General features: G+C 70.7%; 55 protein-coding genes (1 of these 55 running past the window's edge). 30 read left to right on the top strand and 25 right to left on the bottom strand.

Annotated features, from left to right (window positions below; all coding sequences use genetic code 11):
• The 4 genes from AC07DO_RS21910 to AC07DO_RS21895 all read right to left on the bottom strand — a co-directional run.
• Positions 1–809 carry the 5' portion of a GntP family permease gene (locus AC07DO_RS21910; RefSeq protein WP_479061853.1) on the bottom strand. It extends 682 nt beyond the left edge of the window, so 809 of the gene's 1,491 nt are visible here — the first part of the coding sequence; the start codon lies at positions 807–809; its stop codon lies beyond the left edge, outside the window.
• Between the two features lie 112 nt (positions 810–921).
• On the bottom strand, positions 922–1,332 hold the full coding sequence (locus tag AC07DO_RS21905) for a RidA family protein (protein ID WP_383331629.1): 411 nt from the start codon (positions 1,330–1,332) through the stop codon (positions 922–924).
• On the bottom strand, positions 1,329–2,093 hold the full coding sequence (locus AC07DO_RS21900) for an IclR family transcriptional regulator (protein ID WP_150216465.1): 765 nt from the start codon (positions 2,091–2,093) through the stop codon (positions 1,329–1,331). The genes AC07DO_RS21905 and AC07DO_RS21900 overlap by 4 nt, the downstream gene beginning before the upstream one ends.
• Positions 2,090–3,178 carry a sugar kinase gene (locus AC07DO_RS21895; RefSeq protein ID WP_479062464.1) on the bottom strand — a complete coding sequence of 363 codons (1,089 nt, stop codon included), beginning with the start codon at positions 3,176–3,178 and terminating at the stop codon, positions 2,090–2,092. Before AC07DO_RS21895 ends, AC07DO_RS21900 begins: the two co-directional genes overlap by 4 nt.
• 168 nt (positions 3,179–3,346) lie before the next feature.
• Between AC07DO_RS21895 and AC07DO_RS21890 the strand changes: the two genes are divergently transcribed.
• Positions 3,347–4,624, top strand: coding sequence for an amino acid deaminase (locus AC07DO_RS21890; RefSeq protein ID WP_479061850.1), 1,278 nt, complete (start codon positions 3,347–3,349; stop codon positions 4,622–4,624).
• A gap of 259 nt (positions 4,625–4,883) precedes the next feature.
• A complete protein-coding gene (locus tag AC07DO_RS21885) occupies positions 4,884–6,500 on the top strand; it encodes an N-acyl-D-amino-acid deacylase family protein (RefSeq protein WP_479061849.1) in 1,617 nt (538 codons plus the stop codon).
• A gap of 6 nt (positions 6,501–6,506) precedes the next feature.
• On the opposite strand, the gene AC07DO_RS21880 is transcribed toward AC07DO_RS21885, so the two are convergent.
• Entirely contained in the window at positions 6,507–7,388 is an 882-nt protein-coding gene (locus tag AC07DO_RS21880; protein ID WP_479061846.1) for a trypsin-like serine peptidase, read from the bottom strand.
• Between the two features lie 99 nt (positions 7,389–7,487).
• Positions 7,488–8,930, bottom strand: coding sequence for a cellulase family glycosylhydrolase (locus tag AC07DO_RS21875; RefSeq protein ID WP_479061844.1), 1,443 nt, complete (start codon positions 8,928–8,930; stop codon positions 7,488–7,490).
• A gap of 111 nt (positions 8,931–9,041) precedes the next feature.
• Between AC07DO_RS21875 and AC07DO_RS21870 the strand changes: the two genes are divergently transcribed.
• Positions 9,042–9,575, top strand: coding sequence for a hypothetical protein (locus AC07DO_RS21870; RefSeq protein ID WP_479061842.1), 534 nt, complete (start codon positions 9,042–9,044; stop codon positions 9,573–9,575).
• Here the strand turns inward: AC07DO_RS21870 and AC07DO_RS21865 are convergent.
• The 4 genes from AC07DO_RS21865 to AC07DO_RS21850 all read right to left on the bottom strand — a co-directional run bounded on the left by AC07DO_RS21865 (position 9,572) and on the right by AC07DO_RS21850 (position 12,439).
• A complete protein-coding gene (locus AC07DO_RS21865) occupies positions 9,572–9,859 on the bottom strand; it encodes an SCO5918 family protein (RefSeq protein ID WP_479061840.1) in 288 nt (95 codons plus the stop codon). The two genes, AC07DO_RS21870 and AC07DO_RS21865, sit on opposite strands and share 4 nt — an antisense overlap.
• A gap of 41 nt (positions 9,860–9,900) precedes the next feature.
• Entirely contained in the window at positions 9,901–11,325 is a 1,425-nt protein-coding gene (locus AC07DO_RS21860; protein ID WP_479061838.1) for a DEAD/DEAH box helicase, read from the bottom strand.
• Positions 11,326–11,591: 266 nt separating this feature from the next.
• The gene (locus AC07DO_RS21855) at positions 11,592–11,795 is read right to left on the bottom strand and encodes a cold-shock protein (RefSeq protein ID WP_055568178.1); all 204 of its coding nucleotides are present in this window, start codon (positions 11,793–11,795) and stop codon (positions 11,592–11,594) included.
• Positions 11,796–12,103: 308 nt separating this feature from the next.
• Positions 12,104–12,439 carry a MerR family transcriptional regulator gene (locus AC07DO_RS21850; RefSeq protein WP_479061835.1) on the bottom strand — a complete coding sequence of 112 codons (336 nt, stop codon included), beginning with the start codon at positions 12,437–12,439 and terminating at the stop codon, positions 12,104–12,106.
• Between the two features lie 138 nt (positions 12,440–12,577).
• Here AC07DO_RS21850 and AC07DO_RS21845 point away from each other — a divergent pair, with 138 nt between their 5' ends.
• The 3 genes from AC07DO_RS21845 (at position 12,578) to AC07DO_RS21835 (ending at position 13,929) form a co-directional block, all read left to right on the top strand.
• Positions 12,578–12,955, top strand: coding sequence for a hypothetical protein (locus AC07DO_RS21845; RefSeq protein ID WP_479061833.1), 378 nt, complete (start codon positions 12,578–12,580; stop codon positions 12,953–12,955).
• Positions 12,956–13,088: 133 nt separating this feature from the next.
• On the top strand, positions 13,089–13,508 hold the full coding sequence (locus tag AC07DO_RS21840; RefSeq protein ID WP_479062462.1) for an Hsp20/alpha crystallin family protein: 420 nt from the start codon (positions 13,089–13,091) through the stop codon (positions 13,506–13,508).
• A gap of 22 nt (positions 13,509–13,530) precedes the next feature.
• A complete protein-coding gene (locus AC07DO_RS21835; RefSeq protein ID WP_479061831.1) occupies positions 13,531–13,929 on the top strand; it encodes a DUF2267 domain-containing protein in 399 nt (132 codons plus the stop codon).
• A 79-nt stretch (positions 13,930–14,008) separates the two neighbouring features.
• On the opposite strand, the gene AC07DO_RS21830 is transcribed toward AC07DO_RS21835, so the two are convergent.
• The gene (locus AC07DO_RS21830) at positions 14,009–14,860 is read right to left on the bottom strand and encodes a S1 family peptidase (protein WP_479061829.1); all 852 of its coding nucleotides are present in this window, start codon (positions 14,858–14,860) and stop codon (positions 14,009–14,011) included.
• A 220-nt stretch (positions 14,861–15,080) separates the two neighbouring features.
• Here AC07DO_RS21830 and AC07DO_RS21825 point away from each other — a divergent pair, with 220 nt between their 5' ends.
• Together AC07DO_RS21825 and AC07DO_RS21820 are read left to right on the top strand one after the other, a co-directional pair.
• Positions 15,081–16,292 (top strand): pyridoxal phosphate-dependent aminotransferase, encoded by a 1,212-nt coding sequence (locus tag AC07DO_RS21825; RefSeq protein WP_479061827.1) that lies wholly within the window; start codon positions 15,081–15,083, stop codon positions 16,290–16,292.
• Between the two features lie 91 nt (positions 16,293–16,383).
• The gene (locus AC07DO_RS21820) at positions 16,384–16,794 is read left to right on the top strand and encodes an SCO4983 family protein (protein WP_479061825.1); all 411 of its coding nucleotides are present in this window, start codon (positions 16,384–16,386) and stop codon (positions 16,792–16,794) included.
• Between the two features lie 75 nt (positions 16,795–16,869).
• On the opposite strand, the gene AC07DO_RS21815 is transcribed toward AC07DO_RS21820, so the two are convergent.
• The gene (locus tag AC07DO_RS21815; protein WP_479061823.1) at positions 16,870–18,678 is read right to left on the bottom strand and encodes an Ig-like domain repeat protein; all 1,809 of its coding nucleotides are present in this window, start codon (positions 18,676–18,678) and stop codon (positions 16,870–16,872) included.
• A 113-nt stretch (positions 18,679–18,791) separates the two neighbouring features.
• On the bottom strand, positions 18,792–20,636 hold the full coding sequence (locus tag AC07DO_RS21810; RefSeq protein WP_479061822.1) for a phosphoenolpyruvate carboxykinase (GTP): 1,845 nt from the start codon (positions 20,634–20,636) through the stop codon (positions 18,792–18,794).
• Between the two features lie 294 nt (positions 20,637–20,930).
• Between AC07DO_RS21810 and trhA the strand changes: the two genes are divergently transcribed.
• The 3 genes from trhA to AC07DO_RS21795 all read left to right on the top strand — a co-directional run bounded on the left by trhA (position 20,931) and on the right by AC07DO_RS21795 (position 23,233).
• Entirely contained in the window at positions 20,931–21,647 is a 717-nt protein-coding gene (trhA, locus tag AC07DO_RS21805) for a PAQR family membrane homeostasis protein TrhA (protein ID WP_479061820.1), read from the top strand.
• Between the two features lie 111 nt (positions 21,648–21,758).
• The gene (locus tag AC07DO_RS21800; RefSeq protein WP_479061818.1) at positions 21,759–22,391 is read left to right on the top strand and encodes a TetR/AcrR family transcriptional regulator; all 633 of its coding nucleotides are present in this window, start codon (positions 21,759–21,761) and stop codon (positions 22,389–22,391) included.
• Positions 22,392–22,468: 77 nt separating this feature from the next.
• Positions 22,469–23,233 (top strand): Mut7-C RNAse domain-containing protein, encoded by a 765-nt coding sequence (locus tag AC07DO_RS21795; RefSeq protein ID WP_479062461.1) that lies wholly within the window; start codon positions 22,469–22,471, stop codon positions 23,231–23,233.
• Here the strand turns inward: AC07DO_RS21795 and AC07DO_RS21790 are convergent.
• Together AC07DO_RS21790 and AC07DO_RS21785 are read right to left on the bottom strand one after the other, a co-directional pair.
• Positions 23,205–23,522: a hypothetical protein gene (locus tag AC07DO_RS21790; RefSeq protein WP_479061816.1), complete on the bottom strand. Its 318-nt coding sequence runs from the start codon at positions 23,520–23,522 to the stop codon at positions 23,205–23,207. The genes AC07DO_RS21795 and AC07DO_RS21790 overlap by 29 nt on opposite strands.
• A gap of 29 nt (positions 23,523–23,551) precedes the next feature.
• Entirely contained in the window at positions 23,552–25,573 is a 2,022-nt protein-coding gene (locus AC07DO_RS21785; protein WP_479061814.1) for a thioredoxin domain-containing protein, read from the bottom strand.
• 166 nt (positions 25,574–25,739) lie between these two features.
• On the opposite strand from AC07DO_RS21785, the gene AC07DO_RS21780 reads away from it, so the two are divergent.
• The 7 genes from AC07DO_RS21780 to AC07DO_RS21750 all read left to right on the top strand — a co-directional run bounded on the left by AC07DO_RS21780 (position 25,740) and on the right by AC07DO_RS21750 (position 34,420).
• Positions 25,740–26,483, top strand: coding sequence for an NUDIX hydrolase (locus tag AC07DO_RS21780; protein ID WP_479061812.1), 744 nt, complete (start codon positions 25,740–25,742; stop codon positions 26,481–26,483).
• Positions 26,484–27,644, top strand: coding sequence for a 5'-methylthioadenosine/S-adenosylhomocysteine nucleosidase family protein (locus tag AC07DO_RS21775; RefSeq protein WP_479061810.1), 1,161 nt, complete (start codon positions 26,484–26,486; stop codon positions 27,642–27,644).
• On the top strand, positions 27,641–29,623 hold the full coding sequence (locus tag AC07DO_RS21770; RefSeq protein ID WP_479061808.1) for a hypothetical protein: 1,983 nt from the start codon (positions 27,641–27,643) through the stop codon (positions 29,621–29,623). The genes AC07DO_RS21775 and AC07DO_RS21770 overlap by 4 nt, the downstream gene beginning before the upstream one ends.
• Positions 29,624–29,637: 14 nt before the next feature.
• Positions 29,638–30,183 (top strand): hypothetical protein, encoded by a 546-nt coding sequence (locus tag AC07DO_RS21765; protein WP_479061806.1) that lies wholly within the window; start codon positions 29,638–29,640, stop codon positions 30,181–30,183.
• 221 nt (positions 30,184–30,404) lie between these two features.
• The gene (locus tag AC07DO_RS21760; protein ID WP_479061804.1) at positions 30,405–33,671 is read left to right on the top strand and encodes a tetratricopeptide repeat protein; all 3,267 of its coding nucleotides are present in this window, start codon (positions 30,405–30,407) and stop codon (positions 33,669–33,671) included.
• Between the two features lie 148 nt (positions 33,672–33,819).
• A complete protein-coding gene (locus AC07DO_RS21755) occupies positions 33,820–34,065 on the top strand; it encodes a chaplin (protein WP_479061802.1) in 246 nt (81 codons plus the stop codon).
• 163 nt (positions 34,066–34,228) lie between these two features.
• Positions 34,229–34,420, top strand: coding sequence for a hypothetical protein (locus AC07DO_RS21750; protein ID WP_479061801.1), 192 nt, complete (start codon positions 34,229–34,231; stop codon positions 34,418–34,420).
• Between the two features lie 90 nt (positions 34,421–34,510).
• On the opposite strand, the gene AC07DO_RS21745 is transcribed toward AC07DO_RS21750, so the two are convergent.
• Entirely contained in the window at positions 34,511–34,726 is a 216-nt protein-coding gene (locus AC07DO_RS21745; RefSeq protein ID WP_479062459.1) for a hypothetical protein, read from the bottom strand.
• A 19-nt stretch (positions 34,727–34,745) separates the two neighbouring features.
• Complete coding sequence (gene mca, locus AC07DO_RS21740) at positions 34,746–35,627, bottom strand: mycothiol conjugate amidase Mca (RefSeq protein ID WP_409237939.1); 882 nt, start codon at positions 35,625–35,627, stop codon at positions 34,746–34,748.
• A gap of 115 nt (positions 35,628–35,742) precedes the next feature.
• Between mca and AC07DO_RS21735 the strand changes: the two genes are divergently transcribed.
• Positions 35,743–36,186, top strand: a complete 444-nt coding sequence (locus tag AC07DO_RS21735; RefSeq protein WP_479061798.1) for a DUF4307 domain-containing protein — start codon at positions 35,743–35,745, stop codon at positions 36,184–36,186.
• 166 nt (positions 36,187–36,352) lie between these two features.
• Positions 36,353–36,850 (top strand): transcription elongation factor GreA, encoded by a 498-nt coding sequence (gene greA / locus AC07DO_RS21730; RefSeq protein WP_479061796.1) that lies wholly within the window; start codon positions 36,353–36,355, stop codon positions 36,848–36,850.
• A 73-nt stretch (positions 36,851–36,923) separates the two neighbouring features.
• Here the strand turns inward: greA and AC07DO_RS21725 are convergent, their stop codons facing one another.
• From AC07DO_RS21725 to ilvA, 3 genes are all read right to left on the bottom strand, one after another.
• Positions 36,924–37,787, bottom strand: a complete 864-nt coding sequence (locus AC07DO_RS21725; protein ID WP_479061794.1) for an ABC transporter permease — start codon at positions 37,785–37,787, stop codon at positions 36,924–36,926.
• On the bottom strand, positions 37,784–38,809 hold the full coding sequence (locus AC07DO_RS21720; protein WP_479061793.1) for an ATP-binding cassette domain-containing protein: 1,026 nt from the start codon (positions 38,807–38,809) through the stop codon (positions 37,784–37,786). Before AC07DO_RS21720 ends, AC07DO_RS21725 begins: the two co-directional genes overlap by 4 nt.
• 196 nt (positions 38,810–39,005) lie before the next feature.
• On the bottom strand, positions 39,006–40,247 hold the full coding sequence (gene ilvA / locus AC07DO_RS21715) for a threonine ammonia-lyase (protein WP_479061792.1): 1,242 nt from the start codon (positions 40,245–40,247) through the stop codon (positions 39,006–39,008).
• Between the two features lie 156 nt (positions 40,248–40,403).
• Between ilvA and AC07DO_RS21710 the strand changes: the two genes are divergently transcribed.
• From AC07DO_RS21710 to AC07DO_RS21700, 3 genes are all read left to right on the top strand, one after another.
• Positions 40,404–40,922, top strand: coding sequence for a MarR family winged helix-turn-helix transcriptional regulator (locus AC07DO_RS21710; RefSeq protein ID WP_471425242.1), 519 nt, complete (start codon positions 40,404–40,406; stop codon positions 40,920–40,922).
• A gap of 64 nt (positions 40,923–40,986) precedes the next feature.
• Positions 40,987–41,469: a sigma factor-like helix-turn-helix DNA-binding protein gene (locus AC07DO_RS21705; RefSeq protein ID WP_479061790.1), complete on the top strand. Its 483-nt coding sequence runs from the start codon at positions 40,987–40,989 to the stop codon at positions 41,467–41,469.
• Complete coding sequence (locus tag AC07DO_RS21700; RefSeq protein WP_479061789.1) at positions 41,466–41,717, top strand: hypothetical protein; 252 nt, start codon at positions 41,466–41,468, stop codon at positions 41,715–41,717. The genes AC07DO_RS21705 and AC07DO_RS21700 overlap by 4 nt, the downstream gene beginning before the upstream one ends.
• A gap of 12 nt (positions 41,718–41,729) precedes the next feature.
• Here the strand turns inward: AC07DO_RS21700 and AC07DO_RS21695 are convergent, their stop codons facing one another.
• A complete protein-coding gene (locus tag AC07DO_RS21695) occupies positions 41,730–42,884 on the bottom strand; it encodes a cystathionine gamma-synthase (protein ID WP_479061787.1) in 1,155 nt (384 codons plus the stop codon).
• A 101-nt stretch (positions 42,885–42,985) separates the two neighbouring features.
• On the opposite strand from AC07DO_RS21695, the gene AC07DO_RS21690 reads away from it, so the two are divergent.
• Together AC07DO_RS21690 and msrA are read left to right on the top strand one after the other, a co-directional pair.
• On the top strand, positions 42,986–44,104 hold the full coding sequence (locus tag AC07DO_RS21690; protein WP_479061785.1) for a hypothetical protein: 1,119 nt from the start codon (positions 42,986–42,988) through the stop codon (positions 44,102–44,104).
• A gap of 97 nt (positions 44,105–44,201) precedes the next feature.
• Positions 44,202–44,864, top strand: a complete 663-nt coding sequence (msrA, locus tag AC07DO_RS21685; RefSeq protein ID WP_479061783.1) for a peptide-methionine (S)-S-oxide reductase MsrA — start codon at positions 44,202–44,204, stop codon at positions 44,862–44,864.
• Positions 44,865–44,892: 28 nt separating this feature from the next.
• Here the strand turns inward: msrA and AC07DO_RS21680 are convergent, their stop codons facing one another.
• Positions 44,893–45,348, bottom strand: a complete 456-nt coding sequence (locus AC07DO_RS21680; protein WP_479061781.1) for a hypothetical protein — start codon at positions 45,346–45,348, stop codon at positions 44,893–44,895.
• A gap of 160 nt (positions 45,349–45,508) precedes the next feature.
• Here AC07DO_RS21680 and AC07DO_RS21675 point away from each other — a divergent pair, with 160 nt between their 5' ends.
• Positions 45,509–46,156, top strand: coding sequence for a ClpP family protease (locus tag AC07DO_RS21675; RefSeq protein ID WP_479061780.1), 648 nt, complete (start codon positions 45,509–45,511; stop codon positions 46,154–46,156).
• Complete coding sequence (locus tag AC07DO_RS21670; protein WP_479061779.1) at positions 46,038–46,784, top strand: ClpP family protease; 747 nt, start codon at positions 46,038–46,040, stop codon at positions 46,782–46,784. Before AC07DO_RS21675 ends, AC07DO_RS21670 begins: the two co-directional genes overlap by 119 nt.
• A 32-nt stretch (positions 46,785–46,816) precedes the next feature.
• Here AC07DO_RS21670 and AC07DO_RS21665 read toward each other — a convergent pair whose 3' ends face one another.
• Positions 46,817–47,227 (bottom strand): helix-turn-helix domain-containing protein, encoded by a 411-nt coding sequence (locus AC07DO_RS21665; RefSeq protein WP_479061777.1) that lies wholly within the window; start codon positions 47,225–47,227, stop codon positions 46,817–46,819.
• Positions 47,228–47,298: 71 nt separating this feature from the next.
• Positions 47,299–48,192 (bottom strand): helix-turn-helix transcriptional regulator, encoded by an 894-nt coding sequence (locus AC07DO_RS21660; RefSeq protein ID WP_479061775.1) that lies wholly within the window; start codon positions 48,190–48,192, stop codon positions 47,299–47,301.
• Positions 48,193–48,329: 137 nt separating this feature from the next.
• On the opposite strand from AC07DO_RS21660, the gene AC07DO_RS21655 reads away from it, so the two are divergent.
• Together AC07DO_RS21655 and AC07DO_RS21650 are read left to right on the top strand one after the other, a co-directional pair.
• Positions 48,330–49,382, top strand: a complete 1,053-nt coding sequence (locus tag AC07DO_RS21655) for an NAD(P)-dependent alcohol dehydrogenase (RefSeq protein ID WP_479061774.1) — start codon at positions 48,330–48,332, stop codon at positions 49,380–49,382.
• Between the two features lie 136 nt (positions 49,383–49,518).
• A complete protein-coding gene (locus tag AC07DO_RS21650; RefSeq protein WP_479061773.1) occupies positions 49,519–49,905 on the top strand; it encodes a VOC family protein in 387 nt (128 codons plus the stop codon).
• 40 nt (positions 49,906–49,945) lie between these two features.
• On the opposite strand, the gene AC07DO_RS21645 is transcribed toward AC07DO_RS21650, so the two are convergent.
• On the bottom strand, positions 49,946–53,305 hold the full coding sequence (locus AC07DO_RS21645) for a S8 family peptidase (RefSeq protein ID WP_479061772.1): 3,360 nt from the start codon (positions 53,303–53,305) through the stop codon (positions 49,946–49,948).
• 288 nt (positions 53,306–53,593) lie between these two features.
• Between AC07DO_RS21645 and AC07DO_RS21640 the strand changes: the two genes are divergently transcribed.
• Complete coding sequence (locus AC07DO_RS21640) at positions 53,594–55,177, top strand: InlB B-repeat-containing protein (RefSeq protein ID WP_479061770.1); 1,584 nt, start codon at positions 53,594–53,596, stop codon at positions 55,175–55,177.
• The last annotated feature ends 103 nt before the right edge of the window (positions 55,178–55,280 follow it).

Raw genomic sequence — 55,280 nt, 5'->3', positions numbered from 1 at the left:
GGCACACCGGCCGCGCTCTGCTCGGCGACGACCGCCGCCCTCGCCTCGTCGGCCGCTTCGACCATGTCCTGCGGCACGGGCACGAAGATGCGCTTGCCGATCCACGCGGAGAACACCCAGGCGGCGAGCACGGCGGGGATGCCGCAGACGATGCCCATGAGGATGACCCAGCCGAGGTCCACCTTGAGGAGTCCCGCGGCGGCCACCGGGCCGGGGTGCGGGGGCAGGAACGCGTGGGTCATGGAGAGACCCGCGAGCAGGGGGAGGCAGTAGAGGAGGATCGACTTGCCGCTGCGCTTGGCGGCGGCGTACACGATCGGCGCGAGGACGAAGATGCCGACGTCGAAGAAGACCGGGACGCCGAAGATCAGACCCGTCAGGCCCATCGCGAGCGGGGCGCGCTTCTCACCGAAGAGACCGAGCAGCCGGGAGGCGAGCACTTCCGCGCCGCCCGACACCTCCAGGATCGCGCCGAGCATCGTGCCGAGGCCGATGATGATCGCCACATGGCCGAGGATCCCGCCCATGCCCGATTCGATGACCGAGACGGCGTCGGACTTCTGGACGGTGCCGAAGAGTTCGGTGACGGAGAGTCCGGCCGCGAGGCCGACGGCTATGGAGACCGCCAGGAGCGCCACGAAGGGCTGCAGCCTGACCTTGATGATCAGGAAGAGCAGGAGCAGGATGCCGAGCGCGGCGACGGTCAGCAGACCTGCCGTGCCGTCGATCAGGGCGAGCAGGCCACCGGTGTGCGGTGGCGTCTCGGCGGCGGGGGCGGCCGCGAGCACGGCGGTGTGGGACGGGGACATCGTTGACCTCGTAAGTGCATGGGGCTTTCGGAGCAGGGGGGATCGCGGCACGGCGCCCCGGGGGAAGGCGCCGTGCCGTGACGACGTACGGCTTGCTGGTGGTGGATGTGGGTCAGCCGAGAACGGCGAGCGCGTCGATCTCGATGAGCAGGCCCTTGGGCAGTCCCACGTACACGGTGGTGCGCGCCGAGGCGGGGGCCTTCAGGCCCTGCTCCTCGAAGTACGCGTTGTAGATCTCGTTCATCTCCGCGAAGTGGTCCACGTCCGTGAGGTAGACGCGCATCATCATCACGTCGTCCCAGGTCGCGCCGCCCTCTTCGAGGATCGCCTTGACGTTGGCGAACGTCTGGAGGGTCTGCTCGCGCAGGGTCGGGCCCGCGGGAGTGGGGGCCTTGCCCTCCTCGGCGGGCAGGAAGCCGACCTGTCCCGCGACCTGAAGGATGTTGCCCTTCTTCACGCCGTGGGAGAACTTCGCGGGCGGGGTGGTGTGGGTGGCCGGGGTGAGGGCGGTCTTCTCGGTCATGAACTTGCTTCCTTCAGAGGGGCGTTGCCGGAGTACTCGCGGCTGATGGCGTCCGCCGTGCGGCGCACCAGCGGGAGCAGGGAGAGGAGTTCCTCGGCGGTGACGACCACGTTCGGTGCGGACACCGACATGGCGGCGACGACGCGCCCGTCCGCACCGCGGATGGGGGCCCCGATGCAGTTGATGGACTCCTCGTGGCCACCGAGGTCGGTGGCCCAGCCCTGTTCGCGCACGGCCGCCAGCTCCTTGAGGAAGGCGGCGGCGTTCGGCGTCGAACGGGACGTGTAGGTGGGGTAGTCGAGCTTCTCCGCGATGGCGCGGCGCTCGGCCTCGGGGAAGTCGGAGAGCAGCAGCTTCGCGACGGCGGCGACGGTGATCGCCACCGGCTTTCCGATGCGGGAGTACATCCGCACCGGATAGCGGCTCTCGACCTTGTCGATGTACAGCACCTCCTGCTCCTCGTACACGGCGAGGTGGACCGTATGGCCGCACTTCTCGTTGAGGGCGAGGAGATGGGGGTGGGCGATCTCGCGCACGTCGAGGTTCTCGACGGCTTCCTGGGCGAGCGCGAAGAGGCGCGCGCCGAGGCGGTAGCGCTGGTCGGACTGGCGGAAGACCAGGCCGTGCTCGTGGAGGGTGCGCAGGAGCCGGAGCGCGGTGGACTTGTGGACGTCGAGCCGGTCGGCCACCTGTCCCAGGTCGGCGGGGCCCTCGGCGAGCAGCGGCAGGATCGAGAGCGCGCGGTCGACGGTCTGGCTCATGGGGTACGTACCTCCTCCTCGGCCTCGGTGTCCTCCGGGACGCGTTCCGTCCAGCCGGGGCCGAGACGAAGTGTCTCCCAGGCTGCGTCGTCCAGGGCGGCGAGGCGGTCGGCGTGTGCGCGGGCGGGGGGCGGTGCGAGATCACCGGGAACGGTGAGGGCGGCGGCGGCCATCAGGTGGCCGTGGCGCAGCCGGTGCGCGGCGGGCAGGCCGCGCAGGGTGGCGGAGAGGAAACCGGCGGCGAAGGCGTCGCCGGCCCCGACGGGCGCGACGACGTCGACGCGCAGGGCGGCCTGGAAGACGGGGTCCTCGCCGTGGCGGTGGACGGTGGCGCCGCGGCTGCCCTGCTTGACGACGAGCGTTTCGGGCTCGGGCAGGGCGGCGCGGATGGCGTCGGGGCCGCCGGTGACGCCCCAGGCCGCGGCGGCCTCGTCCTCGCCGACGAAGACGAGGTCGGCGCCGCGCGCGAGGTCGAGGAGGACGGAGGGGTCCGCTCGGGTGTGGTCCTTCCAGAGGCCGGGGCGGTGGTTGACGTCGAAGGAGACGAGCGGGCCGCGGTCCTCGCGCCGGGTGCAGAGGTGGCGTACGAGCGCGAGACAGTCGGCGGAGAGCGCGGGGGTGATGCCCGACAGGTGCAGGATGCGGCCGGCGGCGAGGGCGTCCTCGTCGACGGAGCCCGGCGCCATGGCGGAGGCGGCGGAGCCCGCGCGGTAGTAGACGACCTCGTGGGCGTCGGTGTCGCGGTCGTCGGCGGTGCGGAAGTAGATGCCGGTGGGGCGGTGCGGGTCGCGGCCGACGGCGGAGGTGTCGACTCCGTAGCGGCCGATCGTCTCGACGAGGTGGTCGCCGAAGCCGTCGGCGCCGACGCGGCTGACCCAGCGGGCGGTGTGCCCGGCGGCGGCGAGCGCGCAGGCCACGTTCGACTCGGCGCCGCCGATCCCGCGGTCGAAGGACGGCACGTCGGCGAGGCGGCCGGGCCGGACGGGCAGGAAGGTGACCATGGACTCGCCGAGCGCCACGACGTCCACGGGTGCCTGTGCGGTGTCCACGGGTGCCTGTGCGGTCACGACTGCCTGTGCGGCCATGGCTGCCTCTGCGGTCACGATCGTCCAACCCCTCAACCGGCTCTCCGGATCCGTTGACCCGGCGTTGGCTCGGATGTTAGACAGCAGTAAGCGACATACGCAATGACCGTTGCACATGTTGCAACGCACTCTTCAATTGCTCTGCATGCACTCCTGGAGGAGGCGCCCATGGCCGCCGACAACGTCGTCGACACCACCCTCGCGGACGAGCGAGTGGACCACCGCTTCAAGGGGCTTCCTCCGGATGCCGAAGGACTGACGGTCGGCGAGCTCACCGCCCAGCGACGGAACCTCTTCACGGGCGGCTTCACCACCCCCGTCCTCGCGCTCTCCGCCGAACGCCTGGAGCACAACCTCGCCCTCATGGAGACGTACGCCGAACGCCACGGCCTCGCGTTCGCGCCGCACGGCAAGACGTCTATGGCCCCGCAGCTCTTCGCCCGCCAGCTGGAGCGGGGCGCGTGGGGCATCACGCTGGCCGTCCCCCACCAGGTGCGCGTGGCGCGGAAGTTCGGCGTGGAGCGGATCTTCCTCGCCAACGAACTCGTCGACGCGGGGGCGCTGCGCTGGCTCGCGTCCGAGCTCGACTCGGACCCCTCCTTCCGCTTCGTCTGCTACGTCGACTCCGTACGCGGCGTCGAGCTCATGCACGCCGCCCTCAGCGAGGCGGGCGCGAGCCGTCCGGTGGACGTGGTCGTCGAGCTCGCCGCGGGTGACGGCGCGCGGACCGGCGCGCGGACCGAGGCCGAGTGCTTCGACATCGCCAACGCGGTCGCCGCCGCGGACACGCTGCGGCTGGTGGGCGTCGCCGGGTACGAGGGGGAGGTGCCGGAGGCGTCGAGCGAGACGGTGACGGCGTGGCTGCGCCGGCTCGTCGCGCTCCTCGCCGAGTTCGACGAATCCGGGCGGTTCGCCGACCTGCCGGAGATCGTGGTCAGCGCGGGCGGCAGCGCGTGGTTCGACGCGGTCGCGTCGGTCTTCGCGGAGATCCCCGAACTGTCGCGGCCCGTCCTGAAGCTCCTGCGCTCCGGCGCGTACGTCTCCCACGACGACGGCCACTACAAGCATCTGACCCCGTTCAACCGGGTCCCCGAGGAGGGCGCGCTCGAACCCGCGTTCCGGCTCTGGGCGCAGGTCGTGTCACGGCCCTCCGCGGAGCAGGCGTTCACCAACGCGGGGAAGCGGGACGCCGCGTACGACCTCGACCTGCCCGAGGCGCAGGTCGTCCGCCGGGACGGCGTGGAGCGGGCCGCGACGGGGATCACCGTCACCGGCCTCTCCGACCAGCACGGCTGGCTGCGGACCTCGCCGGAGGCGGATCTGGCGGTGGGTGACTGGCTGGGCATGGGGCTTTCGCATCCGTGCACGGCGTTCGACAAGTGGCAGTTGATTCCTGTGGTGGAGGGGGACGGGACGGTCTCGTCCTACATCCGAACGTATTTCTGACCGGGGGGTCTTGGGCGGTCCCCACCCCTCCCCGGCGGATCACACCCACCCACCCGTTCACCCCGCACCGCACAGTGGGCGCAGGCCCCCCTCCCCCCCACCCCCCGTTCGCCGCCGACGGCGAGCACGCCCCACCAGGGCCACCCGCACCCGACGACGAAAGTCGCACGGGTGGTGCGGGTGGGAACGAAAGACCCGGCCGGAGGCCGGGTGCACCGCAACCGGCCCGCAGCCGACGACGAACAAGGAAGGCCTCCCCATGGACCTGGTGATCCGGGACGCACGCGTCATAGACGGCACCGGAGGTGCCGCGTACCGCGCCGACGTCGGCGTACAGGACGGACGGATCACCGCGATCCACCGCGAGGGGGAAGGGAGCGGCCCCCGCCTCACGGGGCAGGCCACCCTCGACGCCCAGGGCCTCGCGCTGGCACCCGGCTTCATCGACATGCACGCCCACAGCGACCTCGCCCTCCTCAGAGACCCCGACCACTCCGCGAAGGCGGCCCAGGGCGTCACCCTGGAAGTCCTCGGTCAGGACGGCCTCTCCTACGCCCCCGTGGACGACCGCACGCTCGCCCAGGTCCGCCAGGCCATCACCGGCTGGAACGGTGACGGCGGCGACATCGACTTCACATGGCGCACCGTCGGCGGCTACCTGGACGCCCTCGACTCCGCCCACGGCGGCCGCGGCACAGCGGTGAACGCCGCGTATCTCATCCCCCAGGGCACCGTCCGCATGTACGCGATGGGGTGGGAGGACCGCCCGGCGACCCCCGCCGAGCTGGACCGCATGAAGCAGCTCGTGGCGGAGGGCATGCGCGAAGGCGCCGTCGGCATGTCGTCGGGGCTCACGTACACGCCCGGCATGTACGCCGACGACTCCGAGCTCACCGAGCTCTGCAAGGTCGTCGCGGCCCACCACGGGTACTACTGCCCCCATCACCGGAGCTACGGGGCCGGGGCGCTCCAGGCGTACGAGGAGATGGTCAGCCTCACCCGCACCGCCCACTGCCCTCTCCACCTCGCCCACGCCACCATGAACTTCGGCGTGAACAAGGGGAAGGCGCCCGACCTCCTCTCCCTCCTCGACGCCGCCCTCGCCGACGGCGCGGACATCACCCTCGACACGTACCCCTACACCCCCGGCTGTACGACGCTCGTGGCGATGCTGCCCAGTTGGGCGAGCGAGGGCGGGCCCGATGCCATCCGCGCCCGGCTCATGGACGACGTGACCGCCGAGAAGATCCGCCATCACATGGAGGTCATCGGCGCGGACGGCTGCCACGGCGTGCCCATCGAGTGGGACACCATCGAGATCTCGGGCGTGAGCGACCCCGGGCTCGCCTCCTGCGTCGGCAAGACCATCGCCGAATCCGCGGCCCAGCGCGGCGAGGAGCCCTGGGTCACGGCCCGCCGGCTCCTGCTCAACGACAATCTCGGGTCGACCATTCTCCAGCACGTCGGCCATGAGGAGAACGTGCAGGAAATCATGCTGCACCGCGTGCACACGGGCGGCAGCGACGGCATCCTGCAAGGGTTCAAGCCGCACCCGCGCGCGTACGGCACGTTCCCGCAGTACCTCGGAAAGTACGCCCGGGAACTCGGTGTGATGTCCCTGGAAGAGACCGTCGCGCACCTCACCTCCCGGCCCGCCGCCCGACTGCGCCTGCCCGACCGGGGCGTCGTCCGCGAGGGCTACCGCGCCGACCTCGTCCTGTTCGATCCGGACACGGTCGCGGCCGGGTCCACCTTCGATGCTCCTCGTACGCCGCCGGTCGGCATCCCGCACGTCCTGATCGACGGGCGGTTCGTGATGCGGGACGGCCGGCGCACGGACGTCCTCGCGGGACGCTCCGTACGCCGGACCCCCTAACGCCTGTTACCTCGTGGCCGCCGCCGGCCTGGGCAGCTTGCAGCCCTTGCGGCCCAGGTCGATCTTGCTGCTCTTGCCGACGCACGGCACGATCCCGTACGTCTCCTGCGCGTAGTTGATGCCCTGGCGCACCGTCACGTTGCCCTTGCGGTCGATCTCACAGGGATTGTTGAGGGTGCAGCGTTCGCCGTCCTCGTTGCCCGTGTTGTTGACCGCGGTGACCTTTCCGGTCCTGTGGTCGATGACGGGCGACCCGGACGTGCCGCCGATGGTCTGGCAGGCGGGGGTGTAGCGGACGGAGTCCTTCCAGGTCCACTCCCCCTCCTTCATCCGGTACACGAAACCGTCGATGTTGCAGCTGTACGTCTTCTTCCAGTAGCCGGAGACGACCGTGATGACACGCCCCTTCACCGGGTGGTCGTCCTCCAGCTCAAGAGGCTTGATGCCGTACTTCTTCGTGATGTCGCCGTAGGTCTCGGTGAGTTGGTAGATCGTGATGTCGGTGTCCGTCATGGTCGCGTAGGACACCTTGGACGCCTTGAGCGTGGCGACGGCGTCGGCCTTCGCGTCCAGCAGCTTGAAGGTACGGGTGGACGGCTGGTCGACGATGACCTCACCGGCGGCGGGGAAACCCGTCTCTATGCAGTGGCCGTTGGTGAGGACGAGCGCCGGGTCGCCCGCCTTGGACTTCGGCATGCGGACCACCGAGCCGGAACAGTTGCTGAGCGCCACCGTCCCCGCGAAGTCGACGGCCTTGGTCTTGGTCCCGGTCTTTGCCGGGGTGCGGTCCGTTCCCTGCGCGTTCCCCGCGACTGCCGGTGCGGCTCCCGCGCCGGCCAGTGCGAGGGCGAGCAGTCCGCCCGCGACCGCTCTGTTCTTCTGTCCCATATGTGGAGCCCCCCTCGTGACGTACGCCAGTCGTGCGATTGTCAGGGGCATTCTTGGGGGCCCTGTTGCGGGCGGACAAGGGGTGGGAACCCTTCCCTTTCACGCATGTGGTGTGATGCGGACAGAGTGCGTTCCCGGACCCGAACGCAGCTTCAGGACACGCGACTTGGGGTTCCACGAGTGTCGCTTTCCGCCCTCAGCACGGCCGCCCCTCGGGAAGTGCCGGGCCGGAAGCCGGACCTCCGTCACACCTCGCACGTCCGCCCTTCCGCGCCAGCTCACCGTCAGCGCCTTCCGCCTCTCGTCCCAGCGGTACGCGACGGGGTCCCCCGCGATCGCCAGCGGGGCCGGGCGGTCGACTACGGGAAGGAGCCGCGTCGGCTTCAGCTTCGCGTCCCACGGCGCCCATGGGCCGGGGTCGTTGGACCAGTAGGCGAAGCCCGCTCCCATGTCGTCGGCCATGCGCTGCACCCTCTCGACGTACTCCATGGCTCCCGGCAGCCCCACGTCGAGCCCGAACTCCCCGATGACGACGGGCGCCCCGAGGCGCCGTGCGGTCTTCTCGGTCTCGTCGCGCCAGGACCGCAGCGATCGGTCGACCTGTTCCCTGGTGCCGCCGGTGTAGCCGCCGCCGAGGTCCATGGGGAGGGGGTAGAGATGTGGCGCATATGCGATGCGTGCCGCGTCGCCGTCGCCGCGCGGGTCGTCCAGGCGCGGCAGGCCGGTGGCGAAGCCCCAGTTGGAGCCGATGGCGGACGGTTCGACGAAGAGCCAGTGGTCGCGGTCGACGGTGCGGATCGCGTCGATGGCGTCCTGGTAGAGCCGGGCGAGCGGGCCCGACTCGAAGGCGGGGCCCTGCACGCTGCCGCCCCAGGGCTCGTTCATCAGGTCGTACCCGATGACGGCGTCGTCGGCGGCGAAGTACCCGGCCACCTCGCGCAGCGCGCCCACATAGTGTCCGCGCAGATCACGTCCGTCGCCTTCGACCGTCCCCCAGAAACGGTCGAAGGCGCGGACGGTCCCCGGTTCGGCGTAGCCGAGTTCCCAGGGGTCGGTGGGGGCCGAGGTCAGCCCGTCGGTCCCGGTCGCCCAGGCGGGGGCGCCGTTCCCGCCGACGCGCGGCCCGTACAGGTCCTGGTGCATGTCGAGCAGGACGTGGAAACCACGCTCGCCGTACCAGCGCACGCGCTCGGCGACCCGCCGCAGATACGTCCTGTCGTACGTTCCCGGCGACGGCTCGACCTCGCGCCACTGGAGGAGGAAGCGGACGAAGTTCGTGCCCAGCTGGCGCCGTTCACGCGCGACGTCCTTCTCCTCGATCCACGGCATCCCGTCGGGCGCCTCCTTGGCGCTGCTCGCCGTGGACAGACCGCGCAGGACCAGTGCGCGCCCCTGCCGGTCGGTGATCCAGCGGTGGCCGCTCGCGGTGTCGGCGCGCGGGGCACCCGCGCCCCGCGGGCCGACGGCGACCAGCAGCGCCGCCGCGGCGGCGAGCACGACCGCGCCGACCGCCCACGTGCGCCGGGCCGCCAGGGACTTCATGGCCGGGATGGTAGATCGCGGGACCCCCGGCACAACAGACCTGAGCGTTGTTCACTTTTTTCCGTCCGGGCCTCTGTCCCCGGCAACCGGTGCGCCCTACAGTGGCGCGCCATGCGGACGACGATCGACGCGTTGCGGGCCCGGACGGATGCCTCGGCCGTGGTGGCGGGCGTCTGCCTGCTGCTCGTCCTCGCGCACGGCAGCGCGACCCTGCTGACCGCGTTCACGGCACGGGCGGGTCTGTCGGTCGTCCCGAGCGCGCTCGGGGTGCCCTTCGCGCTGCCCGGCCTGCGGGCGACGCCGCTGGGCGCGACGGACTGGCCCTGGCAGCTCTGCGAGGACTTCGCGGCCCTGCTCCTGATCGCCACCGCCACCGCCCGGATGCGCCGCCATCTGCGCGTACGCCCGGACGCGGGCCGGGGCCGCCGCCTGCTCGCGGGCTGGACGGCGCTGATCGCGGGCACGGCGGTGGCGGGCGCCTGGCGCGGCACGGTCGCGGCCCGCATGGTCGAGGCGGGCCTGTGGGGGTGGCTGCTGCTCCCCCTGGCCGGTGCCCTGTTCGGCGCGCTGTGGGGTCTGGCGCTCGGCTGGCTGCCCGGGGCGGCGGCCCTGGCGAGGCCCGGCCCGCCCCGGGCCGCCGACTAGACCGGCGAAGTGGGCCAGGCCGCGCCGAGGGGCTCGGGGGCCGCGGGGGCGGGGGCCGTCGTGCAGGTGAAGCCGAGGGCGGTCAGCGCCCTGGTGACCTCGCGGGCCGAGAAATCACGGCGGTCCTGGCGCGTGATCACTTCCCCCACCTGCTTGACGGGGTACTGACGGTCGCCGATGAGCACGGACTCACCCTTGACGGCTTCGGGCTCGACGTTCTTCATGACGTCCTCGACCTCGTTCTTGAAGAGGTCGAAGGGGAAGCGGGCGATGACGCAGCGCATGATGCCTCACAGAGGGGAGAGAGGGGGCGCGGGACCCTGGTTCAGGCGGCCGTTTCGGTCCGGGTGCGGGCGGCGTAGGCGCGGCGCGCGCGGCCTTCGCGGGGGCGGCGGCCACCGGGACCGCGACCTCGTTCGGAAGTCGCCTTCGCGGGTGCCGGGATGGACACCGGCGTGCCCGACGGGGCCTGTGCGCCCGTGATGCGCGCCAACTCCGCCTCGCCCGAGCGCACTTCGGCGGTGTGCGGACGGATGCCCGCCGCGGCCATCAGCCGGGTCATGCCGCGCCGCTGCGCCGACGTCACCAGGGTGACGACGCTGCCGGAGCCGCCGGCGCGTGCGGTGCGGCCGCCTCGGTGCAGGTAGTCCTTGTGGTCGGCGGGCGGGTCGACGTTGACGACGAGGTCGAGGTCGTCGACGTGGATGCCGCGTGCCGCGACGTTCGTGGCGACGAGCGCGGTGACCTGGCCCGACTTGAACTGGGCGAGGGTGCGGGTGCGTTGGGGCTGGGACTTGCCGCCGTGCAGGGCCGCCGCCCGTACCCCGCTGTTCAGCAGGTGCGTGGTGAGCCGGTCGACCGCGTGCTTGGTGTCGAGGAAGAGGATGACCCGGCCGTCGCGTGCGGCGATCTCCGTCGTGGCGGCGGTCTTGTCGGCGCCGTGCACGTGCAGCACGTGGTGTTCCATCGTGGTGACCGCTCCCGCCGACGGGTCGACGGAGTGGACGACGGGGTCGTTGAGGTAGCGGCGGACCAGGAGGTCGACGTTCCGGTCCAGGGTGGCCGAGAACAGCATGCGCTGTCCGTCGGGCCGCACCTGGTCGAGGAGTTCGGTGACCTGGGGCAGGAAGCCCATGTCGGTCATCTGGTCGGCCTCGTCGAGGACGGTGACGGCGACCTGGTCGAGGCGGCAGTCGCGCCGCGTGATGAGGTCCTTGAGCCGTCCGGGCGTGGCGACGACGACCTCGGCGCCGGTGCGCAGCGCCCCGGCCTGCCGTCCGATGGACATGCCGCCGACCACGGTGGCCATACGGAGCCGCACCGACCTGGCGTACGGGGTGAGGGCGTCGGTCACCTGCTGGGCGAGCTCGCGGGTGGGGACGAGGATCAGGGCGAGCGGACGGCGCGGCTCGGCCCGCTGTCCCGCGGTGCGGGCGAGCGCCGCGAGGCCGAAGGCGAGGGTCTTGCCGGATCCGGTGCGCCCGCGGCCGAGGACGTCCCGGCCCGCGAGAGTGTTCGGCAGCGTGGCCGCCTGGATCGGGAAGGGCGTGGTGACCCCGAGATTGGTGAGGGTGGCGAGCATGCCGTCCGGCAGGCCGAGCGCGGCGAAGTCCTCGACGGGCGGCAGGGCCGGGGTGATGGTGGCCGGGAGCGTGAACTCTCCCTGGGGGGCGCTGGGACGGCGGCCGCGGCCGCCGGAACCCTTGTACCCCTGGGCGGATCGGCCGTTTGTGCGAGCTGAGCGGTTCATGTGGACCTCGAACCTTCCTCGATGCGGCGCGTGTCGAGGAATTCTCAGCGGGCACCGTCCGGTGCCGAGAACCGCAGGAACGGCCGGTTAAATGAAAAACAATTCCGGCCGCCGGGGGATTATTTCGGTTCCGGCCGGGGAATGGGCGGCGGGGGCGACTCGCCCCCGTGAACCCGCAGAGCGCGCGGCGTCCGTAAAACGCAACGAGCTGGGGCCCGCACCCAAGGTGCGGGCCCCAGCTACGAAGTACGCGTCAGCGTCAGGCGTCAGGCGGGAACGATGTTCTCGGCCTGCGGGCCCTTCTGGCCCTGCGTGACGTCGAAGGTCACCTTCTGGCCCTCCTGCAGCTCACGGAAGCCCTGGGTGGCGATGTTCGAGTAGTGGGCGAAGACGTCCGCGCCGCCACCCTCCTGCTCGATGAAGCCGAAGCCCTTTTCCGAGTTGAACCACTTCACGGTGCCAGTAGCCATGTCATATCTCCTTCGGGGCAATTGCCCGGAAGCCCGCACTGTGCGGACTCCACGTCGCCGTGATGATTACCCTGTCCGGACATGACCGGCAAAAACAAAGTGCCCAGCCGACGCGGAATGTCGGCGGAGCACTTGGAGTCTCTGGAAACCACAACTGCAACTGATAACGACAGTAGCACGCAGCGTTGGTCCGTGCAGGGTTTTCATATCGACGGGCCCGTCGGCGGAAAAACTCTCCCGGCACTTGACGCGAAATTCTGGTTCTGCCGTCATAGATATTCGACCCCGGCTGGAGAACGGCTGCGGGACTACCCCTCGCCGTGCGACTCCTTCTCGCGGAGCTCCTCGTTGATGCGCAACGCGTCCTCCAGCTGGTCCTCTAGGACGACGATGCGGCAGGCGGCCTCGATCGGCGTGCCCTGGTCGACGAGCTCGCGGACGCGCGCGGCGACGCGCAGCTGATAGCGGGAGTAGCGGCGGTGGCCGCCCTCGGACCGCAGCGGTGTGATCAGACGGGCCTCGCCGACCGCCCGGAGGAAGCCGGGCGTGGCGCCGATCATCTCGGCGGCCCGGCCCATCGTGTAGGCGGGGTAGTCGTCGTCGTCGAACCGGTCCTGGCCGCGCGAGGGGGTCTCCGGGGGCATCTGCACCTTTTCCTTGAGTACAAGCACGAACCCTAACAACGGAGTGCCGCTTGCCTGTTCCAGCGGTGACAGCTTTTCGCGGACGGAGAGGGGAGGTATCGGGTCCGGTCGCCCCGCACCTCGGTAAGCTGACCAGTCATGTCGATCCCTGACGAGCTGCTCGTCGACATCGCCGCCCTGGTCGAGTCCGAGCACAGCAATCAGATGTCCCTCACCGTCGTCGTCGGCGGTGCCGTCATCACCGGACGGCTGGCCCCCGAGGCCCTGTGGCGGCGGCGCGTCGCCGAAGTCCTGAAGGACTCCGCCCGGCTCGGCCCCTTCGCCGCCGCGTTCGTGTCCCCCGAGGCGGATTCCGGCCCGCCCCTGGAATCCAGGCCGCCCACCCATCTCCACTTCCATCTGGCCCGGATCCTCCAGGGCAGCCTGGGCCTGCCGGAGACCGGCGGGATGTACCGCATCGCTCTGGCCGACGTGAGCGCCTGGACCGTGGGCGACCTCAGCTACTCCGACTCCTGACCCCGCCACGACAGGCCCACCGCGACAGGCCCCGACTCAACATGAGTCGGGGCTTGTCAACTTTCCTCCTCCTGAGCTATATAAAAAGGCGTAGGGCATCGCACCCAACATCTGAGGAGAGGAGTGACCCGTGATGCTCATGCGTACCGACCCGTTCCGCGAATTCGACCGGCTCGCCCAGCAGGTCTTCAGCAGTTCCCGCCCCGCCGGAATGCAGATGGACGCCTACCGCGAGGGCGACGAGTTCGTCGTCCACTTCGACCTGCCGGGCGTCGACCCCGAGTCGATCGACCTCGACGTCGAGCGCCACGTACTGAACGTGAGGGCCGAGCGCCGCTCCCCCGCCCCCGAGGGCGTGGAGATGATCGCGGCCGAGCGGTCCACCGGAAGCTACGCCCGCCAGCTCTTCCTCGGCGACACCCTGGACACGGAGCGCATCGACGCCTCGTACGAGGCCGGTGTGCTGACGCTCCGCATCCCGGTGGCCGAGCGGGCCAAGCCCCGGAAGATCCACATCAGTGGTGGCGGCGACCGCAAGCAGATCGACGGCTGACGAGACGGAGGAGAACGGCACGATGAGGTGGAGCGAACTCATCGAGACGGTGCGGGAGACCGGTCAGTACGACGGTGCGGCGGACGCGGAGCGCGTGACACGCGTCGTCCTGTCCGCACTCGGCGGCCACGTCGTCGGGGACGTACGGGCCGATCTGGCGCGGCAGCTGCCGCCGGAGGCTGCGCGGCTCGTCGCGGACCGCATCCCCGCCGCCCGGCCGCTCACGGCCGCGGAGTTCGTGGAGAGCGTGGCGCGGTGCCTGCCGGGCGCGACCCCCGCCACCGCCCGATGGGACGTCAGCTCCGTCCTCACCGCCCTGGCGCGGGCGGTGGACGAGGAGCTCGTCGACCGCCTGCTGGGCCTGCTGCCGTCCGGTTACGCCCTGCTGTTCGGCAGGGCGGAGCTGGTGCGGGCGGCCTGAAGGCCCGGCGCGAGTCCTGACGCGCGGGTGCCGTCCGAGAACCCCGGCAGGGGCTTTCGGACGGCACCCGCGGCAGTGACTACCGCCTGGCGGAGGGCTTCGGCAGCTGGCAGCCCGCGCGGCTCAGGTCGATCTTGTTGCCGGCGCCGACGCACGGCACGATCCAGTAGGTCTGCTGCGCGTAGTTGATGCCTTCGCGCACGGTGACCTTGCCGTTCTCGTCGACCTCGCACGGGTTGTTGTCCGTGCACTCCTCACCGCTCTCGTTGCCGGTGTTGTTGACGGCGACGACCTTGCCGGTCTCGTCGTCGATCACCGGGGAGCCCGAGGTGCCGCCGATCGTCTTGCAGTCGGGGGTGTAGCGGACCGAGTCCTTCCAGGTCCAGTTCCCCTCCTTGAGGCGGTACGCGAAGCCGTCGACGCTGCACTTGTACAGCTTCTTCCAGTACCCGGAGGCGACGGTGATCTTCCGTCCCTGCTCGGGCCGCGCCGCGTTCAGCTCCAGCGCCTTGATCCCGTACCTGCTCTCGATGTCGCTGTAGGTGCTGGTGGTCTGATAGAGCGACATGTCCGTGTCGGTCATCGTGCCGTACGCGATCTTGCTGGCCCTGATGGTCCCGAGGCGGCCGCCCGAGCTGTTGAGCAGCGTGAAGCTGCGGGACGAGGCCTTGTTGACGATGACTTCGCCCGGCGCGGGGAAGCCGCTCTCCAGACAGTGCCCGTTGGACAGGACGAGGGCCGGGTCGGTGGGCTTCGAGTTCGGTACGCGCACCACGGAGCCGGAACAGTTGCTGAGCGCCACCGTTCCGGCGAGGGTGACGGCCTTGATGCCGGGCTTCGCGGGCGCTTCGTTGCCGACGGCTGTCGCGGGCGCCGCGGTCGCTCCGATGAGCAGAGCCGCGAAGCACGCACCGACGAGAGGCTTCTTCATGTGGGGGTCCCCTCCGATGACTAAGTGACCGAAGTTCCTTCGGTGTTGTCATGCGCATTGTTGGGGCGCCGCGCCGTCAGGACAAGACCGCAAACGGACACAACTGACCGCTGACAGGACGCCGCGGAACGGAATGAGCCGCTCCATCAGAGTTCACGAGACACCCCTTGTGTCCGAAAACACGAGGCGGCACGCGATACCCGCCCGTAAGCTCGCGGACATGCAGGTCATCCAGTCGACGAAGCTCTCCAACGTCTGTTACGAGATCCGGGGCCCGGTGCTCGAGGAGGCGATGCGGCTGGAGGCGGCCGGTCACCGCATCCTGAAGCTCAACACCGGCAACCCCGCCGCCTTCGGCTTCGAGTGCCCGCCCGAGATCCTCGAGGACATCCTCCGCAACGTCGGCGACGCCCACGGCTACGGCGACGCGAAGGGCCTCCTCGCCGCCCGCCGCGCGGTCGTCATGCACAACCAGACCCTGGGCATCGAGACCGACGTCGAGCACGTCTTCATCGGCAACGGCGTCTCCGAGCTCATCGTGATGGCCATGCAGGGTCTCCTGGACGACGGCGACGAGGTGCTCGTACCGGCGCCGGACTACCCCCTGTGGACCGCGGCCGTCTCCCTGTCCGGCGGCACCGCCGTGCACTACCGCTGCGACGAGCAGTCGGACTGGATGCCGGACCTCGCCGACATCGAGCGCAAGATCACCGACCGCACCAAGGCGCTCGTGATCATCAACCCGAACAACCCGACCGGCGCCGTCTACGACGAAGCGATGCTGCGCGGCCTCACCGACCTCGCGCGCCGCCACAACCTGCTGGTCTGCTCGGACGAGATCTACGACAAGATCCTCTACGACGGCGCGACGCACACGCCGACCGCCGCCGTCGCCCCGGACCTGCTGACCCTCACCTTCAACGGCATGTCGAAGGCGTACCGGGTGGCCGGCTACCGCGTCGGCTGGATGGCCATCTCGGGCCCGAAGGCGCACGCGTCCTCGTACATCGAGGGCCTGACGATCCTCGCGAACATGCGCCTGTGCGCCAACATGCCGGGCCAGCACGGCGTGGTCGCGGCGCTCAGCGGACGGCAGACGATCAACGACCTCGTACTGCCGGGCGGCCGGCTCCTGGAGCAGCGCGACACGGCGTACGACCTGCTGACCCGGATCCCGGGCGTGAGCTGCGTGAAGCCGAAGGGGTCCCTCTACCTCTTCCCGCGGCTCGACCCGAAGGTCTTCAAGATCAAGGACGACCGGCAGATGGTCCTCGACCTGCTGCGCGCCGAGAAGATCATGGTCGTGCACGGCACGGGCTTCAACTGGCCCGAGCCCGATCACTTCCGCGTCGTGACGCTGCCGACGGCGACGGACCTCGCCGAGGCGGTCACCCGGATCGGCACGTTCCTGGACGGCTACAGCCAGCCCTGACCAGCCCCGACGGCCCATATCTGGGCCCGACTCAACTTTAGACAGGATCTAAGCTAGGATGGCTTTCAAGCAACCGTCTGGAGGCCATCCCATGTACGAGCCGATCCGCACCAAGTCGGTCCACACGATGGCCGACGACGCGAGCTATCCGCACCGCTCCCGCGAAGAGGAGCTGGACATCCAGCTCGCCGGGCACCTCGCCGCCCTGCTCGCCCTCACCGACGAGCTGCGCGCCCTGTCCCCGTCGGCCGCCCTCGACGACGCCGCCGAGCAGCTGGCGCTCCAGGTGGCACGGCTGCGCCGGGGCGTGCTCCCGCCGCGCTCCGCCGTCGCGGCCGCGGTCCACGAGCCCCATCTGTCCGCCCTGCACCAGCGCGCCCACGCCCTCGCGGGCCGCGCCCTGGTCGTGGCGGCGTCCCGTGCCGACACCGCGGCGGCGATCCTGGCCGCCGAGCGCATGGACGCCCACGCGGACGCCTCGCGCCTCGTCGGCGCCCCCTGATCGGCCCCGGTCCGCGGCCGGGGAGGCCACGGACCGGGTGCCACCCACCCGGCGACAGCTGGGGGTGCCGGCCGCCTAGGCGGTGATCTTGACGGTCGCCGTGGCGGACGAGCCCTCGTGCAGGGCGTCACCCGCGTAGCTCACCGTGTAGAGCGTCTTGCCCCGCTTGCTGGGCAGGTCCTTGACGCTGAACGTGCCGTCCGCCGCGACCGACGCCGATGTCAGCTCGCCCGTCGTGCCGAACCGGTCGGTCCGCGTCACCTTCAGGTCGATCCCGGACGGCAGCGCGCGCCCCTGCCCGGTCAGCCTGCCGGTGATCGAGACGCCGCCCGCGCGGGTCGCCTCCGCGGGCGCGGTCAGCTCGATCCCCGTCGAGGCCTTGGCCACGTCCACCGTGAGCGTGACGTCCTCGGCCGGGCGGTGCGTGACATCGCCGAGGAAGCGCAGCGTGTACGTCGCCTCGCCGACCCGGTCCGGTACGTCGAGGACGGTGAAGCTGCCGTCGGCCGCGACCCTGGCGGCCGCCACCTCCTGCGTGCCGTCGGCGTCCTTGCGGACCGCGGCGACCTTCACCGGCTCGGCGGGCGCGGGCCCGTCGAGCTCCAACGTGCCGCGGATACCGACGGGTTCGCCGACGACGGGCTTCGACGGCGTGGTGGTCAGGGTGCCGGTGAAGCGCGAGTCGTACTGCGCGGCCGGCGGCTTGATGACGTGCAGCCAGTGGCTGCTGCCGCCGTCAGAGGTCACCGCGAAGAGCCGCGAGCCGTCCTTGGCCCAACCGAGGCCCTGCGGCACGACCCGCGTCCCGTCGAGGTCGCCCTCGAAGGCGAACTCCAGCGGTGTGGTGCCGTCCTTCGGGTCGGCGGGCTGGATCAGCAGGTCCGCCGCGCTGCCGGTGGCGGCCGCGCCCCGCGCCACGTACTTCCCGTCACCGCTGAACGCCACCGCCGACGCCTTCGCGCCCTCCGGCAGCGGCTGGTACCCCGTCGGGGCGTCCGCGAGGTCACCGGCGTCGAGCAGCCGCGTGCCGTACGCGGCGTCCGCCACGGCGATGCGCTTGCCGTCGGCGCTCTGCGCGATGTCCTTCAGGTCGAGCGCGCCCTTGCCCTCGGCGTCGGCGAACCGGCGCGAGGGGCCCCGCACGAGACTGTCGCCGCTCGCATCGAACGTAGTGAGGAACGCGTCGGTCGTGGGGCCCGCGCCCGCCTGCCCCATCACGAGGCGGTCGGGCGCGCCGGGGCCCGCCTCCAGGCGCAGGCGTCCCTGGCTGTTCCATCCGGTGTTGACGGAGGACGTGCCGTTGACGCCGTACAGCAGGGCCATGTTGTCGGGCCGGTCGCAGTACGAGGAGCCGGAGTACGGCGTCTCCGTGAACCACGTCTTGCCGCCCGCCACCGCCACCTCGCGGCCACAGGTCACGTCGTAGGGCGCACTCGCGGCGCCGGACCTGGTCTGCGTCGCCGTGTCGAACGTCAGGATGCGGTTGGACTGCGACACGTGCAGGGTCGCGCCGTCCGCGCTGAGCGCCATGCCGGACGCCGGCTGGTCGGTGGCGAGCGAACCGACGCGCTGGCCCTGGAAGTTGTAGACCAGGACCTCGCTCGCCCCGGAACCGCTCTTGCGCCCGTCGGTGACGTAGACCCGCTCGTGCGCGTCGTCGACCACCATCGCCCCGAACGACGCGATGGGCAGCTTCGCCGCCTCGTCGGACGGTGTCGCCGCGTAAGCCGCGGGCGCCCCGACGGCGACCATCCCCGCCGAGCCGAGGACCACCGCGAGCGCCGCGCCCGTCACCCGTCGTAAACCCTGAGATCGCTTCAACTCGTCCCCCCACAGGATCGATCGACGGCCCGCCGTGATCAGCGGGCCGACATGCGGACCCATGAAACCTGTGTGAGGAGTGTGAAGGCAAGGTGTTCGAGGTGCGGGTGTGTCACACGGCCGGGCCCCCGCACGCCGTTGTGCGGGGCCCGGCCGGAAACGGAACGCCTGTCGGGTCAGCCGAGGCGCTGGACCAGCGCGCGGTACTCGTCCCACAGCTCCTTGGGCGTGTGCTCACCGAAGGTGTTGAGGTGCTCGGGGACCAGCGAGGCCTCGTCGCGCCAGACCTCCTTGTCGACCGTGAGCAGGAACTCCAGGTCGTCCTTGGCCAGATCGAGGCCCTCGGTGTCCAGCGAGTCGACCGTCGGCAGGATGCCGATGGGGGTCTCGACGCCCTCGGCCCTGCCGTCGAGGCGCTCCACGATCCACTTCAGGACGCGGGAGTTCTCGCCGAAGCCGGGCCACACGAACTTGCCGTCGGCGTTCTTCCGGAACCAGTTGACGTAGTAGATCTTCGGCAGCTTGGACTGGTCGGGCTTGTCCGCGCCGACCTTCACCCAGTGCGCCATGTAGTCGCCCATGTTGTAGCCGCAGAACGGCAGCATGGCGAACGGGTCGCGGCGCAGCTCGCCGACCTTGCCCTCGGCCGCGGCGGTCTTCTCGCTGGCCACGTTCGCGCCGAGGAAGACGCCGTGCTGCCAGTCGAAGGACTCGGTCACCAGCGGCACGGCCGAGGCGCGGCGGCCGCCGAAGAGGATCGCCGAGATCGGCACGCCCTTGGGGTCCTCCCACTCGGGCGCGATGATCGGGCACTGCGAGGCGGGCGTGGTGAAGCGGGCATTCGGGTGCGCGGCAGGGACGCCGGACTCGGGCGTCCAGTCGTTGCCCTTCCAGTCGGTGAGGTGGGCGGGAGTCTCCTCCGTCATGCCCTCCCACCAGACGTCGCCGTCGTCCGTCAGCGCCACGTTGGTGAAGACGGAGTTGCCCCACAGCGTCTTCATGGCGTTGGCGTTGGTGTGCTCGCCGGTGCCGGGCGCGACGCCGAAGAAGCCGGCCTCGGGGTTGATCGCGTAGAGGCGGCCGTCCTCGCCGAACCGCATCCAGGCGATGTCGTCACCGATGGTCTCGACGGTCCAGCCGGGGATCGTCGGCTCCAGCATGGCGAGGTTGGTCTTGCCGCAGGCGGACGGGAACGCGGCGGCGACGTACTTCGACTCGCCCTGCGGGGGCGTCAGCTTCAGGATCAGCATGTGCTCGGCGAGCCAGCCCTCGTCGCGCGCCATGACGGAGGCGATGCGCAGCGCGTAGCACTTCTTGCCCAGCAGGGCGTTGCCGCCGTACCCGGAGCCGTACGACCAGATCTCGCGGGCCTCGGGGAAGTGCGAGATGTACTTGGTTGAGTTGCAGGGCCACGGCACGTCGGCCTCACCCTCGGCCAGCGGGGCGCCGAGCGTGTGGACGGCCTTCACGAAGAAGCCGTCGTCGCCGAGCTCGTCCAGGACCGCCTGGCCCATGCGGGTCATGGTGCGCATGGAGACGGCGACGTACGCGGAGTCGGTGATCTCGACGCCGATGGCGGAGAGCGGCGAGCCGACGGGGCCCATGCAGAAGGGCACGACGTACATGGTGCGGCCGCGCATGGAGCCGCGGAAGACGCCCTGCTCCCCCGCGAAGATCTCCCGCATCTCGGCGGGGGCCTTCCAGTGGTTGGTCGGGCCCGCGTCCTCCTCCTTCTCGGAGCAGATGAACGTGCGGTCCTCGACGCGCGCGACGTCGGTGGGGTCGGAGGCCGCGTAGTACGAGTTCGGGCGCTTCACCGGGTCGAGCTTCTTGAAGGTGCCCTTGGCGACGAGCTCCTCGCACAGGCGCTCGTACTCGGCCTCGGAACCGTCGCACCAGACCACCCGGTCCGGCTGCGTCAGTTCGGCGATCTCGTTCACCCAGGAGGCCAGCTCCTGGTGGTTGGTCGGGGCAGTGCCCAGGGGCTCTGCGAGAAGGGGAGCCGCGATGTCGCGCGCCACGATTGCTCCTAATCGAGGGGTTTTCAGGATGTATGCCCCGTGGGGGCTGCGACCCGGACGCTTCACGTGTGCTCATTTTGGCGCTCATCCGGTGCCGACCGCACTCATTTGATCATCCGACTCGTTCGCGCATCTGTCCAGAGGGCCTCACACTTGAGCGGCGTGAGTATCGCCACTTGTACGGGTAAGGGGGTGTGGACGCCGATCCGTCCGTTTGACGTCCGGGCCACGGGGTTCCCCGAGGGTTGCGTCCGTTTGATGTTTGACTTACGGAGCCGTAGGTACGATGCCGCCATGACCGCCCATGTCCCCGAAGCGACACCGCACTCCGCGGACAACCCCTCGCTCGTCCCGTCCCCGGACTCCATGCCGCTGCCGGTGAAACCGGCGATGCGCGGCTGGCTGCACGCGGGCATGTTCCCCGCCGTAGTGATCGCGGGCCTGGTGCTCACCGCACTCGCGGATTCCACCCGCGGCCGGATCGCCTGCGGCATCTTCGCCCTCAGTGCCTGCCTGCTCTTCGGCACCAGCGCGCTCTACCACCGCGGGAACTGGAGCCCCAGAGCCGACGCGGTGCTGCGCCGCCTCGACCACTCCAACATCTTCCTGATCATCGCGGGCACGTACACCCCGCTCACCCTGCTGCTCCTGCCCGAGGCGAAGGGCCGGTGGCTGATGTGGGGCATCTGGGGCGCGGCGCTCGCCGGCATCGCCTTCCGCGTCTTCTGGGTCGGCGCCCCGCGCTGGCTCTACACGCCGTGCTACATCGCGATGGGCTGGGCCGCCGTCTTCTTCCTGCCGGACTTCATGCGGACGGGCGGCATCGCCGTCCTCGTCCTGGTCGTCGTCGGCGGAGTGCTCTACAGCGTGGGCGGCGTGATCTACGGAATCAAGCGCCCGAACCCCTCCCCCCGGTTCTTCGGCTTCCACGAGGTCTTCCACTCCCTGACCCTGGCGGCCTTCGTCATCCACTACGTCGGCATCTCCCTGGTGGCGTACCAGCACGGCTGACGCTCCCCCCGATTTCCACCCGAGTGGCCGCGGTCCGACCGTGGCCACTCTTTTCGTCAGCCACTTTCCCCGTCCCGGGACCGACCGTGGGCCATGGCCGACAATGACGTCATGACGGCCGCACGCACCTCCGCCCCCGCGGGCTCCCCCGGACCGGGTCTCCGCGAGCGCAAGAAGCTCAAGACCCGCATCGCGATCCGGGACGCGACGTACCGGCTGGTCCAGGAGCAGGGGTACGAGGCGACGACGGTCGAGCAGATCGCGGAGGCGGCGGAGGTCTCCCCGTCCACCGTCTTCCGCTACTTCCCGACCAAGGAGGACATCGTCCTCACCGACGAGTTCGACCCGCTCCTGGAGAACGGGTTCCGCGAGCGGCCCGCCGACGAGCCGATCGTGGAGTCCCTGCGGCACGTGCTGCGGCGGGCCGTGGAGTTCGGCTTCACGGAGGAGCCCGAGGTCTCGCGGCTGCGCACGAAGCTGATGATCGAGGTGCCCGCGGTGCGCTCGCGGGTCCTGGAGAGCATGTCGGTGACCGGCGGCATCCTGTGCCGGGTCATCGCGGAGCGCACCGGCCGCGACCCGGGCGACCTGGAGGTGCGGGCCTTCTCCATGGGGCTGATCGGCGCGCTCACCGAGACCGCGGCGTACTGGGCGGAGCGCGGCCACGAGGACGACCTGCCGACGCTGGTCGACCGGACGCTGGACATGCTGGCGGCCGGATTCGCGGAGCCGCCCGGCGCGTGAGCCCGGGACGGCCCGCGCGTGAGGGCACGGAAAACCCCGGGTGGCCACCGGCCCCGGCGTGCCATCCTGACCGCATGATGAACGGCCCGGAGATCCTCCTCGACTTCGCCCCCGAGCTGGGGGTTTTCGTCCCGCACGAGCGAAGGGGCGGCCCCACGCGGGCCGTTACGGACGGCGCGTCCACGCTCGGGCACGTCGTCGAGTCGCTCGGCGTTCCGCTGACGGAGGTCGGCGCGCTGGTGGTCGACGGCCGCGAGGTGGCCGTCGGGCACGTCCCCGCGGCGGGCGAGGCCGTCACGGTCCGCGCGGTGCCCCGCCCCCAGGAGGTGCCCGGCGCCCCGCTCCGCTTCCTCCTCGACGTCCACCTCGGCACGCTGGCCCGCCGCCTGCGCCTCCTGGGCGTCGACGCGGCGTACGAGAGCACGGACATCGGCGACCCGGCCCTCGCCGCGCGTTCGGCGGCCGAGCGGCGCGTCCTGCTGAGCCGTGACCGCGGCCTGCTCCGGCGCAGGGAGCTGTGGGCGGGGGCGTACGTCTACAGCGACCGCCCCGACGACCAGCTCCGCGACGTCCTCGACCGCTTCGCCCCCGAACTGCGCCCCTGGACCCGATGCAGCGCCTGCAACGGCACGCTGCGCGCCGCCACGAAGGACGAGGTGGCGGACCGCCTGGAGGGCGGCACCCGCGGCACGTACGACGTGTTCGCGCAGTGCGGGTCCTGCGACCGCGTGTTCTGGCGGGGCGCCCACCACGACCGGCTCGAAGGCATCGTGGAGCGGGCGTTCGAGGAGTTCGGCGACGCGGCGGCCGGGCTCACGGCTCGTACAGGGGCAGGAAGTTGATCACCGGTTCCTCGTAGGGATGAGCGGCCCGCACCGCGTCGAGGACGGCGCGGGCCTGCTCCTCCCCGCAGACGGACTCCACCCGGCACTCCGCGCCCCGCTGCACGACGCCGACCTCCCCGTCGTAGGGATCCGCGCCGGGCAGCGGCAGCCACGTCCCGTTGACGGGCCACCAGCTCGCACACCGCGCGTAATCCCCGACCCGCCCCGCACCGGCCGCGTGGAGCGCGTCGACGACCTGCTCCACATGGCTCTCCGGAACGGCTATCTCTATCTTCAGACGCACCATGCCGGGACCCTAACCGGAGGCACAAAGGCCTAGGAGAGCTGTTCCGCCAGCACCGCCGGATCCGTCGTCGGCGCGCTGCAGACGAAGCCCCGGCAGACGTACGCCGCGGGGGCACCGTCGACCAGCGGTCGGTCGGCGAGGAGCGGGAGTTCGGTACTGCCCTCCGGGCCCGCCGCGACGACCGCTCCCGGGGCCGTGCCGAGCAGCGCCGTGCGGTGCAGGTCTCCCAGGACGTCCCCGATGACCGCGACCTCGCGCGGGCCGTCGAGCGCCGCCTCCGCGACCGCGAGGCCGTGGCCGATGAAGCGCGGCACGCGGGGGCCGAGCGCCTTGACGATGCCGAGTGCGCGCTCCGCCGCGGTGCGGTGGGGTTCGGCGCCCGTGTGCGCCGCGTAGGAGAGGAGCGCGCCCGCGGCCGCCGTCCAGCCGGAGGGCGCCGCGTTGTCCGTGGGGTCCTGCGGGCGGCGGATGAGCTGCTCCGCGTCGGCCGCCGTGTCGTACAGCGCGCCGCTCTCCGCGTCCACGAACTGCGCGAGGACGTGGTCGAGGAGGAACCCGGCGAACTCCAGCCACACGCCCTCGCCGGTGACCGCGGCCAGCGCGAGGAAGCCCTCCGACACGTCGGCGTAGTCCTCCAGGACGCCCGCGTTGGCACCGGCCCTGCCGTCCTTGGAGGTGCGGGCCAGGCGGGCGCGCGGGTCCATGTGGAGACGTACGAGGAGATCGCCCGCGCCCACCGCGGCCGCGATCAGGTCCGGCCGACCGAAGTACGCGCCGACCTCGGCGAGCGCGGCGACGGCGAGGCCGTTCCACGCGGCGACCACCTTGTCGTCGCGGCCGGGGGCGGGCCGCTCGGCGCGCGCCGCGAGGAGCCGCTCCCGGATGGCGGCGAGCCGTGAGGCGTCCGCCATCGGCCCCTCCGCGCGCGGCAGTTGCAGCACGGAGGCACCCTTCTCGAAGGTGCCCTCCTCCGTCACCCCGAAGCAGGACATCGCCAGCTCCGCGTCGTCCTCCCCGAGGACGTCGCGCAACTGCTGGGGCGTCCATACGTAGTACGCGCCCTCGACATGCTCACCCGTCGCCGGGTCCTCGCTGTCCGCGTCGAGCGCGGAGGCGAAACCGCCCTCGTTCGTACGGAGTTCGCGGACCATGAAGTCCGCCGTCTCCAGGGCGACGCGGCGCGCGAGCTCCGAGCCGGTGGCCCGCCACAGGTGGGCGTAGGCACGGCACAGCAGCGCGTTGTCGTACAGCATCTTCTCGAAGTGCGGCACCACCCACTCGCGGTCCACGGAGTACCGCGCGAAGCCGCCGCCGAGCTGGTCGTAGATGCCGCCGCGCGCCATCCGCTCGCACGTGTCGGCCGCCATCTGGAGCGCGCCCTCGGCGCCCACGCGCGCGTAGTGCCGCAGCAGGAACTCGATCGCCATGGACGGCGGGAACTTCGGCGCGCCGCCGAAACCGCCGTGCGTCGCGTCGTAGTCCCGGGTCAGGCCGAGCAGCGCCTGCGCGAGCTCGTCCTCGCCGGGCTTCTCGTCGCTGTTGTGGGTGAGCTGCCGCTCCCCGAGATCGCGCGTGATCTTCCCCGCCACCTCGTCGACCTCACCGCGCCGGTCCGTCCAGGCCCGGTGGACGCCGTCGAGGACCTGCGAGAAGGAGGGCATGCCGTGCCGCGGCTCCGGCGGGAAGTACGTACCGAAGTAGAACGGCTCGGCGTCGGGCGTGAGGAAGACCGTCATGGGCCACCCGCCCTGGCCCGTCGCGGCCTGCACGGCCTCCATGTACACGGCGTCGACGTCGGGCCGCTCCTCGCGGTCGACCTTGATGTTGACGAAGTTCCGGTTCATGAGCGCGGCGGTCGCCCCGTCCTCGAAGGACTCGTGCGCCATGACGTGGCACCAGTGGCAGCTGCTGTAGCCGACGCTCAGCAGCACCGGCACACCCCGCTCGCGCGCCTGATCGAAGGCCTCGGCCGACCAGGGCCACCAGTCGACGGGGTTGTCGGCGTGCTGCAGGAGGTAGGGGGACGTCTCTTGGGCCAGTCGGTTCGGCATGCCCCCCATCCTGCCGGAGTCCCCGCCCGTCCCGCCGGAGCACGGCGCCCGCCACTTCGGGGACGGGATGGTCGTCGTGCGCCCCGGGCGCGTCCCGACGCCGCAATCGACCGGCCCGCCGCCTCCTTATTGTGCAAGTGACAGTAACTGAAGTACCTTACAGGGCATGCAAGATGACGTGTGGTCACCACCGCCTGTACTGCTGACGGTCGATCTCGTGATCCTGACGCTGAAGGAGAGCCGCCTCCACGTGCTGCTTGTGGAACGGGGCGAAGATCCCTTCCGGGGCATGTCGGCCCTGCCCGGAGGATTCCTGAACCACGCCGGTGAGGAGATCCTGGATGCCGCCCATCGCGAACTGAGCGAGGAGACCGCGCTGACCGCGGGCTGGGTGCACCTCGAACAGCTGGCCGTCTACGGGGAAGCAGGCCGTGACCCTCGGGGCCGAGTCGTCTCCGTGGCCCACCTGGCGATCGCGCCGGGGCTGCCCGACCCGGTCGCGGGAACGGATGCAGCCGATGCCGCGTGGGTCCCCGCGGAAGCCGTCCTGTCCGGCGAGGTAGAGCTCGCCTTCGACCACCGCCGAATAGCTACGGACGGGATCGAACACGCGCGCACCAAGCTCGAGTTCTCAGCTCTGGCCACAGCATTTTGCAGGGAGATCTTCACTATCACAGAGCTGCAGCAAGTGTACGAAGCCGTCTGGGGCACCGAACTCGACACGCGCAACTTCTACCGGAAGGTCCAAGCCGCGAAGGGATTCATCGTCCCCGTCGGCACGAATCGCAGGACCACAGGAGGACGGCCCGCACGGCTGTACCGGGCCGGTCCGAAAACTGTGCTGTTCCCACCGCTGATCCGCCCCGCCCCATCCGCGACGGAAGAGAACACGAGAAAGGATGAGGAATAGATGCCCAGTGGCCAGGTGGTGATTCTCACTGCCCTCAACCTTGAATACCAGGCTGTGCGCCAGAGGCTCACAGGCCCGCAGTTACACCGCCACAAGCGTGGCACCCGGTTCGAGGTGGGAACCGTGCAGGGTACATCGTGCCGTGTCGCACTCGGCCTGACGAGCAAGGGGAACAGTTCCGCCGCGGTGATCGCCGAGCGCGCGATCCAGGAATTCTCGCCGACGGCCGTGCTGTTCGTCGGGGTCGCGGGAGCCCTGTGGGAGACCGCCAGGCTGGGCGACGTGGTGGTGGCGACACACGTGTACGCCTACCACGGCGGCACCAGTGAGGACGACGGCCTCAAAGCCCGCCCTCGGGTATGGGAGGCACCGCACGGCATCAGCCAGCTCGCCTCCCACCTGGCCCGTCTGAGCGACTGGGCGGACCCCGTGTCCGGTCACGAGGACGTGCCACACGTGCGCTTCGGAGCAATCGCCGCCGGCGAGGTCGTCCAGAACTCAAGGGTCTCGGCCGAGGCGAAATGGATCCGACAGCACTACAACGACGCACTCGCCATCGAGATGGAGTCCGCGGGTGTGGCACAGGCAGGCCATCTCAGCGGCGCACCGGTGGCCGTCGTCCGAGGGATCAGCGACCGGGCGGACGGCACGAAGAACAGCGCGGATGACCGCAACTGGCAGCCGCGGGCCGCAGCGAACGCGGCTGCGTTCGCCACCCGATTGGCAGTGGAGCTCGTGGGCGAACAGGAGGAGACCGCAATGTCCCAGGACGGGGCCCGTTCGGCCGACGGGTTCGACCGACGCGTCAGCAACACCGCCCACCACAGCACCGTCGGCATCATGGCCGGCTCGGTCACGGGCAGCAGCGTCCACATGAATGCGGCCCCGAAGACACCCGGAACGACGGACCTGATCACGGAACTGAACGCTTTCCGAGCGCAGTTGGGCCGGCACCGCGCTGAGGGCGCCCTCGACGAGGCCACCTACCGGGAGGCCCTGAACGACCTGGACTCCGCCCTCCGGACGGCCGGGAGCAACACCCCTGAATCCTCGAAGCGAACCACCATGACGCTGAAAAGGCTGCGTGGACTGGTCGCGGAGTGCCCCGCGCTGGTGGCCGAGCTGGCCCCCATGGTGGCCGCGGCCGGTGACCTGGCATGAGTTATGGCAACGATGCCGCATACAACTCGGCCGCATACGACTCCACCGTCGGAATCCAGGCCGAGACCGTACACAACTCCAACGTCTACTTCGTCCACCCGGACGCTTCGCCGCAAGAGAAGTACGGAGTGGGCGTGCGGTTGCTCGAGGACGGCATCCCCAGCCGCGCCCGCGAAATGATCACTGATGCGATCGCCCACGGGTACGACAGCGCGGAGGTTCGTTTCCACTGGGTGCTCGCCGCACTCAGCGCACGCACCTACGACGACCTCAGCACCGAGGAAGTCCAACGGCTGCACTACATCTCCGGGCTCGTACGGACCTTCGCCGAGGACGAGTGGAAGGAAGCCCTGCGCGTCACTTTCGGCTTGTTGGCGGTGCTCAGCTCCGCCAACGGTGAGACCGGACCCGTGCTGAAGCAGTTGCAAGACCTGCCGTTCCGCCAGCACAACGCGATCCTCCGCCACCTCGACCTCATGCTCACCGGAGGACTGAAGGACGACCTGTGGACGGAGACCCGCGAACGAGCCAGGGCGGAGCGCTTCGACAACGACCGGGGCCGGCGGGTCTGGGCCTACTTCGCACCCGCCCCTATCGGGGCGCGGGCCGTTCCGCCCCGCCCGAGCACCGCTGCCGCCGCCAAGGCGGCCCTCCCCGTCCGGACGGTCCTGTTCGTTGTCAGCAGCCTGCTGCTCTGGGCCCTGGCACTGATCGCGGATCCGGCCATGGCGAGCGTCGAGTTACTTGTGGCTCTCGGCGCAGGTCTGGCAGCGGCCCGCTCCGGTGACCGGTGGTGGGGCCAGGGACCGCGGCGGGACCTCACTGTCGGGACCCGCGTCCCTCACACGCATGGTCCCTCCTCCGACGAGGACGGGTTCACCAAACGCGTCCGCCATTCGTTCGATCACTACTTCAGTGTTCGCACGCCCCACGAGTTCACGCGGGACGCCTGGCTCGCCCACACCGCTCAGGTCCGCAGCAGCCTCGCCGCCGAGATCGCGGACCTCTACCGGGAGAGCCGGGTCAGTGTGGACCGGGTCACCTGGTTGATCCGTTACCTCGCTGAGGACACCCGGAACCGCCACAACAACGGCACGCTGTTCGAGGATGACCGCCAGAACCGGACTCCGGTCAGGATGAAGGCCTTGACCGTGGTGGCCCTGACCGTTCTCGGCGTCACGGTTCTGACCACGTTCGGAACGGCAATGTCGGGTGCCACCTCGCTGCGATCACTGTGGGCGTTCCTGGCCATGATCGGTACGGCCTGGTCCGGGCACGCGGCCGCTTCCCTGTGGCTGGAGGTCCGGCGTGAAGAGCACCGGCTGGCCCGTGAGACACGGAAATACCGTGAGCAACTGGCCGCACGACAGGACGCACACCAGCGCTGGCAGTCGCTCCTGGACGCCACGCGCCCCAGTGAGCAGCAAATGGAGACCTGGCTCGCCTGCGACAAGACTTCGTTCGTCGATGAAGCGCTCCGGCACCACCGGCTCACCTGGCGCGACCTGATCACCCACACCATCCTGGTGTCCCCCGCCCCTTCTTACAAACGAGGCCGGGTCAAACGCGGCCCCTGGCGGTACTCGCACTACGTGTTCCGCTTGTTCCTGTTCACCCAGGACGGCATCCGCGAGATGAGCTCTGAGTTCAGCTTCTCCGACGCAACGCGAAAGAACGAGCAGCGGAGCAACTACCGGTTCGACGCTCTGTCTTCCGTACAGGTGGCGGAGAATGTCGACGGCGGCTACGAGTTGGAACTCGTCCTCACCAATGGACCGGCGAGGAAAATCCGCGTCAAGGACGCCGATGCCCATCAGCTGGCGCCGGACGAGAGTTCTCAGGAAATCTCAGAAATCAACCTCAGTGCGGCTGGCTCTACCCACACCTTCCGCCTCTTGGAGGGGATAGCGGCGGAAGGGAAGGGCTGGATCGAACGACACAGTCCCAAAAACCTGACGCCCTTCCAGGTAGTCGGCTGATCCTGGACTCGAGTATGGGAATTCCTGTGCCTTCCACGGACGATGTCACCGAAAGTAAAATCCTGCTGACCGAGTACGACCGCCTGAAGGAGGAACAGAAGACCCGCATAGGGTTCCGTGACAACCTGCTCTACTTCACGCTCGCGGCGGCCACTGCGGTCGTGGCGGTCACCGTCCAGAGCGGACAGTCCCGGCTCCTGCTCTTCGTCCCCGCGGTCTGCCTGATCCTGGGATGGACCTATCTGGTCAACGACGAGAAGGTCTCGGCAATCAGCTCCTACGTCCGCGACCATCTGGGACCACGTCTGGAAGAACTCGCCTCCGCTCGCGGCACGGTGTTCGGCTGGGAGGTCTACCACCGCAGCGTTGCAGGCCGCACCATGCGCAAGCGGCTTCAGACCGCGGTGGACCTGTTCGCGTACCTGGTCCTGCCCATGGTGTGCACGATCGCGTTCTGGTGCTCGCCCGCCGTTCAGCCCCTGCTCGTGCTCACTTCTCTCCTGCTGACGCTCGCCTTGATCGTGCTGGGCTGGCAGTTCCTACGCCGTGCGGAGCAGTAGCGCGAGCGCCAGCACCGGTTCATAACCGCGGAGTTGTGCACACCCGCGGGCATCAGGGGCACCCGCTATATCCGACGTTCAGCAGCACCGGCACGCCCGCTCGCGCGCCTGATCGAAGGCCTCGGCCGACCAGGACCGTGGCCGGGCGCCCTCGCTTCCGCGCCCCGTACGCAGGACACTTGTGGCCGCAGGGAACTGTTGCTCTCGGAGGGGGAACCCATATGCGGGACAGCCATCGGGCCGAGGCCGAGCGGCTGTTGGCACGGGCCGTGGAGGAGGAGGTCCGCCGTTCGGGCGGGCGCGTCGACGGGAGCGTGCTGCTGACGCGGGCGCGCGGCGCGCTGGACGCCATGGCGCAGACGGCGGCGGAGGAGTACGGCGCGTACAGCGGCGCGCTCGACGAGGCGGAGGCCGGGCGGCTGAGCTTCAAGCAGCGGTACTCGAAGGAGGGGGCGGGAACTCCGCTGCTGGTCGCGGTGGTTGCGGCGCTCGCGGCCGGGGTCTGCGACCTGTCGTTCGGCACGAGCGTCGGCACGGCCCTCGGCACCGGCGCGGTCGTCGCCGTGGCGGGCGCGGCGGCCACCGTCGTGAAGGTGACGGCCTCCCACGTTCCGGCGGCCAGCCGCCGCGCGGGCGAGCTCAGCCGGCCGGGCGGGCCCGAGCAGCTGCGGTTGCAGTGGCTGACGGCGCTTGAGGTGCGCGGCATACGGCCCTTCCTCGACCAGCAGCGGGTCCTCGCCGCGTCGACCGGAGCGCGCACGGCGAAGAAGCCGGCGCCGCAGCTGCGCGGCACGGACAAGAGCGCGGCGGCGCGCAGGCGCAGCGTCCTGCAGCAGTCCTTCGGCCAACTCACGGAGACGGCGGCGCCCTTCGTGGGGCGCAGGGCCGAGCTGGGGCGGATCGCGCGGTGGGTGCACGCGGCGCGTGCCAGCACCGACACGCGGCCCACGGTGGTCGTGCTGCACGGCGTGCCGGGCTCGGGGCGGACCTCGCTCGCGGTGCGCGCGGCGCACGACCTGCGGGACCAGTTCCGCGGCGCGTGCGTCGTGGACCTGCGCGGCGACACCCCGCAGGAGTCCCCGATGACCACCCGCGACGCGCTGATGCACCTGCTGAATCGATTGGGCGCCCCGCGCGAACAGCTCCTCTTCCGCGAGCGCGCCTCGCAGGAGCAGCAGCTCAAGCGGCTCAGCGAGCTCTACCACCAGTATCTGACGGGCCTCGCGGTGACGATCGTGCTCGACGACGCCAGCGACGTCGAGCAGGTCCGCACGCTGGTCCCCGAGCGCTCGGACAGCCTCGTCCTCGTCACCTCGAGGGAGCCCCTCGCGCTGCCCGGCGACCTGCCCGCGTGGGTGCACTCGCTGCCGGTCGAGGCGTTGGACGAGGCGGGCGCGGAGGAGCTGCTCCGCGAGTCCGCGGAGGACGCCTCCGGGCCCTACGACGCCGCATCGGGCGACACGATAAGGGAGTTGTGCGGCGGGCTGCCGCTCGCGCTGCGCGCCGCGGGCTCCTCGCTGGGCCCGCGGACACCGAGCCGGCTCGCGTCGGACCTGTCGGCGTACGGCCCGGCGGAGAAGGTCGGCCCGGTCGAGCGCGTCCTGTGGCTGCGCTACGCCGACCAGTCGGAGCAGGCCAGGCGGCTGCTGCGCCGCCTGGCGCTCGCGGGGCGCGCCTCGCTGGGCGCGGCCGCGGCGGCGGCGCTGCTCGGCACGGACGAGCAGGAGGCGGCCCGGCAGCTGACCGCCCTGTCCCGCGCGGGCCTCGTCGAAGTGCCCCGCCCCCGCGACCGCGGGGGTGACGAGGCTCCGCCCGGCCGCCGCTACCGCCTGCACGACGTCGTCCGATCCTTCGCCCGCACCCGCCTCCTCGACGAGGAGCAGCCCGCCGAACGCTCGGCCGCCCAGGAACGCCTCATCGCCAGCTACGGAGAGCTGGCCGACACCGTGATCCGCCTGGTCGACGGCAAGACGTCCACGCGCGCCGACACTCTTTTGAAGGGTGCGGCCGGGCAGCACGGGTTCACCTCGCTCGACGCGGCGCTGCGCTGGCTCGACGACGAGTCGACGTTCATCACGGCGGCGCTGCGGCACGCGGAGGGCGTCGACCAGCGGGCCGTGCTCAACCTCCTCGGGGCCCTGTGCGACTACTGCCTGCTGCGCGGCGACCTCTACCGCCTCGGTGAGATCAACGAACTCACCCAGGCCATCGACCAGGGCCTCCTCGGCCGCAGCGTCCAGTGGCGCACCGGTATCGCCGCCCGCCAGCTGGGCGAGCTCGACCAGTCGCGTACGACACTGAACTCCGTCGTCGACCTGTACTTCGAGGCCCACCAGGACGCGGCCGCCGCCCGCGCGCTCGGCTCCCTCGGCATCACCCTGCACCACCAGGGCAATCTCACGGAGGCCGCGGCACGGCTCACGGAGGCGCTCGATCTGCAGGCCGCCGACGAGCTGGCGGGCGACCGCGCCTGGACGCTGCACGCCCTCGCGGCGGTCGAACGGGACCGCGCCCACCTCGCGCACGCCCTCGACATGCTGGAGAGGGCTCTCGCCCTGCACCGCGGGAGCGGCTCGGTGCACGGCGAGGCCTGGACGCACTTCCAGCTCGGACAGCTCTGCCTGCGCATGGGCGACGTACCGGGCGCGGAGGGCGAGCTGCGCGAGGCCCTCGACCTGTACGGCCGCACCCGCGACCCGCGCGGCGAGGCCTGGGCCATGACGCAGCTGGCGCGGGCCCGCCTCGTCGACGGCGACCCCTCACCGGCGGTCGACGGACTGCGCCAGGCGGTGTCCCGGCACCGCGACAATGACGACGCGCGCGGCGAGGCGTGGTCCCTGTACTACCTGGGCCAGGCCCTGGAGGAGGCGGGCAGCCTCGACCAAGCGGTGCGCGACCTGGAGCGGGCCCGCACGATGTTCTCCCGGATGCGGGACGTGTACGGCCTGGCCTGCGCCCGGCACCATTCGGCGCGTGTCACCCGCGACCAGCGCGCCGCGCAGACGGGTTCGCTGCGCAACTCCGGCTTCGCACGGCAGCTCCTGGTGGACGCCCGCGCCGACTTCCAGCGCATCGGTGTCGCGCACGGCGAGGCCTGGACGTGTCTGGAGCTGGTGGTCGTGGACGCCGGCAACAACCGCAGTCAGCAGGCGCTCGGCCTGTGCGACGAGGCCATCGGGCTCTTCTCCTCGTACGGCGACCGCCGCGGCGGCGACTGGGCCCGCTTCCTGCGCTGCACCCTGCTGCCGTACGCCTCACCGGGCGGCTGGGAGATCGGCACGGCGGTGGCCCAGGAGGAGCTGAGCCGGCTCTCCCGCGACGACCATCCGACGCGCGACGGCAAGCTCACCGACTGCGTGCAGGCGTACGCCCTGCTTCTGGAGCGCGGCGCCGACCTGGAGACGGGGTGGCAGGCGTGGCGTCTGGGGATGGTGCCGAGCCGGCACGCACGGGAGGTCATGGGGGTGGACGTACCGGAGCGGCGCTGAAGGGACAGCGCTGAAAGGGTGGCCGGAAGGCCGCCGTTTTCCCCCAATTGGGGTGTTATGTACACCGACGGGCTACGGCCGTGAGCGCGCACGGCCGTCCCGGGTGACGCTCACATGGACCGGCTTCTCCTTCTGTGAAGAGGTATCCATGCGTACGCGCAGCATCGTCACCACAGCCGCTCTCACGTTCGTCACCGTGCTCGGTGGCGCCGACGCCGCGATGGCCGACCCCGGCCCGGACGCCGTGGGCACGACCGGCAACTCCCCCGGCGTCCTCAGCGGCAACAACGTCCAGGTCCCCGTCGACCTCGGCCTCAACCTCTGCGGCAACACCGTCGACGTGCTCGGCCTGCTCAACCCGGCCACCGGCAACGAGTGCCAGACCCACGGCTGACGGCCTGACCGGCCCGCCACCCCATGTGCGCCCCCCGGACGCGCTCCGCGTATCGGACGCATGAGCCATGCGGACGGGTGGGCTTCCGCGGAAGGCCGTGTGCGGCCGGAACCGGCCGGATAAGCCTTCTTGCGATCTTCACAACCACAAGAAAGGACGCTTCATGCGTATCCGTACTGCTGTAGCCACCACCGTCCTCGCCGGCCTCACCGTCCTCGGCGGCGCGGGCGTCGCCTCCGCCGACGGCCACGACGGAAACGACGGTGTCGGCTACGGCATCGAGAGCGGCAGCGACATCAACACCGTGCACCACGAGAACACCGCCGCCGTCTTCGGCGACCTGGTCATGGACTGACCGGAACCACCCCGGCAGTACAGGCACAGAACTCAGTCCCCTCTCGCCCGCGGGCGGGAGGGGTCCGGGTTTTACTGGGCTTTCCGGGGGCTACTTCCCGCTGACCGGCGCCTTCTGCGACGTCCCGGACTCCGCCTCCGCGTCGCTCTCCGGGTCCTTGAAGTCGACCTTGCGCATGTGCTTGTTCATCGACTTCATGAGGCCCCACACGGCCAGCGCCATCACCGCGAAGACGATGAACCCGAGGACGCCGGGCGTCACCTTGTCGTCGTCGACCTCCTTGGCAAGAGGGACGAGATGCGTCATTGCCAGATGTACGTTCACGCTAGGCATTGTCGCGGATGCCCGCAAAGAGGTCGTCCTCGGGGAGGGAAGTATCGACGAGCGACTTCGCGAGCTCGTACTCCTCCGTGGGCCAGACCTCCTTCTGGATCTCCATCGGCACCCGGAACCAGCCGCCGTCGGGGTCGATCTGGGTGGCGTGCGCGATCAGGGCCCTGTCGCGGGTCTCGAAGAAGTCGGCACACGGAACGTGCGTGGTCAGGGTGCGCTCGACCCGCTCGAACTCGTCCCAGCGCTTGAGCCAGTCCCCGTAGGGCGACTCCAGGCCGCGGTCGAGCATCGCGTGGTGCAGCGCCTCGGTGCGCGGGCGGTTGAAGCCCTGGTTGTAGTAGAGCTTCTGCGGCTGGAAGACCGGGCCGAACTCGCTCTCGGGGTACTTCTCGGGGTCCGCGGCGCCGTCGAACGCCACCATCGTGATCTTGTGGGTCATGATGTGGTCGGGGTGCGGGTACCCGCCGTTCTCGTCGTAGGTCGTGATGACCTGCGGGCGGAAGGAGCGGATCTGCCGGACCAGCTCGCCGGCCGCCTTGTCCACGTCCTCCAGGGCGAAGCAGCCCTCGGGCAGCGGCGGCAGCGGGTCGCCCTCGGGCAGGCCGGAGTCGACGAAGCCGAGCCAGTCCTGCTTGACGCCGAGGATCTCGCGGGCCTTGTCCATCTCCTTCCTGCGCACCTCGTGGATGTTCTCCTGGATGTAGGTGTCACCCTGGAGCTTCGGGTTGAGGATGTCGCCGCGCTCCCCGCCCGTGCAGGTCACGACGTGCACGTCCACCCCTTCGGCCACGTACTTGGCCATGGTGGCCGCGCCCTTGCTCGACTCGTCGTCGGGGTGGGCGTGTACGGCCATCAGTCGCAGCTGCTCAGTCAAGACTCGATCCTCAAGGTATTGGGCGCCCTCGTGATTCCGGCGCATCAGGCGGCTTCTATAGTGACGGAACCGGGGGGCGGAAAATTCCGGCATCCCCTGTTCCTGGAGGACGATCATGGCGGCGGCGGGCTCGAAGCTTCCCGAGGGGCACGCACAGGGGCTTCCCGAGGGAGTTCCCGAGGGGCGGTACGGCCGCTCGCGCACGGCCGACGAAGCCGCCGACCGCAAGCTGAAGATCGTCGGCTCGGTGCTCGGCGTCGTGCTGCTCGGCGTCGTCGGCTGGTTCGGGTACGACTACATCAACGGCGCGAAGCTCAGCGGCGAGGTCATCAAGTTCGACGTCGTCTCGGACCACGCCGTCGAGGCCCACCTGGAGGTCCGCAAGGACACCGACGCCAAGGGCTACTGCACCCTGCGCTCGCAGGCCGAGTCGGGCGACGAGGTGGGCCGCGCGGACTTCCGCTTCGACCGGCACACGGACCGCATCGACCGCGTCGTCACCCTCCGCACGACGAAGAAGGCCACCAGCGTCGAGCTGCTGGGCTGCCACTCCGACTGAAGTCGGGCAGCTTTACCGCGCTCACCTGCGTTGACGCAAATCTGACCGCTTATGTCCTCCCCCTTCGGCGCCTGAATTGTTAGGCTCGTGGTTTCGCCCACCCGAGAAGGAACATTCTTCTGGGTAGGGCGATGCTTTGTATTCCCAGTACCTACGAGGAGCACCTGTGACCCAGACCAGCGACAACGTCACCTGGCTGACCCAGGAGGCGTACGACAAGCTCAAGGAAGAGCTTGAGTACCTGTCTGGTCCCGCGCGCACCGAGATCGCGGCGAAGATCGCGGCAGCGCGTGAGGAGGGCGACCTGCGTGAGAACGGCGGGTACCACGCGGCCAAGGAGGAGCAGGGCAAGCAGGAGCTCCGCGTCCGCCAGCTGACCCAGCTCCTGGAGCACGCGCGGGTCGGCGAGGCCCCGGCCGACGACGGCGTCGTCGAGCCCGGCATGGTCGTCACCATCGCCTTCGACGGCGACGAGGACGACACGTTGACGTTCCTGCTCGCCTCCCGCGAATACGCGAGCGCGGACATCGAGACGTACTCGCCGCAGTCCCCGCTGGGCACCGGCGTGAACAGCAAGCGGGTGGGCGAGGACGCGCAGTACGAACTGCCGAACGGCAAGTTCGCCTCCGTCAAGATCCTCGCCGCCAAGCCCTACGCGGGCTGACCCGGCTTCTCGGACCTGTGAAGGCCCCGGTGCGTACCGCACCGGGGCCTTCACCTTTCGGGGGGACCGTTGCTCAACCGTGCGCCGAGCGGTACTTGCGGACCGCCAGCGTGCGGAAGAGCAGGATGATCAGGACCGAGTAGATCAGCGAGGCCCAGACCGGGTGCTGCATGGGCCAGGCGTCGGACGGCGACACCCCCGGGTTGCCGAAGAGCTGGCGGCAGGCCTGGACGATGGCGCTGAAGGGGTTCCAGTCGGCGACGTGCCGCAGCCAGGGCGTCATCTGGCTGGAGTCCACGAACGCGTTCGAGATGAACGTGACGGGGAAGAGCCAGATGATGCCTCCCGACGTGGCCGCCTCGGGGGTGCGGACGGAGAGGCCGATGAGCGCGCCGATCCAGGTGAACGCGTACCCGAGCAGGAGCAGGAGTCCGAAGCCCGCCAGGATCCTTCCCGCGTTGGTCGGTTCCGCGGAGCCCGTCCGCCAGCCGACGAGCAGCGCCACGACCGCGAGGACGACGAGGGTGATGGCGGTCTGTACGAGGTCGGCGACCGTGCGTCCGGTCAGGACCGCGCCGCGCGCCATGGGCAGCGAGCGGAAGCGGTCGACCAGACCCTTCTGCATGTCGTCGGCGATGCCCGCCGCCGAGCCCGCCGTGGCGAAGGTGACGGTCTGCGCGAAGATGCCCGCCATCAGGAAGTCTTTGTAGACATCGGGATCGGTGCTGTCGCCGATCTTCATGGACCCGCCGAAGACGTACGTGAACAGGACCACGAACATCACCGGCTGGATGACCCCGAACAGGACCATCTCAGGGATCCGGGACATCCGAATCAGGTTCCTGCGGGCGATGACCAGGGAGTCCCGCACGGACTGACCGATGCCGCCGGTGGGCCGGGGCGCCAGGGACTGCCTCGTGTCCGTCGCAGTGCTCACTTGTCGGCCTCCTTCTTGCGCTTGGCGGCGGTCGCGCCCTTGGACTTGGCGTCGGCGCCGTCTCCGTCGGTCTCGTCCGCGGCTTCGGCGACGTGCCCGGTGAGGGAGATGAAGACGTCGTCGAGGGTCGGGCGGCGCAGGCCGATGTCGTCGATCTCTATGCCGCGGGCGTCCAGTTCGCGGATGACCTCGGCGAGCAGCTTGGCGCCGCCGGTGACGGGGACGGTCAGCTTGCGGGTGTGCTCGGCGACGGCGACCTCGCCCTTGCCGAAGCCGCGCAGGACCTCGGAGGCGGTGGCGATGTGCTCGCGGTCGTGCACGACGACCTCGACGCGTTCGCCGCCGGTCTGGGCCTTGAGCTGGTCGGAGGTGCCGCGGGCGATGACACGGCCGTGGTCGACGACGCAGATGTCGTGCGCGAGGTGGTCGGCCTCTTCGAGGTACTGCGTGGTGAGGAGCAGCGTCGTGCCGCCCGAGACCAGTTCCTGGATGACCTCCCACAGCTGCTGGCGGTTGCGCGGGTCGAGGCCGGTGGTCGGCTCGTCCATGAACATCACCGGGGGCGATACGACGAGTGCCGCGGCGAGGTCGAGGCGGCGGCGCATGCCGCCGGAGTACGTCTTGGAGGGGCGGTCGGCGGCGTCGGTGAGGTTGAACCGGTCGAGCAGTTCGGCCGCCCGCGCCTTCGCCTCCTTGGCCCGCATCTGGTAGAGCTGACCGACCATCTGCAAGTTCTCACGGCCCGTCAGATACTCGTCCACGGCCGCGAATTGGCCGGAGAGGCCGATGGAGCGCCGGACCTCGTTGGGGTGTTTCAGTACGTCGATGCCCGCGACGACCGCCTTGCCGCTGTCGGGTGTGAGCAGCGTCGTCAGGCAGCGGACCGCCGTGGTCTTCCCCGCGCCGTTCGGGCCGAGCAGGCCGAGCACGGTGCCTTCCGGGACATCCAGATCGACGCCGTCCAGAGCCCGTACGTCACCGAAGGTCTTCACCAGACCTTCGGCATAGATGGCGCCTGGCATGTGGGTTCTCCCCTGGTGTGGATTGCTTCGGGTGAAGTTCCTACGCAAAAGCTTAGATTTGCCGGACTTTCGACGCCCGGCGGCAGGGCACGGGTGTCGCGTGACAGGTCACAGGTGACGAGGAGCACACCATAACGCGATACATCGCGTCGGCTCACCTGTTTTTCCAAAGTCATACGTGCGCGGCGGCGTCGCCTCAGTCGATGACCGTGTAACCCGCCGCCCGCAGCGCCGTGCCCACCTCGACGCAGTGCTCCGGGCCCTTGGTCTCCACCTGCAGCTCCACCTCGGCCTCGGTCAGCCCGAGCCGGGGATCCGTGCGCACGTGGCTCACGTCGAGGACGTTCGCGTCCACCTCCGACAGGACGCCGAGGAGCGTGGCCAGGGCGCCCGGCCGGTCCGTCAGACGCAGCCGCAGGGAGAGGTAGCGGCCGGCCGCCGCCATGCCGTGGCGCAGGATGCGCTGCATCAGGAGCGGATCCACGTTGCCGCCCGAGAGGAGTGCCACCACCGGGCCCTCGAACGCCTTCGGGTCGCTCATCAGGGCCGCGACCGGACTGGCTCCGGCCGGCTCGACGACCATCTTGGCGCGCTCCAGGCAGAGCAGAAGCGCGCTGGAGAGCTCGTCCTCGGAGACCGTGACGACGTCGTCGACGAGATCCTCGACGAGCCGGAACGGCACGTCGCCGGGGCGGCCCACCTTGATGCCGTCGGCCATCGTCGCCGGATTCTTGATCGACACCGGGTGGCCCGCGGCCAGTGACGGCGGGTAGGCCGCGGCCCCCGCCGCCTGTACGCCGATCACCTTCACGTCCGGGCGCATCGCCTTCACCGCGACGGCGATGCCCGCCACGAGCCCGCCGCCCCCGATGCCCACGACGAGGGTGCGCACCTCGGGGCACTGCTCCAGGACCTCCAGGCCGACCGTGCCCTGCCCCGCGATGATGTCGGCGTGGTCGAAGGGGTGGATGAAGACCGCGCCCGTCCGGTACGCGTACTCCTGCGCGGCGGCCAGCGTCTCGTCGACCACCTGGCCGTGCAGCCGCACCTCCGCTCCGTACTCGCGCGTCGCGGCGACCTTGGGCAGTGGCGCACCGGCGGGCATGAACACGGTGGAGCGCACGCCGAGGAGCGAGGAGGCGAGCGCCACGCCCTGGGCGTGGTTGCCCGCACTGGCGGCGACCACTCCGGCGGCCCGCTCCTCGGGGAGCAGGCCCGCGATCCGTACGTACGCGCCGCGCAGCTTGAACGAACCCGTCCGCTGCAGGTTCTCGCACTTGAGGTGCACGGGGGCGCCGACCAGCCCGGACAGGTACCTGCTGCCCTCCAGCGCCGTCATCCGGGCCACTCCGGAGAGCATCTTCTGCGCACCGCGCACGTCGTCGAGGGTCACCGTGCGGAGGGGCTTCGGCAAGGAGTGCGGCGTGCGGTAGCTCATGACGGCAAGTCTCGCAGCCGACGCCCGAGTCCTCCTGGGACGACCAAGGAACGAGACCGTTCTCGCGTGGGTTTGCGCAGCGCAGGTACGGTACGCGCCGCGGCCGCGTACCCTGGCCCCCAACCCATCGCCCTCGCATGAAGTGAGCCCCCGGCCATGCCCACAACTCCGGACATGACGACCGCCAGCGATCCCGCCCTTCTGGACAGCCTGCAACATCAGGTGGCGGTCTTCGCCCGCCGCGCGGAGCAGACCCGTCTCGGCGGCGTCGGCCAGGTCCGCAACTCCATGGACCGCGCCGCGTATCTGCTGCTCAACCGCCTCGACAAGGAGGGGCCGATGGGCGTCAAGGCCCTCGCGGCGAGCATGGGCATCGACTCCTCGACGGTGACCCGGCAGGTCGCGCCGCTCGTCGACACCGGCCTCGTCAAGCGCACCTCGCACCCCGAGGACGGGCGCGCCGTGGTGCTCCAGCTGTCGCCGCGCGGCCAGGCCAGACTCGACGAGGTCCGCTCCTCGCGGCGCGAGCTGATGGCCGAGCTGACGCAGGACTGGGACCCGGCGGAGCGCGAGAGCTTCTGTGCGCTCCTCACACGCTTCAATTCCGCCCTCTCCGCGCGGCAGACGTCACAGACGGCACCCGTGGGAGAGGTTTCGGCCACTCCGGAGTCTTGACCCCGGCCCTGCCTCTGGCCTCATATGAGACCGGGACCCCCCTTCCTTCCGGCCGGGAGGTGCGGTGCGAGAACGGCAGGCGCTCCAGAGCGCCCGCCGTGCCCGGGAGTTCGAGGCGTTCGTCGCGGGCGCGGCAGGGCGGCTCCTGCATGCCGCGACGCTGCTCACCGCCGAGCCCCCCGACGACAACCCGCGCGCGCGTGTCCTGCTGACCGCGGCGCTGGCCCACACGTACGCGTCGTGGGACCGGCTGCGCGGCGAGGACCCGTACGACCGCACCCGCCAGCAGGTCGCCCTGCGCTTCGGACGAGCGGCCTGGCGACGCCACCGCGGCCACGGCGGGGTCCTGGGCCTGCTGAGCCCCCAGGAGCGGCTGATTCTCGTGCTGCGCATGTACGAGGGGGTGGCGGAGGAGCAGACGGCTGCGCTCCTCGGGCTGCCCGCCGAGCGGGTCCGGGTGATCTGCGCCCGCGCGATCGCGACGGTGCTGCACCCGCCGCGCGGACCCGCGCCGTCCCGGGCCCTGAGCGGGGCGGCCCCGTCATGAGCCAGTACGAGCGCAAGGAAGAGGCGATCCGGCGGATCCTGGAAGGCACGACGCCCGTTGTGCCGCCCGAACTCCTCGACGACGCGGTACGGCGCGGCAGCCGGGCGCTGCGGCGCCGTACGGCGGTGCGGCGGGCGTTGTGGACGCTGCTGTTCGTCGCCGCGGTGGCGTTCGTCGTGTGGGCGTCCGTCACCCGGCCGTGGGTGGAGCCGCCGACCGACACGACTCCACCCCTGACGCGCTGGTGACCGGCGCCGGGGCTAGCCCAGGGCCTGCTGCAGGTCGGCGACGAGGTCGTCCGCCGACTCGATGCCCACGGAGAGCCGCACGAGGTCCCCGGGAACCTCCAGGGCGGAGCCCACCACGGAGGCGTGCGTCATGCGGCCCGGGTGCTCGATCAGGGACTCGACACCGCCCAGGGACTCGCCCAGGGTGAACAGCTCGGCCCGGTTGCAGACCTCGACGGCCGCCTCCTCGCCGCCCTCGACCCGGAACGACACCATGCCGCCGAAGGACCGCATCTGCTTGGCGGCGACCTCGTGACCGGGGTGCTCAGGAAGGCCCGGGTAGAGAACGCTGCTCACGCGCGCGTGGCGGGTCAGCATCTCGGTGACCTTCGTGGCGTTCTCGCTGTGCCGGTCCATGCGCACCGCGAGGGTCTTGATGCCGCGCAGCACCAGCCAGGCGTCGAAGGGCCCGGCGACGGCGCCCATCGCGTTCTGGTGGTACGCCAACTCCTCGCCGAGCTCCGCGTCGTTGACGACGAGCGCCCCGCCGACGACGTCCGAGTGGCCGCCCATGTACTTCGTCATGGAGTGCACGACGACGTCCGCGCCGAGCGCGAGGGGCTGCTGGAGGTAGGGGCTCGCGAAGGTGTTGTCGACGACGAGACGCACGCCGGCCTCGCGGGCGATCTGCGCGACCGCGGTGATGTCGGTGATGCCGAGCAGCGGGTTGGAGGGGGTCTCCACCCAGATCGCCTTCGTGCGGTCGGTCAGCGCGGCGCGCACCGCCTCCGGGTCGGAGGTGTCGGCCACCGACCACTCCACGCCCCACCGCGAGACGACCTTGGCGAAGAGCCGGAAGGTGCCGCCGTACGCGTCATTGGGGATGACGACGTGATCACCGGGGCTGAGCAGCGTACGGAGGAGGCAGTCCTCGGCCGCGAGACCGGACGCGAAGGCGAGTCCGCGGCGGCCGCCCTCCAGTGCGGCCAGGTTCTCTTCGAGGGCGGTCCTCGTCGGGTTGGCGCTGCGGCTGTACTCGTAGCCGCCGCGCAGCCCGCCGACGCCGTCCTGCTTGTAGGTCGAGACCTGGTAGATGGGCGGGACGACGGCGCCGGTCAGGGGGTCGGCGGTGTTGCCCGCGTGGATGGCCACGGTTTCGAAGCTCTGCGTGCTGTGCGAGTCACTCATGCGGCCTGAGCGTAGTGCGCGCACCGGCCCTTCTGCCGGGTCGGTCCGGGTACGTCCCGGCAGGTTGGCCAATTGTCCGACGCGTCTGGTTCGCTTGTCTCATGGAGATTCTCTGGTTCCTGTTCGCGGTGATCATGATCGGTGCGGTCCTGGGGCCCGTACTGCTGCGCAGGCGCGGCGGAATCCGGCAGGTGGCCCCCGGCTCCCCGGACGCCGCGGACCCGGCCGATTACGGCTTCCTCCGCCAGGAGGAGCTGGACATCCGCATGCCCGGACCGGACGCGGATCTCCTCGAGGTGCTCGACCTGGTGCAGCGCACGCAGGAGTGGAAGGCCGCCTCGCAGCTGCTCGCCGGCACGGAGACGCACGGCGAGCGGCGCTGGCAGCGCGTGCAGGCCTTCGCCGGCGCGGCCTCGCTGGAGCTGCAGCGGCGGCCCGGCGGCGTCAGCGACAGCCCGGGCGGGCAGTGGCTGCGGGTGTGGCGTGCCGAGACGCCCAAGGACGCGGGCGGCGCGGCGGTGCACGCGGAGTTCCTCGTGCAGCAGGCGTGGCGCACGGCGGAGCAGGGGACGGACGAGTTCCGGATCATCCTGGAGGAGGCGAAGGAGGCGTGCGCGCAGGCCGCGCTGCTCTCCCCCGGCGATCCCGTCCCGTACATCATCGAGCTCTCCATCGCGCGCGGACTCGCGTACTCCCGCGAGGAGTTCGAGCAGCTGTGGCTGAAGATCCTGGACCGTGCGCCCGCGCACATGGGCGCGCACCTCGCGGCGCTGCACTACTGGTGCGAGAAGTGGCACGGCTCGCGCGATCTGGCGTATGGCTTCGCGGAGGCCGCGGCGGCCCGCGCGCCCCGCGGCTCCCTGCTCGCGGCGCTCCCCCTCTTCGCCGTCTACGAGCACCTGCCCGAGGTCAACCTCGTGCGCGGGTTCTACGAGAGCGAGGTCGTCACCAAGGCCGTCGAGGGTGCGCTGTTCGCGGTGCACTCCGCGCGCGCGGACGACCCGATGCTGGCGCACGTCCGGCACCTCCTGGTCTTCTTCCTGGTGCGCTGCCAGCGCTGGTCTGAGGCGATGAACCAGCTGGTGCACGTGGACGGCCACGTGGGGGCGCTGCCCTGGACGCTCTCCGAGGACCCCGCTTCGGACTACGCGGTGTACCGCGCGCTGGCGGTCGCGGGGTACGAGGCGAACGGCGGCAGCCCGGCGACGCTCCCGCACTGAGCACGGCCGCCCCGGCGGCGCGACCGCCCGGCCGGAATGCGTCACCCCTTCCCTACGTTGACGGGGTAGACCCCAGTCACGCACGAGGAGAGACCGCATGATCTTCGGCCGCACGCCCGAGCTCCCCACCGCCGAGCAGGCCCTCAAGGGCCGGGCGACCCCGGAATTCGAGGTCCCCTCGCACCACGCGGTCCTCGGCAACCCGCTGCTCGGCCCCTACCCCGAGGGCCTGGAGGTCGCGGACTTCGCCCTTGGCTGCTTCTGGGGTGCGGAGCGCAAGTTCTGGCAGACCGAGGGCGTCTGGACGACGTACGTCGGCTACCAGGGCGGTTACACGGAAAACCCCTCCTACGAAGAGGTGTGCTCCGGCCTGACCGGCCACACGGAGGCGGTCCGCGTCGTCTTCGACCCGTCCAAGGTCACGTACGCCGAGCTCCTGAAGCTGTTCTGGGAGTCCCACAACCCCACGCAGGGCTTCCGCCAGGGCAACGACGTCGGCACGCAGTACCGCTCGGCGATCTACACGCACTCCCCCGAGCAGGAGGAGACGGCGAAGGCGTCCCTGGCGGCGTACCAGCGGGTCCTGACGGCCTCGGGCCACGGCACGATCACGACGACGGTCCTCCCGGCGGCGGACCGCACGTTCTGGCCGGCGGAGGCATACCACCAGCAATACCTGGACAAGAACCCCGACGGCTACTGCGGCATCGGCGGCACGGGCGTCTCCTGCCCGATCGGCGTGGCCCGGGCCGACGGCTGACCCCAGGCAGCGGTCCGCATCGGCACCCTCAGTCGACCCCGAGGTCACGTCGCATCACGCGGCGCAGTTCCGCGACGGCCGCGTCGTTCGCCGCCTCGAGTTCCTCGTAGGCCTCGCTGTCGGCCGTCACACCTTCGAGGACGCGGTCCCGTGTCGTTCGCAGGGCGATGAAGGCGGATCTGGCGGCCGCGACGACGTGGGGCGGGGCGGTGATCGCCAGTTGGTGGCGGATCTCGTAGGCGCCCGGCGCCAGGAAGCGGTCGCGTACCTCGCGCGCGTGCTCCGCGCTGCCCGGCCGGGGGCCGTCCGTGGCCCGCGCCGCTTCGTGCAGCGCCGTGCGGACGCGGGAGAGGGCCGCGGTGTACTCGGCGTAGAGCTGGCGCCGTGTCGCCGTCTCGCGTTCCCGGCTCTCGCGTCGCCACCGGCTCCGGTCGGCCAGGAGCGTGGCGCCGACGCCGATTCCCGCGCCCAGCAGCGTACTCACCGGCGACAGCCACTCCATGAGGCCAGGACCTTATCGCCCCCGCCCCTCTGCCCTCAGCGAATCTGCCACGGGCCGAGATTTCTGACAGGTGCCTTCGGCGCGGGCAACAGTGAGGGCGGAGCGGGGCGTTGGGCTTCGTTCCGGGGACTTGGGAGGCGTCATGGGAGTACGGGGCAGGGAGCGGGACGTGCGGGGTGAGGACGGGGACACCGCTCCGTCGCGGTTCGACGATCACCTCGCCGCGCAGCTGCTCAACCAGCGGATCGTGATGCTCGGGACGCAGGTCGACGAGGTGTCCGCCAACCGCGTGTGCGCGCAGATGCTGTTGCTGTCCGCGGAGGACCCGAAGACCGACATCAGTCTGTACATCAACAGCCCCGGCGGGTCCGTCACCGCCGGACTCGCCATCTACGACACCATGCGGCTCATCCCGAACGACGTGGCCACGCTGGCCATGGGTTTCGCCGCGAGCATGGGGCAGTTCCTGCTCAGCGTCGGCACGCACGGCAAGCGGTTCGCGCTGCCCAACGCGCGGATCATGATGCACCAGCCCTCCGCCGGCATCGGCGGCACCACCGCGGACATCGCCATTCAGGCCGAGAACCTGGAGTTCACGAAGCGGACCATCGAGCGGCTCACCGCCGAGCACACCGGGCAGAGCGAGGAGACGGTCTCGCGGGACGGCGACCGTGACCGGTGGTTCACCGCGGAGCAGGCCAAGGAGTACGGGATGGTCGACCACGTGGTCGCGTCGCTGGAGGACGTGCGGCCCGCGGGGTCGAAGCGCCGTATCGGGCTCGGAATCTGAGGAGGGGGACGAAGCGATGAGCCAGTACACCATTCCCACCGTCGTCGAGCGCACTCCGCAGGGCGGCGAGCGGGCGTACGACGTCTACAGCCGGCTGCTGTCGGAACGGATCATCTTCCTCGGGACGGAGATCGACGACGGAGTCGCCAACGTCGTCATCGCGCAGCTGCTGCACCTCGAGTCGTCCGCCCCGGAGCGCGAGGTCTCCATCTACATCAACTCGCCCGGCGGATCCTTCACTTCGCTCATGGCCATCTACGACACGATGAGCTTCATCACCGCGCCCATCTCGACGTTCTGTGTCGGCCAGGCCGCGTCGACGGCCGCCGTGCTGCTCGCCGGCGGCGACCCGGGACGGCGGTTCGTGCTGGACCACGCGCGCGTGCTGCTCGGCCAGCCCGCGAGCCGCGGCCGGCAGGGGACCGTGTCCGACCTCAGTCTGCAGGCCAAGGAGATGGTCAGGATCCGGTCCCAGGTGGAGGAGGTGCTCGCCCACCACACGCACCACGACGTCGCGACGCTCCGCGCCGACATGGACCGCGACAAGGTCTTCACCGCGCAGGAGGCGGTGGCGTACGGGCTCGCGGACCAGGTGCTCAGCAGGCGGGTCCTGCCCGCCGCCGCCTGAGCGACGGCGGGCACGGCCCGCCCACGAGGCCGTCAAGCCGCCAGGCGGACCTCGCCCTGGAACGACGCCCTGGCCGACCTCGCGCGGGGAAGGCCGGCCAGGCGCGTCTGGGCCAGGGAGAGGAGGTCGGGCAAGCCCAGGCCCAGTGCGCGGGCGGCGGCCGCGAGGACCTCGGACGAGGCCTCCTTGCGGCCGCGCTCCAGCTCGGAGAGGTAGGGCATGGAGATCCGGGCGGCGTCCGCCACGTCCTTCAACGTGCGCTCCTGGGCGAGGCGCTCGCTGCGCAGGACGTCGCCGACGACGTCGCGCCAGAGGGGTTCCTTCTTCCCCGTGGGCCGGGCAGAGGTCGGCGCCGCGGTCGCCGCCGCGGTCGGCGTCGCCTTCACCGGGCGCAGGTGGATGACGCGGGCTTCGTTCGCCTTCTGGCGCTCTTGGTTGCTCACCGCCCCAGCGTAGGAGCCATACGGCCGTCGGCGCAGGGTGGAGCGTTCCGCCTCCCGCGAAATCGGCCGCGTCACTTCTGCGACGTCGGAGACGAGCCCACCGCCGACGCGTCCCGGCCCCAGCTGGCGAGCAGCCGCAGGCCCTGGGCCGACGCCGAGTCCGGCTCCGCGTGGTACATCAGCAGGGACTGGTCGCAGTCGTCCGGGAGCCGCAGCGTCTCGAAGGACAGCGTCAGGTCGCCCACCAGCGGGTGGTGCATGTGCTTGACGCCGTGCCCCTTCTCGCGGACGTCGTGCGTCGCCCACAGGCTCCTGAACTCCTCGCTCTTCACGGAGAGTTCGCCGACCAGGGAGGACAGCTCGGGGTCGTTGGGGTAGCAGCCCGCATCCATGCGCAGGTAACTGACGATGTCCGACGCCTTCTGCTCCCAGTTCACGAACAGGTCCCGCGAGCGCGGGTCGAGGAAGCAGATGCGCGCCCAGTTCCGGTCGGCCGGCACGAGCTCGCCCCAGTCGCCGAAGAGCGCCGCGGCGAGCGCGTTCCAGCCGAGGATGTCCGTGCGGCGGCCCACCACGTACGCGGGCACGGACTGGATGGAGTCGAGGAGCTGTTGCAGCGCGGGCCGCATGTGCTGCTGGCGCGCCGCCCGCTTCTTCTTGAGCGTCTTCGGCTTCGCGAGCCGCGTGAGGTGGGCGTGCTCGGCGTCGGTCAGGCGCAGGGCACGCGCGATGGCGTCGAGCACCTCGCCGGAGACGTTGCGGCCGTTGCCCTGTTCGAGCCGGGTGTAGTAGGCGACGGAGACCCCGGCGAGCTGGGCGAGCTCCTCGCGGCGCAGGCCGGGCACCCTGCGGTGCCGTCCGAAGTTCGGCAGGCCGACGTCCTGGGGCTGCAGCCGCGCCCTGCGGGTGCGCAGGAATTCGCTCAGCTCCGCCCGACTGTCGAGGAGCGCGGGGTTCTCGTCCATGTTTCCAGTATCCAGGCTCGCAGGCCGGTATCCAGGGGCGTATGCCCGGGAGCCTGTCCCCGCCAGTGGTAGGCACAGTGGTCGTAGGCAGAACGGGTGTCTGGGTGACACCGCAGGTCGGTGGCAGCCTCGATGACATGACTGAGCAGATCACCACTGTTTCCGCCTACGCCGCTCCCGCCCCCGAGGCGCCCCTGGAGCGGACCACCGTGCCGCGCCGCGCCGTCGGCGAGTTCGACGTCCTGATCGACATCAAGTACGCCGGTATCTGCCACTCGGACATCCACCAGGCCCGCGACGGCTGGGGCGAGGGCATCTACCCGATGGTGCCCGGCCACGAGATCGCCGGTGTCGTCACCGAGGTCGGCCCCGGTGTCACCAGGTTCACCGTGGGTGACCGCGTCGGGGTCGGCTGCATGGTCGACTCCTGCCGCGAGTGCGAGAACTGCAAGGCGGGCCTCGAGCAGTACTGCGTGCGGGGCAACGTCCCGACGTACAACGGGCTCGGCAAGGACGGCGAGCCGACCTACGGCGGCTACTCCACGCACATCGTCGTGGACGAGGCGTTCACCGTCCGCATCCCCGACGGGCTCTCCCTCGACGTGGCCGCGCCGCTGCTGTGCGCCGGCATCACCACGTACTCCCCGCTCAAGCGCTGGAACGCGGGCCCCGGCAGGAAGGTCGCCGTGGTGGGCCTCGGCGGTCTCGGTCACATGGCCGTCAAGATCGCGCACGCCATGGGCGCCGAGGTGACCGTGCTCTCGCAGTCCCTGCGCAAGAAGGACGACGGCCTGCGTCTTGGCGCCGAGCACTACTACGCGACCAGCGACGAGGCCACCTTCGAGCAGCTCGCGGGCTCCTTCGACGTGATCCTCTCGACGGTGTCCGCGCCGCTCCCGCTGGACAAGTACCTGGGCCTGCTGCGCTCGGAGGGCGCCTTTGTGAACGTCGGCGCCCCGGAGGAGCCGGTCTCCCTCAACCTCTTCTCGGTGATCGCCGGCGGCAAGACCCTCGCGGGCTCCATGATCGGCGGCATCCAGGAGACCCAGGAGATGCTGGACTTCTGCGCGGCGCACGGGCTCGGCTCGGAGATCGAGCTGATCCGTGCCGACCAGATCAACGAGGCGTACGAGCGGGTCCTCGCCAGCGACGTGCGCTACCGCTTCGTGATCGACACCGAGACGATCTGACGCGTCCGCGGCCTGGTCCTAGGCCCTACGACGCACCACGGCGGGCCCGGCGACCGATACGTCGCCGGGCCCGGGGGTCCTACCGTGGTTCCCGGAACCGGACAACGGCAGGACCGGCAGACCGGGAGGTCGCACGATGTCGATCGAGCTCAACCACACCATCGTCTCGGCACGGGACAAGAAGGCGTCCGCACAGTTCCTCGCGGACATCCTCGGCCTGAAGGTGGGCCCCCAGTACGGCCCCTTCATCCCGGTGGAGATCCCCAACGGCGTGACCCTCGACTACTACGACGGCGACAGCGGCCCGTTCGTGCCCCAGCACTACGCCTTCCTCGTCTCCGAGGACGAGTTCGACGAGATCTTCGGCCGCATCAAGAGCCGCGGCCTCCCCTACTGGGCCGACCCGTACCACCGGCGCGCCAACGAGACCAACACGAACGACGGCGGCCGCGGCGTCTACTGGGATGATCCGGACGGCCACAACCTGGAGATCATCACCAGGCCGTACGGCGCCGGGGGCTGAGCCGCCCCCGACGCCGTCAGGCGTCAACGCGTGGGTGCCGTTACTTCGCGTAGAACGCGTTGTAGATCGACAGCGTCGACTTGTTGCCCTTCTTGTCCGCGATCTTGGCGTGGAACGAGATCGCCTTGTTCTTCGCGGGGTTCTTCACGGAGATCTTGCCGTTGGTGACCGTGGCCTTCTTCCAGGTCTGGCCGTAGTCGTAGGAGACGTACACGGCAAGGGACTTGAGGTTCGATCCTGCGGCCGCGCCCTGGACCGTCACCGGCACGGACTGCTTCACGTCGGCCTTCACCCGGCTGTCCAGGCCGGTCTTCGCACCGAACCGGACCGTGGAGACCGGCAGCTTCGCCTCGTCGACCTTCTTGGAGCGGAAGCTGAAGCTCGCGTCGACGCGCGTGGAGGCCGCGCCCACCTTGACGCTGCGCTTCACGGACGTCGACAGCTTGTACGCGGCGTCGGCCGACGGCACCTTGAACGGCTTCTCGCCGGTCAGCGGGTCGGTGTTCTCGCCGATCTGCGTGCCGTTGCGGGTCAGCGTCGTCTTCACCGACGTGTAGAGCGAGTAGCCCGAGTGGTTCTGGCCGTCGGCGAAGACGGGGAGACTGCCCACGATCTCGTTGCCGCGCCGGTGGACGCCGTACGCGCCGCCGATGCGCGGGCCGAAGACAGCCGTGTTGAACGTCTTCTCGTAGGTCGCGCCCGGCTTGAAGGTCTGCGCGGCACCCAGCGTGTAGGCGGCCTCAAGAGTCGGCCACGCGTCCGGGTCGGACGGGTCCGGCGGACCGTTCTGCTCGAACTCCAGGCCCCACTTGACCTTGTCGCCCGTGGACACGTACAGCCTGCGCTCGGTCGGCAGCTTCGTCGGCACGCTGACGGACCAGCCGCCGCTGACGGCGGGCAGTTCGCCGGAGGCGCGCAGCGAGCCCGTCTTGCCGCTCGCGGCCGCGCCGAGCCCGGCCTTGACCGTGGCCAGGTCGGCCGCCTTGTAGTGCTTGGTGTAACCGGTGGCGACGTGCTTCACCGCGCCGCCGGAGAGCACGTTGTACTCGGTGTTGTCGCCCTTGGTCCAGACGGCGGGCCATGTCTGGCTGAGCTTGACGCCGGTCGGGGCGGCACCGATGGCGCCGGTGCGGAAGTTCTTGTACTCGTCCATCAGCCAGCCGAAGCCGGCGGCAAAGTCCGGCGTCTCGACCGTGTAGTCGGGAGCGGCGAGGACACCCTTGAGGTCGGTCGCGGGCACGGTGATGTCGACCGGCTTGGCCGTCCGCGCGTCCACCGTCACCGTGGTGTTCTTGGTGACGTCCACCTTCGGCTTGGCGAGCCAGTCGAGGCCCTTGCCGAGGTCCGCGAGGTCAACGGCGACGTTCGCGTCGAGGACGTAACTGCCCTTGGGCACGCGGAGCTTGACGGTGCCGGACGGGTCGTACCGGCTCAGGTCCGTGCCCCTGGCGCCGCCGGTGAGGCCGACGAACGAGTCCATGTAGTGCTTCGTCGGCTGGCCGTCACGGCCGAGGTGCTTGACCGTGACGTCGTACGACTCCACCTCGCGGTCGACCGCCGCCGCGGTGCGCACGGACTGGCCGCCGCCCTCCGCCACGACGTACGCGGAGTACGAGCCGTCGACCGTGCCGCCCAGCTTGGAGTCGGCCGTCAGGTCGACGGAGGTGGTGCCGCCCGCGGGGACGGTGACCTTCTTCGCGCCGAGGGTGAAGAAGCCGGCGGGGGCGGGACGGCCCTTCGGGTCGGTGGCGGACACGGTCAGGTCGAGGGTGACCTCGTCCTTGCCGAGGTTCCGGTAGGTGACCTTCTTGGTGACCGGCTTGTCGTCGGTGTGCGGCCACTGCTGCGTGCCGAAGCTCACCGACACCGGGTCGGCGATCACGGTCTGCTTGATGGCCCTGTCGACGGCGATGCGTCCCGAACCCTGCTGGAACGCGGTGTAGTTGCCGCCCTTGGTGGAGCCGGTGAGCGCGCCCTTCAGCTCCGTGTACTTCCAGTCCGGGTGCTGCTGCTTGAGCAGGGCGGCGGCGCCCGCGGCGTGCGGGGTCGCCATCGACGTACCGGAGATCGTCAGATAGCCCTCGGGGTTCTGGCCGACCTCCTTCTCGATGACCGAGCCGGGTGCCGCGGCGGCCGTGATGTCCACGCCGGGCGCGGTCACGTCGGGCTTGATCGCGCCGTCACCGACCCGCGGGCCCTGGCTGGAGAAGTCCGCCAGCTTGTCGTTGTCGTCGACCGCGCCGACGGTGAGGGCGGCGTCCGCGCTGCCCGGCGAGCCGACCGAACCGGGCGCGCCGTCGTTGCCCGCGGCGATCGCGAAGAGGATGCCCTTGTCCTTGGAGACCTTGTCGACCTGCGCTTCGAGCGGGTCGATGCCGGGGGCGTCGGAGCCGCCGAGGCTCAGGTTGACGACGTCGGCGCCCTCGGATGCCGCCCAGTCCATGGCGGCGATGATGCCGGAGTCCTCGCCGTAGCCGTCGTCGCCGAGGACCTTGCCGTTGAGGATCTTGGCGCCGGGTGCGACGCCCTTGAACTTCCCGCCGGACTTGGCGCCCGTGCCGGCCGCGATGGACGCGACGTGCGTGCCGTGGCCGTAGCGGTCCTTGGCGTCGGCGGACTCCGTGAAGTTCCGCTCCGCGATCACCTGGTCCTTGAGGTCCGGGTGGGTGGCGTCGACGCCGGTGTCCAGGACGGCGATCTTGACGCCCTTGCCGTCGTACCCGGCGGCCCACGCCTTGTCTGCGCCGATCTGCTTGACGCTCTTGTCGAGGCTCGCCTTGCGGACGCCGTCGAACCAGACGTGACTGATGCCGGACGCCGCGGTGCGGGCGGTTCCCTTGCCGCTGGTGAGCGCGGCCCACAGGTCGCCCGCGTCCTGCTTCGGCGTGCTGACCGCGTCCGCGTTCAGCGCCTTCAGGCTCCTGCGGACGGTGGTGTCACCGGCGCCGCGGACGTCGGCCTTGGCCGCGGCGGCCGAGCCCTTGTAGCCGACGATGACCTTGAGGGCCTTCTTCTGCGCCGCACGGTTGCGCTTCTTGTTCAGCTCCGTGACGTCGAAAAGGCGCTGGTCGAGAGTGCCGTCGGCGATCAGTCGCTGCGCGTCGGCGGGTATCAGCAGCGTGTGTCCGCCGCTGCGCCGCACCTGTACGGGTATGTGTTCCCGGCCCTTGGCGCGGTCCATTCCGACCACGCGGCCTTCGGCGTCGAGGACGGCACGGTCACCGGTGATCAGCGTGACGCGGTCCTTGCCCGCGCCCTTGCCGAGCCCGCCCTCCGCCGCGACCGGATGTCCTGCGGATGCCGGGTCCGCGGCCGCGGGGCTGGTCATGCCCGCCGCGAGGGCCACGGCGACCGCCGCGGCGATACTGGCTCCGCACGCTCTCTTCACTTGTCTGTGCAAGTCTCCCCCTGGAGGTTAAGGGGCTACGGCCCCTCGGACGACGAAGTATGCCGAGGGGCGAACACGCGCTCAATAGCGGGACAGAAGTACAGAGTTGAGGCTGTCCGAATTTCATGACGCCTTAACGACAATTGGCCGGATCCGGCCAATTCGGGAATACGGACCGTCGCCTTCCCGATTTCCCCGCGCCGCAATGGACGCAGCCGTGTGAGTGCCGCGGCCGCGCGCTCGGGTGACGTACGCGGGCCCGCGGTTGCCGCCCGCCCCCGCAGTGGAACGACAAGCGCCATGATCCCGACGCCCTCTTCGCGCCCCCGCGGCTCGATCCGGCTGGCCTGCCTCTGTGCCGCCGCCCTCACCCTGTCCACGGCCGCAGCGGTGGCCGAACCCCATCCGTCGGGCCCGCGCCCGTCCGCGAACGAGAAGGACGTCCTGCGGGAGCGCACCGTCGCCCTCGACGTCGCCGACTACCAGTGGCTGTGCGCGTCCGGCGGCTTCGGCCGGGCCACCGAGCACGCCCTCGACCTCTTCCGCGGCGTGCGGATCACCCTCGTCCAGGACGGCCGCTCGGCGGACGGGGACACCGTCACGTGGTCCGGTCACGTCAAGGGGGCGCCCGACCAGCAGGCGGTGATCTCGGCGAGCCACGTGTGCCGGCCCGCGAAGAGCACCCGTCCCGCCGTGGAGACCCGTCCCGTCCGGCGCGGGCCCGTCGTCGACGCCATGATCGACCTGGGCACGCGCACGTACCACCTCACCACCCTGCCCGGCGAGCGCCCGCGCCTGCGGATCACGGAGGAGGACCCGGGCGCGCGCCGCCGCCCCGCCGCCGACAATGGCGCCCTCGACGACCGCGCCGCCCGCGACCTGCACGACTCCCTCACGCATCGCGACCCGGCCGATCCGGCCGCCCCGGTCGTCATCGACGTCCTCGCCGGGTACACGCCTCCCGCGGTACGCCGCGTCGGCGGCGAGCCGGCGATGGCGGCCCGCATCCGGATGGCCGAGTCCTACATGAACCAGGCCCTGGCGGACAGCAACGTCGCGGCCAGGATCGACATCGTCGACACGTACGACACCGGGTACAGCGGCGACCAGACGGCCGCCGACATGCTCGAGAAGCTCTCCGACCCGCGGGACCGGGAGCTGGGCGCGACCGCGCACCGCAAGCGCGACGAGCTCGGCGTCGACCTGGTCACCGTCGTCAACGACGTCCCCGTCGGCTCGTCGGGCCAGGCCAGCCTGCCCACGAAGGGCCAGTTCGACGACGAGCTCGCGTACTCGGCCGTCGACGTCCAGTCCCTCAGCGAGTGGTACAACCTCGGGCACGAACTCGGCCACAATCTGGGCCTGTTCCACGACCGCATCACACTCGACCGGCAGGCGGCCCCGGGCAGCTACAGCGAGCTCCTCAACTCCCCCAGCGGCACCGGATGGATCACCCCGCGCCGCGACCACCACACCGTGATGGCGTACGCGCAGAGCTGCGGGAAACCCTGCAAGCCCGTCAACCAGTACTCGAACACCGAGAACAGCGTCGAAGGCCAGCCCCTGGGCGACGAGAACAACAACAACGCCGCGCTGGCCCGCAGGTCCGCCCCCGTCGTCGCGGGCTACCGCACGCTGAAGGCGACCCGCGCCCGGCACCGGCTCACGCTCGACGCGAGCCCGAACGGCACGGTACGTCCCACCGTCTACGGGCCCTACACCCCCGGCACCACGGTGGGCGTCACGGCGAAACCCGCCGCCGGCTACCGCGTCAGCGCCTGGATCGTCGACGGCAAGCGGCATGAGATCACTGACGAGAACGTGACGATGACGATGGACCGCCCGTACAAGGTCAGCGCGGTCTTCACGCCGGCCGGGGCGTGAGAGCCGGGTACGGAAGCGGGGGGGGGGGGGGGGGGGGGGGGGGGGGGGGGGGGGGGGGGGGGGGGGGGGGGGGGGGGGGGGGGGGGGGTGGGTCGATCACCTA

It is taken from the genome of Streptomyces sp. NPDC045678, from assembly GCF_056432085.1.
The sequence above is the reverse complement of the archived record's forward strand: the minus strand, read 5'-3'. Positions and strand labels throughout refer to the sequence as shown.

Excerpts from the sequence above, each read along its gene's own strand:
- AC07DO_RS21905 (WP_383331629.1), bottom strand. The coding sequence starts at position 1,332 with ATGACCGAGAAGACCGCCCTCACCCCGGCCACCCACACCACCCCGCCC.
- AC07DO_RS21900 (WP_150216465.1), bottom strand. The coding sequence starts at position 2,093 with ATGAGCCAGACCGTCGACCGCGCGCTCTCGATCCTGCCGCTGCTCGCC.
- AC07DO_RS21895 (WP_479062464.1), bottom strand. The coding sequence starts at position 3,178 with ATGGCCGCACAGGCAGTCGTGACCGCACAGGCACCCGTGGACACCGCA.
- AC07DO_RS21890 (WP_479061850.1), top strand. The coding sequence starts at position 3,347 with ATGGCCGCCGACAACGTCGTCGACACCACCCTCGCGGACGAGCGAGTG.
- AC07DO_RS21885 (WP_479061849.1), top strand. The coding sequence starts at position 4,884 with ATGGACCTGGTGATCCGGGACGCACGCGTCATAGACGGCACCGGAGGT.
- AC07DO_RS21880 (WP_479061846.1), bottom strand. The coding sequence starts at position 7,388 with ATGGGACAGAAGAACAGAGCGGTCGCGGGCGGACTGCTCGCCCTCGCA.
- AC07DO_RS21875 (WP_479061844.1), bottom strand. The coding sequence starts at position 8,930 with ATGAAGTCCCTGGCGGCCCGGCGCACGTGGGCGGTCGGCGCGGTCGTG.
- AC07DO_RS21870 (WP_479061842.1), top strand. The coding sequence starts at position 9,042 with ATGCGGACGACGATCGACGCGTTGCGGGCCCGGACGGATGCCTCGGCC.
- AC07DO_RS21865 (WP_479061840.1), bottom strand. The coding sequence starts at position 9,859 with ATGCGCTGCGTCATCGCCCGCTTCCCCTTCGACCTCTTCAAGAACGAG.
- AC07DO_RS21860 (WP_479061838.1), bottom strand. The coding sequence starts at position 11,325 with ATGAACCGCTCAGCTCGCACAAACGGCCGATCCGCCCAGGGGTACAAG.
- AC07DO_RS21855 (WP_055568178.1), bottom strand. The coding sequence starts at position 11,795 with ATGGCTACTGGCACCGTGAAGTGGTTCAACTCGGAAAAGGGCTTCGGC.
- AC07DO_RS21850 (WP_479061835.1), bottom strand. The coding sequence starts at position 12,439 with ATGCCCCCGGAGACCCCCTCGCGCGGCCAGGACCGGTTCGACGACGAC.
- AC07DO_RS21845 (WP_479061833.1), top strand. The coding sequence starts at position 12,578 with ATGTCGATCCCTGACGAGCTGCTCGTCGACATCGCCGCCCTGGTCGAG.
- AC07DO_RS21840 (WP_479062462.1), top strand. The coding sequence starts at position 13,089 with ATGCTCATGCGTACCGACCCGTTCCGCGAATTCGACCGGCTCGCCCAG.
- AC07DO_RS21835 (WP_479061831.1), top strand. The coding sequence starts at position 13,531 with ATGAGGTGGAGCGAACTCATCGAGACGGTGCGGGAGACCGGTCAGTAC.
- AC07DO_RS21830 (WP_479061829.1), bottom strand. The coding sequence starts at position 14,860 with ATGAAGAAGCCTCTCGTCGGTGCGTGCTTCGCGGCTCTGCTCATCGGA.
- AC07DO_RS21825 (WP_479061827.1), top strand. The coding sequence starts at position 15,081 with ATGCAGGTCATCCAGTCGACGAAGCTCTCCAACGTCTGTTACGAGATC.
- AC07DO_RS21820 (WP_479061825.1), top strand. The coding sequence starts at position 16,384 with ATGTACGAGCCGATCCGCACCAAGTCGGTCCACACGATGGCCGACGAC.
- AC07DO_RS21815 (WP_479061823.1), bottom strand. The coding sequence starts at position 18,678 with ATGGGTCCGCATGTCGGCCCGCTGATCACGGCGGGCCGTCGATCGATC.
- trhA (WP_479061820.1), top strand. The coding sequence starts at position 20,931 with ATGACCGCCCATGTCCCCGAAGCGACACCGCACTCCGCGGACAACCCC.
- AC07DO_RS21800 (WP_479061818.1), top strand. The coding sequence starts at position 21,759 with ATGACGGCCGCACGCACCTCCGCCCCCGCGGGCTCCCCCGGACCGGGT.
- AC07DO_RS21795 (WP_479062461.1), top strand. The coding sequence starts at position 22,469 with ATGAACGGCCCGGAGATCCTCCTCGACTTCGCCCCCGAGCTGGGGGTT.
- AC07DO_RS21790 (WP_479061816.1), bottom strand. The coding sequence starts at position 23,522 with ATGGTGCGTCTGAAGATAGAGATAGCCGTTCCGGAGAGCCATGTGGAG.
- AC07DO_RS21785 (WP_479061814.1), bottom strand. The coding sequence starts at position 25,573 with ATGCCGAACCGACTGGCCCAAGAGACGTCCCCCTACCTCCTGCAGCAC.
- AC07DO_RS21780 (WP_479061812.1), top strand. The coding sequence starts at position 25,740 with ATGCAAGATGACGTGTGGTCACCACCGCCTGTACTGCTGACGGTCGAT.
- AC07DO_RS21775 (WP_479061810.1), top strand. The coding sequence starts at position 26,484 with ATGCCCAGTGGCCAGGTGGTGATTCTCACTGCCCTCAACCTTGAATAC.
- AC07DO_RS21770 (WP_479061808.1), top strand. The coding sequence starts at position 27,641 with ATGAGTTATGGCAACGATGCCGCATACAACTCGGCCGCATACGACTCC.
- AC07DO_RS21765 (WP_479061806.1), top strand. The coding sequence starts at position 29,638 with ATGGGAATTCCTGTGCCTTCCACGGACGATGTCACCGAAAGTAAAATC.
- AC07DO_RS21760 (WP_479061804.1), top strand. The coding sequence starts at position 30,405 with ATGCGGGACAGCCATCGGGCCGAGGCCGAGCGGCTGTTGGCACGGGCC.
- AC07DO_RS21755 (WP_479061802.1), top strand. The coding sequence starts at position 33,820 with ATGCGTACGCGCAGCATCGTCACCACAGCCGCTCTCACGTTCGTCACC.
- AC07DO_RS21750 (WP_479061801.1), top strand. The coding sequence starts at position 34,229 with ATGCGTATCCGTACTGCTGTAGCCACCACCGTCCTCGCCGGCCTCACC.
- AC07DO_RS21745 (WP_479062459.1), bottom strand. The coding sequence starts at position 34,726 with ATGACGCATCTCGTCCCTCTTGCCAAGGAGGTCGACGACGACAAGGTG.
- AC07DO_RS21735 (WP_479061798.1), top strand. The coding sequence starts at position 35,743 with ATGGCGGCGGCGGGCTCGAAGCTTCCCGAGGGGCACGCACAGGGGCTT.
- AC07DO_RS21720 (WP_479061793.1), bottom strand. The coding sequence starts at position 38,809 with ATGCCAGGCGCCATCTATGCCGAAGGTCTGGTGAAGACCTTCGGTGAC.
- ilvA (WP_479061792.1), bottom strand. The coding sequence starts at position 40,247 with ATGAGCTACCGCACGCCGCACTCCTTGCCGAAGCCCCTCCGCACGGTG.
- AC07DO_RS21710 (WP_471425242.1), top strand. The coding sequence starts at position 40,404 with ATGCCCACAACTCCGGACATGACGACCGCCAGCGATCCCGCCCTTCTG.
- AC07DO_RS21700 (WP_479061789.1), top strand. The coding sequence starts at position 41,466 with ATGAGCCAGTACGAGCGCAAGGAAGAGGCGATCCGGCGGATCCTGGAA.
- AC07DO_RS21695 (WP_479061787.1), bottom strand. The coding sequence starts at position 42,884 with ATGAGTGACTCGCACAGCACGCAGAGCTTCGAAACCGTGGCCATCCAC.
- AC07DO_RS21690 (WP_479061785.1), top strand. The coding sequence starts at position 42,986 with ATGGAGATTCTCTGGTTCCTGTTCGCGGTGATCATGATCGGTGCGGTC.
- msrA (WP_479061783.1), top strand. The coding sequence starts at position 44,202 with ATGATCTTCGGCCGCACGCCCGAGCTCCCCACCGCCGAGCAGGCCCTC.
- AC07DO_RS21675 (WP_479061780.1), top strand. The coding sequence starts at position 45,509 with ATGGGAGTACGGGGCAGGGAGCGGGACGTGCGGGGTGAGGACGGGGAC.
- AC07DO_RS21660 (WP_479061775.1), bottom strand. The coding sequence starts at position 48,192 with ATGGACGAGAACCCCGCGCTCCTCGACAGTCGGGCGGAGCTGAGCGAA.
- AC07DO_RS21655 (WP_479061774.1), top strand. The coding sequence starts at position 48,330 with ATGACTGAGCAGATCACCACTGTTTCCGCCTACGCCGCTCCCGCCCCC.
- AC07DO_RS21650 (WP_479061773.1), top strand. The coding sequence starts at position 49,519 with ATGTCGATCGAGCTCAACCACACCATCGTCTCGGCACGGGACAAGAAG.
- AC07DO_RS21640 (WP_479061770.1), top strand. The coding sequence starts at position 53,594 with ATGATCCCGACGCCCTCTTCGCGCCCCCGCGGCTCGATCCGGCTGGCC.